Consider the following 57,671-nt stretch of genomic DNA (forward strand, 5'->3'; position numbering starts at 1 on the left):
TTATTAAAACTTGTTAATATATAGGCCTTTCTCTTGTGAAATAGTAAACAATTGTTTAATTTTGTTGGGTTATTTAAAATTTAAATTACTATACGGTAATGTTTAATTTTTTCATTATATTTGAAAAGAAAATTATTCGCTATTAAAACAAACTATTCGGAAGAGCAACTTATCGTTTTACTACAAGAAAAAAACGAAAATGGTTTTCATTACCTGTATGACCACTATTCCGGTGCACTATATGGTATCATCCTCCGAATCGTTCAGTCAAAAGATTATACCGAAGACATTATTCAGGATGTGTTTGTTAAAATCTGGAATTCTATCCATCAGTATGACTCATCAAAAGGAAGGTTCTATACCTGGATGATCAATATTGCAAGAAACACCGCTATAGATTATTTAAAATCAAAAGGTTTCCAGAACGAACTTAAAAACCAATCTCTTCCGGATTTCGTATATAACTCTGCAGAGCTTTCAACGACCAATGACGCATCAGATTTTATCGGTTTCAGTAAAGTGCTTGAAAGTCTGGATGTAGATAAAAAGGAACTTATCGACCTGGCGTACTATCAGGGATACACTCAAAATGAAATATCCGAGAAACTGAAAATTCCGCTGGGGACCGTAAAAACCAAAATGCGGACTGCGCTGATGAAATTAAAGGATTTGTTAAAAGATTATCAATAAATTGAACACTAAAGAATACATATCATCCGGAATTATAGAATCTTATATTCTAGGTCTTGCTTCTCCAGAAGAAGCAGGTATTTTGGAGTGTGTGATGAAAAATAATGCTGAAGTAAAAGCTGCTTTTGAAGACGCTCAGAAGACGATGGAAGCCCTTGCTTCCGCCCAGGCAGTAGCTCCTCCGGCGGATCTGAAATCCAAAATCTGGGAAAAGATTCAGAAGGAGCAGACTGCTGAAGAACATCCGCCTGTATTTTCAGTAGATATTCCTACCGCAAAACCGCAGGAAGAAATCAGGATACAGCGCACGGGCAACTGGAAAGCGTATGCCGTTGCTGCCACGGTTCTATTCCTGATCAGTGTGGCCGGAAATCTGTTCTGGATGAATGACCGGGCTGAAACCAAGGAGCAGCTGATTGCCATACAGAACGAAAAGCAGTCCCAGGACCTGGCCATGCAGAAAATGAACCGGAAAATGGAAATGTTTACCAACCCTGAAATGAAGGTTGTGATGCTGAAAGGCGTTGAAAAACACACAGACTCCAAAGCCATGGTGTTCTGGGATAAAAAAACAAAAGAAGTATATCTTAATGCAGAAAGCCTTCCTAAAGCTCCTGAAGGCATGCAGTACCAGCTTTGGGCTATTGCAGACGGAAAACCGGTGAATGCAGGGATGTACACCGAAGATAAAGACAGCAGGACAGCACTTGCCAGCATCCCCGATGCACAGGCGTTTGCCATTACCCTCGAAAAACAGGGCGGCAGCCCGGTTCCCACAATGGAGAACATGTATGTGATGGGAGAAATTTAATCTGAAACTTAAAACTGAAATAAAGATAGAAAGACCAGCTGCAAAGCCGGTCTTTTTTTATTGTGGCAGGCCCTGATTTTACGGCAAAGTTCGGTATTGAACAAAGTAAAATTCTTATCTTTAAGTTCACCAATCATTATTTTTATGGAAAAAAGAACAATTAAAAACACGGATCTGTCAGTGGCACCAATTAATTTTGGAGGAAATGTTTTTGGATGGACACTGGACGAGAAACAGTCGTTTGATATTCTGGATCAGTTTACACAGGAAGGCTTCAACTTTATAGATACAGCAGATACCTATTCCTGGTGGGTAAACGGAAAAGGCGGTCAATCTGAGGAAATCATCGGAAAATGGATGAAAAGCCGCGGCAACAGGAATGAACTGGTGATTGCAACCAAAGTAGGTTCCGAAACAAAGGAACACGGGTATGACATCAGCAGAAAGCATATCCTGAAATCTGTGGATGAGTCTTTACAGCGCCTGCAGACCGATCATATTGATTTGTATTATACCCATTTTGATGATCATACAACACCAGTTGAAGAGACGTTGTCTGCCTACGACGAAATTATAAAAGCCGGAAAAGTACGTTATATCGGCGCCTCAAACCTTTCACCCGAAAGGCTGAAGGAATCTTTTGAAGTTTCCCGAGAACATAACCTTCCGAAATACGTAGCCCTCCAGCCGCATTACAATCTTGTGGAACGGGAAAAATTTGAAAGTCAGTATGCTTCCTTAGTACAGGAATTTGACCTGAGTGTTTTCACATACTGGTCGCTGGCTTCGGGATTTCTAACCGGTAAATACCGCAATGAAGATGATTTATCCAAAAGCCAGAGAGGAGAAGGAGCCAGGAAATATTTAAACCCGAAAGGGCTTGGAGTTCTTGGAGCACTGGATCAGATCAGTTCTGCCCATAACTCAGATCCCGCAACCGTTGCACTGGCATGGTTACTGGCCAATCCGCTGGTTACGGCCCCGATTGTGAGTGCTACCAGTGCATCGCAGCTGAAAACATTATTTGCCTCACCCCAGCTGAAACTCAGCCATGAAGATATCGAGCTTCTGAATACAGTAAGCCAATAAATAGTTGCTGAACATAATAAAAAAACCGTTCAAATTAATTTTGAACGGTTTTTTTATGGATAAATTTGAAATTTAATCTGAATATTCCTTTAACAGCTGGCGGTAACTTGTCAGAATCGTAGATTTGGAAATAAATCCGATAAATATATTCCGGTCATTCACAACCGGTAAATTCCAGACTCCGGTATCATCAAACATCTGAAGGATTTCCAACGGCTTATTTTCCGGATGAACTACCGCCGGCGGGGCTTTCATAATCTGGATAATGGTGGCTGAAATTTTTTCGTTGCTGAACAGGTAAGGGCGGATATCATCCAGGGTCAGAATACCGCGCAGTATTTTATCATCATCCACTACCGCAAAAATATTTTTACTGCCGTTCTTCACGAGTTCAAACAAATCTGTAATGGGCGCATTTTCATGGATGATCTGGGAATACCGGTCTATAAAATCTTCTGTTTTCAGTGAAAACAACAGGTTATTGTCATGCTTGTCTGTAAAGATTTTTCCTTGGTCTGCCAGTGATTTAAGCTCAGGGGAAATCGGGGAGAACCATTTTGCAATCAGGTATGAGATGATGGCGACAATCATTAGCGGAATAAAAAGATCATACCCGAAGCTTGATTCCGCAATCAGGAAAATAGCGGTTAACGGTGCATACATGACGCCGCTCATGGCTCCGGCCATTCCCACCAGTACCAGATTGGTAACGGGTACTTCCTCAAAACCGAGCTGTTGGCAGATAACCGCAAACAGATAGCCCACCGTTCCGCCTGCAAAAAGGGAAGGCGCAAAATTCCCGCCGTTTCCACCACTGAAAATAGTGAAGGAGGTGGCAAATGCTTTCAGCAGAAGAACCAGGACGAGGAAAATAATAATGGTAAAATTCTTAATTTCAAAATACCTAAAAAAACTGTTCTCTATGATGGTATGCGTATTCCCGTTGGTAAAAGCCTTTACCGTATCATATCCCTCACCGAATAAGGGCGGAAACAGGACGCAGAGCATAGATAAAACAGCACCTCCGAACATGGCTTTTCTCAGCGGAGACATTTTTAACCCGTTGATAAAGTGTTCGACTTTTTTAGAAACAATTACAAAATACCGCGCGTATATGCCTGTTACAATCCCTAAAGCAAAATAATAGGGAAGGTTCCTGTAATTAAAAGCCTCCCGCGTATAAAACCGGAAAAGCACATCTTCCTGAAGCAGGATCCTGGATAACAGACTTCCGCAGACCGCTGCTACTACCAGCGGGATAAAATCGGTAAACACCACGCCTGTAAGCAGGATTTCAAAAGCAAACATAATCCCTGCAATCGGGGCATTGAATGCCGATGCAATCCCTGCCGTGGCACCTGCAGCCAGTAAAAGCGTACGTTCTTTATAGCTTAAACGGTAGGTCTGGGCATAATTTGAGCCAATGGCTGCACCCGTCACGGCTATCGGGCTTTCAAGTCCGGCAGATCCTCCGAGTCCTACCGTAACGGCACTCTGTACAATCTGTGAATACATTTTCACAGAAGAAACAACGCTTGAATTCTGTGCAATTTCATACAGGATAGCTCCGATTCCTTTCCGGTCCTGTCCTTTGAATATGGTCATAACGATCATCACCGTTAATACAATTCCTAAAAAAGGAAAAATAATATAAAATAAAATCTGGTATTCAAAATGAACCTTGGTGGTAATAAAATGGTGGATGTTGTGAACCAGCGTTTTCAGCAGTACACCGGCAAGACCCGCCGTACAGCCTACGAGAATCCCGGAAAGCACCAGAAACTGATTTCTGCTGAGCCTGTTGTTCAGCCAGTGGAGAATCAGTTCATAACTGCGTGCCTTTTCAAGTCCGTATTTTTGAAAATCCCTTTTAAACTTTAGAAAACTGAGAAACTTTTTTTTGTGATGAATATTCACCTTTATGAAAATTTAAACTGCAACCGAATTGCCGCAGTTCCGTAAATTTATGAAATATATCATAAATAATAAAATTACCGGTGCTCGGTTGTCTCTCTTTTCGGTCTTAAAATTAAACGGATGGACGGATTGTTGGTGATAAACAGCCTCAGCCAGTTGAATGCAAGACGCGCTTTGCTCCTGAATGTAACCAGCGGAATTATATGGATAAAAAGCCAGGTAAGCCATGCTATAAATCCTTTATAGGAAAACTTCGGAAGGTCTACCACGGCATCGAACTTTGAAATGATGGCCATGCTTCCTTTGTTGTTATAGGTAAAAGGCTTCAGTACTTTTTCATTTTCAATCCGTTTAAAATTATCTGCTAAATTGATTGCCTGCTGAATGGCTACCTGTGCCAGCTGCTGATGGCCTTTCGGGTATTTTTCCTCCGTAAGCTGTAGGGCAATATCACCCAAAGCAAAAATATTGGCGGTTCCCTGTACCTTATTATAGGCATCTACCAGCAATCTCCTGCCTCTTCCCACGCTCTCCTGCGGAATCCCCGGAACTTCACGCCCTATGACTCCGGAAGTCCAGATCAGGGTTTCCGTTTCAATGGTTTTCCCGTCCGCAAGAATCACTTTTTTATCGACATAATCTTTTACGGCAACATTCAGGAGGATTTTTACACCGAGTTTTCTAAGTCTTTCATAAGCGGCTTCCTGTGCCATCTTACTCATCGGGGAAAGAAGTGTCGGGAGCGCATCAATCAGGTAAATATTGGAAAGCCCGAGCTTGATTTCAGGGTATTCCTTCTCAGCGATATAGGTTCCCATTTCGGCAATCATCCCGGCCAGTTCCACACCGGTGGGCCCGCCGCCGGCAATAACGATATTCTGGAGCTTCTGGGCTTCTTTTATATTTTTATTCCGTGCCGCTTCTTCAAGCGTAAGCAGCATGTGATTTCTCAGGTATAATGCTTCATCAATGGTTTTCATAGACAGGGCACACCGCTGTACATTATCCATTCCGAAGAAATTGGTTTCGGTTCCCAGTGCCAGTATCAGGTAATCATATTTAAGTACGCCGGCGTCGGTTTCAATCGTATTACTGTCATGATCAACTTTCACAAGGCTTCCCATATGAAAACTTACATTTTTATACTTTGAAATCATTTTCCGGAAAGGATAACTGATGTTGGATGCCTCAATGAATGAAGTGGCCACCTGATAGATCAAAGGTGGAAAGAAATGGTAATTATTTTTGTCAACTAAAGTAATACGGAACCGGTTGTCATTAACCAGAGATTTAATAAGGTTAATTCCTGCAAATCCTCCGCCTACGATAACGATGTGCTTTTTCATGTATTATAATATTGAAAGGTGTGCTACAATGGCTTCAAGAATAACGCCAAAGCCTTTTATGTGGTAGATTTACTGTATTAAGGTAGCAATTGATTTATAAGAGAGCAGAATTATCATATTATCGCAATTATTCCATTTAAATATGATAAAAAGATCTGTATCTGGAAGGCCAACAGACGTATGCCAGTCTCATTTCAGTTTATAAAGGGCTTTACGCTGATCATTATTTTAACTGCACGATGTTTGTACTTTGTATAGAACCAAAATCTTAAACAGCAGAATATGAAAACAGACATTTTAACGGAAAAACACAGACTCGGATTGGGTGGAGTAGCCATCGGAACTGCTTTTGAAGCATTAACGGACGGGGAATCTTATGAAGTTTTGCAGAAAGCCTGGGACCTGGGAATCAGGTATTATGATACATCGCCGTGGTACGGGCTGACTAAAAGCGAACGGAGATTCGGGAATTTCCTTCACGGGCAGAACTGTGACGAATTTGTTTTTTCAACAAAAGTAGGAAGGCTGTTTGCCGCAGTGCCCCAAGATGAAGTACCGCCTACGATGTGGCAGGATCCGTTATCCTTTGATTTTGAACATAACTATACAGCTGATGCAATAAAAAGATCCATTGAAGAAAGCCTGGAAAGAACCCGGCTGGACCATATCGATATTGTTTATGTTCATGATTTATCGGAAGACCAGGTAGGCGACCGGTATCCTTATTTTTTAAAACAGGCCAGGGAAGGTGCATTCAAAGTACTTTCGGAATTGCGGGATCAGGGCGTGATCAAAGCCTGGGGACTGGGTGTGAATACCGTTGAACCCATTTTAGACTGCCTGGATTCAGCTGATCCTGACATCTGTCTTTCGGCAACCCAGTATTCAATTCTTGAACATGAAGACGCGGTTGACCGCCTGCTCCCGGCCGTGGAAAAAGCCGGGGTGAAGCTGGTTTCCGGAGCCGGATATAATTCAGGATTTATTAACGGGAGGCCGAGATACAACTATAAAGACGTTATCCCAAAAGGAATGACGGAAAAACGTGAGAAAATAAGTGTGATTGCAAAGAGATATGAAATCGGTATTGTAGATGCCGCCCTGCAGTTTGTGCTTGCTGCCGATGAATTTGCCTCTATTATTCCAGGAGCCAGCAAACCGGAGCAGGTGGAAAGCAATGTAAATGCCCTGAATAAAAATATTCCTTCGGATTTCTGGAAAGAACTGAAATCGGAAGGACTGATTTATGAAAAGGCACAGACGCCGGATTAAATCTGATTAGAATCAGTACATAAACCTTCCGGATCCGGAAGGTTTTTTATTGCCATACAGCTTATAATATTCCTTCAATAGAGACGATGAGCTTATTTCCCTGCTTCTTTTTATAATATCACTACCTATGTAGTTATATTTGTTATATTTGTGCCTTGAAAAATCTTGATATTTAATAACAGTTAATCAATACAACATGAAAAAATTAATTACCGCATGCAGTCTGGCAGCAGCCTTGTTTTTCACCTCAAACCTTGTGAATGCACAACAGAAAATCGGTCACGTGAATTCTGACGATATTTATTTCAATCTTCCGGAAGCAAAAACAGCAGAAGCTTCTTTGGATACTTTCACAAAAACGAAGCAGACTGAGATTGAAAAACTGATCACATCATATCAGACCAAGCTTAAGGCAGCACAGGATAAAGAGAAAACCATCAGTGAAGCCAATAAGGAAAGTGTCATCAAAGAATTAACCGCTGCACAAACCGAACTGCAGGCATTAGGTAAAGATATAGAAGCGTCACGTACCAAAGCGGCTCAGGATGTTTCAAAAAAACAGTCTGAACTTTTTGTACCAATTCAGAAAAAAGTAAGCGGGATGATTTCTGCGGTGGCCAAGGAAAAAGGACTGGCTTATGTATTTGATGTTGCTTCATCACAGGGAAACAGCGGACTTGCTTATATAGACGGCGGTGAAGATATTACTTCGGCTGTAAAATCAAAACTGGGAGCTACTGCCGCAAAACCGGCCGGTAAATAATCCGGTATTCAGTCAGATTGCGATCGCTTCAGAATGAATCAGATAATATTTGATATTTAATAATAATCTGGTTATCTATTACAGCAATTATTATAAATGAAAAAGCTGGAAACCAAGAATGTATGTCTTCCCGTTTCCAGCTTTATTTTTTTAAGTTTTACACTGATACTGATCTAATCAAGTGGTCTACGGCCTGATATAAGATTATAAAGAACTACAATAATTGCGATAACCAGCAATATGTGAACTAAGTTTCCTGTACCTATTCCGGGAACGATATTAAGCATTCCTAAAAGCCATACTACAATACAAATAACTGCGACTAACCATAATATACTTCTCATGTCTAAAAATTTTAATGTTGTTTGATTAGTATTATACACATATTGTGCCTTTTTTTTTAAAACTTCATAAAACAGATACCACACTATGATTACAGGCCATTTTTACAGGAAGAAAATACATGGTAATCAGAGCACTCCGAAATGAAATAAAGCCTTTTCAATACCGTGGTGATCTACATCTTCCGTAACATAATCGGCGATTTCCTTTACATGGTCATTTGCATTTCCCATCGCGACGCCTATTTTTGTACATTTTAACATGGAAATATCATTTCCGCCGTCTCCGAAGGACATGGTTTCCGAAATATCAATCCCAAAATGCCTGCAGAAGTGTTCAATCCCGTTCTGCTTGGTAATTCCGCCCGGATTGACATCTGCAAACAAGGGAGTCCATCTTGAGCTTACAGAATTCGGCATTATACTGTCCATAAAGCTCTGTTCATTTTCCGGCCCGAGAAATATATTGGCCTGAAGGACATTTTCCGTATCAATGTTTTCTTTATCGTGAACCGGCGGTACCGGAAGGTTGATATGTGAATACATCCCGACCAGTTCCGGCGTGGCATCATTAATCTCCACTTTATCTTCATACATTAGGGAATAACTCAAAGGATGTTTCCGGGAATACATGATTAAACTGTTGATATCTTCCTTACTGATCGCTTTTCTGAACATTATCTCTCCGTCGGAAGTCATACAGTAACCTCCGTTGAAGGTTATAAATCCGTCAAAAGTAATTACTTTGATATGGTCAAGCGAATTGATGGAGCGCCCGGTTGCTACAATCACTTTGATGCCTTTCTCACGGAGCTGCCTGATGGCATTCTGTGTTGATTCGGGAATCGTATTGGTTTTGAAACTGATCAGGGTGCCGTCAACATCAAAAAACACGGCTTTTATCTTAAGATTTTGAATTGAATCCATTGTTGAATTTTGTAATTTGATTTCTATTATATCAAAAGTACGGACAAAGTTTCATTAAGCTGCCGGGCATCAGTTTAAATTAATCTTAAAATAAAGCTGAAATATAGGAACAGGCATCATCTCCAATTAAAGAAAACTTTTTTAAAATGATGAAATTCATCAGTATCATTACTGCTGTTCAGAGGTAGGTATAATTCTTGTACAATTACCGGTACACCAAAATATCTATTATGAAAAATAAAGAAGAAGTATCTGTATTAAATGACCTGCTGCATATTATCAATGACAGGAATGAAGGATTCTCCAGAGTGGAAGGTAAAGTATGGGAGAACTACCCTGATGTAAAAGCAGAATATGCACGCATGAATTCCTTAGGAAGAATAATGAAGAATGAACTGATTAACCTTATTCAGGATGACGGCGGAACCCCGGAAGATACAACTACGGCCGCAGGCGCGCTGCATAGGACCTGGATTGATATTAAAAATTCATTTACCATCGGCAACACGGAAGAATCTACTATAGAGAATGTCGTTTTCGGGGAAAAAGCAGCCATTGATGCTTACCAGAGTGCAATAGACAGCGGGAAACTATCTGAGGAAAGCCTTGATATTGTTTCTGAACACTTAAAACACATCAAAGATTCTTACCACCAGTTCAAAAGAATGACTGAATACAGAGATTAATAAAGTATTCAAACTTTGAAATATAATGAAACCGTCCTTTTTAAGGGCGGTTTTTTCTTTTTACGGGAGTAAAAAAGATATGTTATAAAAACAAAAGTTGCCCCGCAAATTGCGGGACAACCTTCAATAAAATAACGTAAACAAATGAAAATATTATTTTGCTTTACTGTTAAGGTTGGTATCGGCTACTTTTGTTAACAGCTCATCGCATTTTTTTTCTTCTGATAAAGTTTCTAAAAGGAGATTAAGGCATTCTTCTTCTTCTAAAACCTTTGCAAACGCAGCAAGTGTGCCGTAAGTGGCAATTTCATAATGCTCTACTTTTTGTGCTGCGGCAATAATTCCTGCATCTCTTACCGTTCCCGGCTCGGTTTCTTCCATAACGCTTTTTCCTTCATCCAGTAACCCCTGCATGGCATCACATTTTTTCGCCTGTGCTTTTTTACCTAATGCCTCGAAACATTCTTCCAGTCTTTCGATCTGGGTTTCCGTTTCGGTGATATGGTTTTCGATAGCGCTTTTAAGCTTTTCATCGGTCGCATTTTTCATCATGAGAGGCAATGCTTTTACCAATGCTTTTTCTGCCCAGTAAATGTCTTTTAACGAATCTTCAAAAAGATCTTTAAGTTCTTTGGCGGCCCCTTTTTTAGCAGGTGTTTTAGCCGTTGGTTTTGCTGCTCCTGTTTTGGCGGCACCGGATCCGGCGGTTGTTTTTTTAGCAGGTGTTTTAGCTTCCATAATAATTATATTAAGTGATTGTTGATTAGTAGCTAAGTTGCAACTATAAGACCATCTTTGTCTGAAATCCCCAGATGTGGTATTAAAAGTTTATATTATCCGGAGGCTTTTAAAAAGAGGCTTCCCAAAAAGGTCAGCCCCCTTAAAAAAGAAAGCAAAAATGGAGTGTAAAACAATAAATATGAGGACTGTATGGTCTTTTGAACCATGCATTTATTTAAAATCTAAAAATCCTTCGGCAAGCGTTTTCCACTGTATTTTTGAAAACCCAAAGATGCCTCCGAAACCTATTAAAAGGTTCCTGATCTTATCCGTAAAGGAAGCATCGAGATTGGGTTTTTCATTACGGCCGTAAACCCCGACTTTCAGTTTATTTCCTTCTTTGGAAATCATGATGTTTGATGTGGCTGCGCTGCTGTAAAAATGTGCGATATGGTTTTTCAGCTTGTTGGGCTCTTTAGAAGGCCTGCAGACCATCAGATAAGACTCGGAACCGACGGTAGTGTGCGACAGGTTTACAATTTCCACCCAGTCGTAGCCGTTGGCTTCCTTGGTTCCCGGGCCCGGAATACCGATCCTTATAAAATCTCCTTTTTGGGGAATCCTTTCAATAGGCTGTCCGGAACGGTCAAAATGTTTGAATTCGGCAGAAGCATTCTTGTTATAACTTTTCCATTCATTGATCGAAAAAAAGCGTTTTTTCAATATCTCGAACTTTTCATCGATCTCTGAAACACTGAATTCCTTTGTACTTTCACTGTCGTGAAATCCTCCGCTTTTCTGTAAAGAAACTCCCGGGACCTGTTTCGGTTTCATACGCTTATTTATTTTATGTAGGTGTGAAAACAAAGTTAACATCTACCGGCCATAATGGTTATGAGCAGGATCACATTTGCAGTATATTCAGAATCTTGTGCCGTTTGATTATGATCATATATTTTAAAAATTTTATTTACGAAATTCGGATAAAGCATTCATTTCAGTCCCGTGTTTATTCTGAAACCTGATTAACCGGACCAGTTATTTATCATGAAGGGGATTTGATAAAATGGATTAATGATTGCACTGCAGTGAGCTGTATATGCTGACACTGTTTATGTAATGTAAAATAAAAACTATTAAAAAATGTTTAACGGACTCTATAGGTTACGCTATAGAAATAAAATGATGACAGAAAATGAACGGAGTAATTATTCAGTACTTCCACTGGTACCATGCCGGGAACCTCTGGAATGAATTTGCAGAAAACGCAGAATATTTAAGTAAACTGGGAATCACCGCTGCATGGCTGCCGCCGGCTACAAAATGCGACCTAGGGAAAGAGGGAAGAGGCTATGATGTTTACGACCTTTATGATTTAGGGGAATTTGACCAGAAAGACGGCATCCCGACGCGGTATGGTACAAAAGAAGAATACCTTAACGCTATTGAAAAAGCCCATCAGGCAGGCATTTCCGTATACGCAGATATTGTCCTGAACCACAGGATGGGAGCAGATGAAGAAGAACTTGTTACGGTGCATAAAGTAAATGATGAAGACCGCAATGAGATTATTTCCAAACCGATACAGGTTTCCGCATGCACAAAATTTACCTTTCCGGGCAGGCAGGGAAAATATTCGGATTTTATCTGGGATTACAGCTGCTTCAGCGGAATCGATATTGTAAGGAAAGAAGATGGCATAGCTAAAGGGATTTTCAAGATCCATAATGAATACGGTACGGAATGGACAGATGACGTAAGCCACCAGTTCGGCAATTATGATTATCTGATGGGAGCAGATGTAGAATACAGGAACCCACAGGTGATCCGGGAAATGAAAAACTGGATCAAATGGTATATGGAAACCACGAAGGCAGACGGAATAAGGCTGGATGCCCTGAAGCATCTTTCTTCCGATTTCCTTAAAGAATGGATTGCCTATATTAAAACCGAACTGAACCCCGACTGTTTTGTATTAGGTGAGTTCTGGAAAGACGAAGCTGAAAAACTGGCGCTTTTTTCAGATAAAATGGAAGACATGATTTCCTGTTTCGATGTCCCTTTGCATTACAATTTATCCAGGGCATCAGAAGAGGGAAGTGCCTATGACCTTTCACAGATCTTAAAAGGAAGCTTTGTGGAAAAGAAACCTTTGTTCTCCGTTTCCTTTGTAGAAAACCATGATACCCAGCCGCTTCAGGCACTGGAATCTCCGGTACAGACATGGTTTAAACCTATCGCATATGCCATTATCTTACTGTTGGAAGAAGGATATCCGTGCGTTTTTTATCCGGATCTCTTCGGCGCAGAATATACCGATACAAAAGACGGGGAATCAGTCAGGATTGTATTGCCTAAAATAGAAGTACTCCCGAAATTATTAAAAGCCAGGCAGCAGTTTGCCTTTGGGGAACAGATTACTTATTTTGATGAGCCCAACTGTATTGCATGGGTACGGAATGGAAACGATGAAAAATCCGGCTGTGTAGTGGTTGTTTCCAATGATAAGGATGCCTCTAAGGAAATCAGTCTGGGGAAAGATAAAGCTCATCTGTCATTTAAAGATTTTCTGAATAACAGGAATGAAGTCATAACCACTGATGAAAACGGTAAGGCAAAATTCCCGGTAAATGCAAAATCGGTAAGTGTCTGGGTAAGAGCAGACGCCATAGATGAATTTAACCGAGTTGAAGATAATTGATTTATATTATAACCTAAGTGAGATTCCGGGAGGCTGAGAATCTTTGATTTTCAGCCTCCCGGATTTTTATCTCAAACGATTATGGTCTCTCTTATTCATCCAAGCTTTGATATAATCTAATTCTGATTAAAAATAAATCAATAATTGACGTCATTTTAATGTCCTTAAATCTATCTGAAAACACCGGAAAGCCTGCTGATACTTCAGAGAAAACGAGTACGGCAGGGAATTTGCAGAGAATCCATCAATTACATACCACTTCACAAAATATTTTAAAATATGAAAATTAAACTTTCTCATCTGATGATTGCTTCATCCATGATGTTAGCCAGCTGTTCAGAAACCATTGACGAAAATCCTTCAGATCCGGAAAACGGGACAGGGCTTCCACCGGTGGAAACCAATCAGGCCAATACCAATTATGCACCTGCATTTGCCGGACAGACAAGAGTGAACGGCGTAAAAACAGCAACACCTTATAAAAATACGGTATTATCCTCTTCGTTATCTTCACCATGGGGAATTACAAGCCTGCCTGACGGAAGGCTGCTGATTACAGAAAAGGGTGGAAATATGCGTATTGCAACTGCTACCGGGACATTAAGCGGCCCGATTACAGGACTTCCTGCCGTTAATTCAACAGGGCAGGGCGGATTGCTTGGGGTATGCGTGGATCCGCAGTTTTCGTCCAACCGTATGATTTACTGGGTGTTTTCTGAAAATGTAGCAGGAGGGAACCAGACTTCCGTTGCCAAAGGAAAATTATCAGCGTCAGAAACCACTGTTGAAAATGTAAGTGTTATTTATAGGGCAAATCCTGCCGCCAATGTAGGAAGCTTACATTACGGAGGCCGGATTTTATTCGATAATACCGGAAACCTGATGATCAGTACGGGTGAACGTTCAGATTTATCTACAAGACCGCTGGCACAGTCGGTTACCGCAGCATTGGGGAAAGTGGTGCGTATTACCACAAACGGACAACCTGCAGCCGGAAACCCCACATTCACACAATCAGGAGCTTTGCCTGAATTATACAGTATAGGACACAGGAATCCGCAGGGACTTGCTATTCATCCGGTTACAGGGGAATTGTGGGAAAGCGAGCACGGACCGAGAGGCGGAGATGAAATTAACCGCGTTCAGGGAGGTGCAAATTACGGATGGCCAACCATAACGTATGGAATTGAATACAGCGGCGGCGTAATCGGTAACGGAATTCAGCAGCAGACAGGAATGCAACAGCCTGTATATTACTGGGATCCTGTAATTTCACCAAGCGGAATTACATTTTATAAAGGAAACAACATCCCGGAATGGCAAAATAACCTTTTTGTAGCGGCTTTAAGCGGTAAGCATATTGTAAGGCTGGTCATCAATAATAATGTAGTGACCGGGGAAGAAAGATTACTGGCAGACCAGAACCAGCGTTTCAGAGATATTACGCAAGGCACAGACAGCGCACTGTATGCTGTAACGGACGAAGGCAAACTGTTCCGTATTTCAAGACAGTAATTATGGCAACATATAAAACAGAAGGCTTATCTCAGGATAGGCCTTTTTTAGTTTTGAAAATGAGGTAATTGTATAGAGACTGGAATCAATTCTGAATTCCTGAAATATATCCAATTTAACATAATATAAATTATAAGACTTTTTATAATTTCAACTTACAGGCGAATGCGGGTGTTTAATATCATTATTAATCAATCCTTATTACTGTATATACGAAATTATATAGATATTTGTCTTTAAGCAGGTTATGTAAAATTATTAAGCATATAAGCCTGATGCTAAATAATTATTGCCTGGTTGAATAACTTCATTTAAATTTGATTCCACAGAAAGCATCATTATCACTAAATAAATTTCAGCTATGAAAATAAATAAACTGAATACGGAACAATCTGAAAACCTGTTAGGCATCCTGAAAAAACGTTTTGAAAAAAATATGAGCCGCCATGAAGGCCTTGACTGGAATAATATCCAGCTTAAGCTTGAAAAAAATCCGGAAAAATTATGGTCCCTGTACCAGATGGAAATTACGGATGGTGAACCGGACGTTACAGATTACCACAAAGATACAGACGAATATATTTTCTCCGACTGTTCTCCGGAAAGCCCTAAACGGCGAAGTCTCTGCTATGATTATCCGGCCTGGGAATCCAGAAAGGCCAATAAACCCGAAAATAATGTTATAGATAACGCTTCAGAAATGGGCATTGAACTCTTAAATGAGCAACAATACCGCAGGCTTCAGGAACTGGGAAAGTTTGATCTGAAGACTTCGAGCTGGATCAGGACACCTGAACAGATTCGTGAACTCGGAGGTGCTCTCTTCTGTGACCGCAGGTATAATACGGTTTTCACGTATCATAACGGTGCTGATTCCTATTATGCAGCAAGAGGATTCCGGGGTTTCCTGAAGGTATAATTCTCATAATTAAAATATTTCCGATTATATTATGTTAAATCTGATAGTGGAATCACTCCGTTCTTATTTAAATTTACAGTAAATTTATCTTCTTATAGGAATACAATTATTATTTTAGCATCATCGAATAATTGAATATAAATAACTAAGGATATGAAAAAAGTGATTTTATTAAGCTCATTTGCCGTTTTAATACTGAACTGCAATAAGAAAGCAGAAGCACCCGTACCCGAACCGGCTGCTGCAGATACTACAGCCATTGTAGAGAAGAGTGTTGATACGCTGGGCGCAAAATCTTCCTGCTATATGGGAGTAACAGGAAAGGACACCGTTTTTGCCAGCATTGATGATAACCTGGGAACTGTAACCGGGAAGATACGGTATAAAAACAATGAAAAGGACAGTTCAATGGGGAATATAACAGGTTTTAAATCAGGGGACACCTTAAAACTTACCTATGAATTTCAGTCTGAAGGAACCACCAGCAGAAGGGATATTTATTTTATTCAGAAAGATAATATGCTAACGGAAGGGACAGGTGAGCAGAAAGAAGACAACGGACAGATGAAATATGCAAATGAAAGCAAAATCAGCTATAAAACAGGGCAACAGCTCAAGCCGGCCGACTGTGTTCTCGTTACAAAAGCTCTGAAATAATAAAAAGATAACCCCGGAAAAATTTTTGACTCCCCTACTTCCTGATTATCAAATCTTTACATGAGGCGTTTGAGAAAAAAATCATAATAAACGTGATTATACGCCTTATCTCTGTTTAGCATTAACAATGCATTAAAATAAAAATAAGGCGGGATTTAAGCCGTATAAAAAACAGTCCTTACGGCTGTTTTTATGCTTCCGGTATTTCACTTTGTATCATTTCTATGAAACTGCTCACCTCTTCGTCGCCGGTATTCCATGAAGTAATCAGCCGGATGGCCGAAAAATCAGTATCTGTTTTTTTCCAGATATAGAAATCAAATTTCTGGGAAAGCTTTTCAATTAAATTATTGCTTAATATCGGGAAAATCTGGTTGGTATAGGTATCTGAGAGGAACTGTACTCCCCTTTCCCCCATTGCTTTTTTAATTTTCATGGCCTGCTGATTGGCATGTCTCGCCAGGTCAAAATACAGGTCATTTTTCATCAGTTCCAGAAACTGAATGCCCAGTACCCTGCCCTTTGCCAGTAATGCGCCTTTCTGTTTGATATTAAAAGCAAAATCCTCTTGCAGGCTGCGGTTGTTAATCACCACTGCTTCTCCCAGCAATGCCCCGTTTTTAGTGCCTCCCAGATAAAAAATATCCGTAAGTTCAGCCACTTTCTCCAGTGTAAGATCACTGATTTCGGCAGTCAGACCGTGCCCTAACCTTGCCCCGTCCATAAACAGGTACAGGTTGTTTTCCCTGCAGAACGCAGAAAGTTTTTCCAGTTCATGTAAGGTATAAACGGTTCCCAGCTCGGTTGAATTCGAGATATAAACCAGCTTTGGCATTACCTGGTGCGGCACATTCCTGTGGCCTTCAAGAACAGGCATAACATCTTCCGGTGTCAGTTTCCCGTCCTCTTTTTCAATACTCAGGATTTTGTGTCCCGTTGCTTCAATCGCTCCCGTTTCATTATTCAGGATATGCCCTGTGGATGCAGAAACCACACATTGGTAAGGTTTTAAAACAGAAGAAATAACAATTAAATTAGCCTGGGTACCGCCGGAAACGAAATAGATGTCAGAATCCTGGTTATTAATCCTTTTTCTGATTAATTCTTTAGCCTGTAAAGAATATTCATCTTCTCCGTAACCTGCCTGCTGATTGAGATTATGATCTGAAAGCGCCTGTAAAATCTGAGGATGGCAGCCTTCGGAATAATCGTTTTTGAATGAAAATTTCATAACGTAAAATTAAAAAAAGTAAAATAAACAAGCATCTATAATTCATAATATTTTGTTAGATTTGTCATGAAAAACATCTAACATTTGAAAGCAACACTTACGGAAGAAAACTATCTGAAGGCTTTGTTTCACGTGGTTGACCAGGAAGGTAAGGTCACGATTAATGAACTCAGCAAATTTTTATCAGTAAAAATGCCGAGCGTCAACAATATGATGAAAAAGTTCGCGGAAAAGAACTGGGTAATCTATGAGACCTATAAACCACTGATTGTTACCGAGAAAGGAAGACGTGAGGCAGCCCTGGTGGTAAGGAAGCACAGGCTTACCGAAATGTTCCTGGTTAAAAAAATGAATTTCGGCTGGGAAAATGTGCATGAGATTGCGGAACAGCTTGAGCACGTCCACTCCACTGTTTTCTTTGACAAGATGGATGAAATCCTTGATTATCCCAAATTTGACCCGCACGGAGAACCGATCCCGGATAAGGACGGAAACATTATCGCGCAGGATTTACAGAAATTAAGCGCCTGTAAGCTTGGTGAAACGGTTGTCTTTACTTCCGTTACGCTTTCTGATGACTCTTTCCTTAATTATCTGACAGAACGCAACTTATTTTTGAATAAAAAAATCAAAATTGTTAAGCTGGAAAGTTTTGATAAATCCATGACGGTTGAAGTAGACGGAAAGCAGGAAATTCTGAGCCGGAAAGCCACTGATAAAATACTGGTTAAGAAATAAAGCTGATCTTACCTGAATTATAATAAACTGTTTTTAAGAACGTTAGAAACCTGTTCAATTTCTTCCGGCGTATTGAAATAATGCGGTGACAGCCTCACAATCCCATTGATATTCTTATTGGTAAAATCAATCAAAGCGGAATTTTTATGCGTCACTGAAAAGAAGATGTTGTTTTCTTTCAATACCTTCTGAATATGCTCAAGATCGCCGTCAGGACCGGAAAATGTAATGATGCTGCTCAGGCGGGTTCCCCAATCCCAGACTTTAAAACCGGCATTATAAAGATTTTGTCTTAGTTTCCCGGATAGTATTTTATTGTAATTTTCAATACTGTGTAGACCAATGCTGTTGGCATACTGTACTGCTTTGGTAAAACCCAACAGTGAAGCATAGGAAACCTCCCAGTGCTCGAATCTTTTGGCCGTCGGGAATAATTGGTAATCATTATATGCTGTCCAGTCGGCACCTCTCATATCCAGAAGCAGCGGTGCATAATCCTGTTCTAAAACCCTGTCTGAAACATACAGGAATCCGCTTCCACGCGGTCCGCGCATAAACTTCCGTCCCGTTGCCGTCAGGAAATCGCAGCCTGTTTTTTCAACGTCCACCACCATTTGGCCAATCGACTGACATGCATCCACCAGGTACAATACATTATACTGCCGGCAGATCTTCCCGATACCTTCTATATTCTGGATCAATCCTGAATTTGTGGGAATATGGGTGACGGCAACCAGTTTAGGGTGATGCTTTTTAACCAAATATTCAAAATCTTCCAGGTCCAGTTCATGATCCGGCAGATTCTTCATTCTGATGACGGTAACCTTTAATTTCTTCTGCAGTGAAATAAAAGTAATCTGGTTAGAAATATAATCATCAATTGTAGTAATAATAACATCTCCTTCTTTAAATATGATACTTGACAGTGCTTTTGTAAAGGCTTCCGTTGCACTCGTTGCAAAGGCAATATTGGAAGGCCTGCAGTTGATCAGTGCAGCGGTTTCCGTATAAAACTGCTCCAGTAACGCTGAATTTCTGTTGGCCGTTTCATATCCTCCATACTGCTCTTCCTGATGAAGATAATCTGTCATAGCCTCTGTCACTGTACTTGGCATTAAAGAGGAACCCGCGTTATTCAGGAATATTTTACCGTCTGCCAATCCTCTGGTATCCTGTCTTATCTGGTTGATGTCCATTTTGATTGATATTTAATTCTGATAAAAAAGAGTGTATTATTTATGCTTTAATATTAACTGATGACCGAATGATGAAAACTTTTATCCCTAATCATTTTACACAAAAAATCCCGAAATTACGGTTACGGGATTTATATTGTAAAGCTTGTTTCAAATTAATCCAAAACGCTCCATCCTCTTTTCGGATTGTTGTTTGAAGAAACTTCCTGCTCATTAACAATGATGTTTTCTTTTCTTTGGCCGATGTAATCCAGTTCGCTCAGTTTAGCGAAAATAACTTCCAGACTTCTCAGCATCTGCTGGATGTAAAGCAGCGGCTCCCCGCAGTTATGATGGTCATAATTTGTTTCAGCCACCACAGAAAGCTGATTCAGCAATGTATGCGGCGCAATTTCACTCCATTCTAAGCTGTAGTTCAGCATTTCTTCAAGCTCTGCCGGAACCAGTACCTGGGTGGCATTGTATAAACGGAGTGCCAGTTTCGCAAAAGATTCAATTAAAAATACCGGCGGCTGGTAAGGCGTAATGTTCCTGAACTGGAAATACATATCTCCGAATGTCGTCACCATGGTATTGCACAGGAACTTCACATTCTGGGCCAATGCGGTATTCTGGTTTTTATGTGATGCCTTCTGAATAATCTTAAAAGCATACTGCTGCAGGTTTCCTACGGATTTTGCAAAACTGTTGTAATAATCCAGCAATGCGGGATGGCTCTGTACCGAGGTGCATGGCGGGATAAAGTTGGTATCTACCTGGGCAATATTTCCTTTGAAATCCACCTTTCCGATAATCAGGTAATTCCCTCCGGAATAGCTGCTGTTCAGGGAAGTTACTGGAAGCAGCTCAATATGGTGGTGAGGCTGTGTATTCGGGTGGCGCGGCGGAAGCTCCTCCGGATCAATATCACCGAACGGAACCTTGTTAAACGGGTTAACAGAGATTAAAATATAATACTCCCCGTCTGCCTGTTCTTCTTCCATAGATTTGGCCAGTGATTTTACGCTGACTCGGCGGTCATTCAGTTCTATCCTGTATCCGGCCATGGTAACGGCACTGCAGTGTTTGATCACAAGCTGGACGTCATTGGTAGCGGTATTATGGACATCAAAAATAGTTCTGTCCGTAAATTCCTTTGAAATAGGTAAAAGTCCGTAATTATACATGTTGATTCCCAATGAACTGGAATCTCTGATGGTATCAATTAAAAAATTATCCTGGTCATTAAGATGTCTCTGGGAAACTTTCATCCCGTCAACCCAATTGATGGCAAAATGCTTGATAGGCTGTATCATATTCAATATTTTTAAACGGTGGTTGATTGCTGTCTTCTGATTCCTTCCTCTTCATGCTGGATTACCCTCTTGCAGATGACCACATCATTTTCTGAAATGCTGTTCTGGGTAATATCCTGATCGAAATCTATATACTTCCTGAAGCTGAAAAATGATTTCTTGGTATAAAAAATCCAGTAATAGGGCTCTCTTACTTGGTCTGAAAGATGGATAATGGAATTCGGGTTTTTATGGTTGTAATCATCCACAACGCGGTAGAACCAGTCCCCGAAAGTTATCCCCGTCGGTAACGTTTTGGCTTTAATCCTGAAACGGTTTGCATCTTCCAGGTTTTTGCTTAATTCTACGTTCAGTACCATCAGACGGTCAAAATCAGCGCCTTCGAAATCAGGGAGCCTCTGTTCCGGAGAATATCTCCAGGTTTTATAAATGTCCACCGGGATGCTGATTAACTGGATATAGCAGTAATGGAAAACCAGAGGAACCGCAAAGATAAAAATGCTGGTTGCTGCCATAATGGGATATCCTGTCCCTTTGCTCATCAGGTTGAAAATCAGGTAAAAAAGGTAGCCTCCGAAACCGATGCAAGTAATTGTAAGGATCGATTCAAATAAAATACTTTTGGTAAGCGATGTAAAATGCTTCTTAAAATACATATCTGACAGGTTGACATGGATGATCCCGAGAATAAGATAGACAATCTGTGCGATCAGGTACCAGTACGGGTTGAAAAGATTGCCTGCAAAGCCGGAAATCCCCGGAATGGCCAGGCACAGGCTGCAGAGCAGAACATAAATGATAATGGTCCTGATCTTGATAGCGGGCTGACTCCTCCTGATGGCACTTAAAATAACCATCATGATTACCGCAAATAAAGGCATTAGAATATACCTTAAAAAGATTCCTTTTACTGAAGAAATTTCCATGTTTCTTTCGGGTTAATATTTTTTATTGGTGAATGTAAATATAGTTAAAATTTTTACAGGAATGTAGAGTAACCGAGCCGGCTTGCATTTCTTTCATCATTATCCAGGGCAAAAGAATATTCCTGCTTTTCGGTGATGAAATTTTCCTCCACTTCTACGTTCACGGGCAGAAAATAATCATACATCGCCTGCAGTACTTTCCGGAACACGTTTCCTTTAATGTATTTTTTCATTTCCATGTAAGGAATCGGGCCGATGTTCACCACCCAGTTTCTCTGTCCGTCCATATGGCTTCCGCTCGGGATGTAGGTTACACCCAGCCTGGAATTCCCCAGCAGCATAGAGTCATCATGCTCTTCCACACGCTCTATGACATTCGGCGAAAACGTAACATTTACCGGAACTTGCAGGAATGCGCTCATGCACCGTTCAAACCATTTCTTGTCTCCCCGGATCTGATGGAAAAAAGGGAGGATATAAATGAAGATATACGCATTCTTTTTATCCATCATCTTGATTAAAGGCCAGAGTTCACTCACGGTATTCAGCAGCGCATCCGTATCGCTTGAGATATCAAAATCAGATTCTTTAAGCAGGGCACTGATCTCCGTAAAGAATATTTCCAGTTCAAAAGGCTTGAAAAATTTCCGGGCATCCTCTTCTACTCTTTTCTGCTTCCTGATTTCGCGGACTACCGTTTCTACATTCTTTCTTGAAGCGCCCAGTGACGGCGGATGGAAAATCCCTTCCGGCAGATAATCATAGATTCCTTCCCGGTACGTTTCTATCGTAAAAACTTCCTCGTCAAAGCCCAGGTAATTGCTGGAGATACTTTTTATATCCTTTAAATACGCCCGGTCATTGATCCCGATCCGGTCAATAAAAATATTGCTGACGGCTCTGTGGTATTTTAAAAGGTTAACCGCAACAGCTTCAGCCTTGAAGTCTGTCTGCAGCTTATTGTAATGCATGTCTACAATATTATTCTCATACATGGTGTTTGCAGTGATTTTGGCTTGTAAAAATAACAGATTCCGGTGACCTGAAAAATGTTTTACTATTAATTTTCATTTTAAAAATACAAATTAATTACCAGTAAAAATAATATTATTCCGCAGAAATACTCAAAACCTGTTTTTCTGTAGTTAACGATAAGATTAACAGCTGTAAATAGCGTTCGGGCATCACTTTAATAATGCGTTAAATTTGCAAATCAGACCCCTGTCCTTATTTATCAACCTGAAATTAACCGTATCTTTGCGGCCTGAAAATGTTATTTACAATGAAAAGTATGTATTCTAAAATTCTGGTGCTGGCATTTATGGCTTCTTCCCTGTATTCTTATGCATGGGGGCTTACCGGGCATAGAGTTATTGCGGAAATCGCTGAAAACCATCTTTCCGGAAAGGCAAGAAGGGAAATCAAAAAAATCATGGGACATGAGCGCCTTGCGTACTGGGCCAACTGGCCGGATTTTATTAAATCTGATACTACAGGAGCATGGAAACAGGCTTCAGCATGGCATTATGTGAACATCGATCCTCAGACTGATTTTAAAATTTTTGAAGAAAAACTGAAAGCACAGGCCGGCCCGAGCTTATATACACAGGTAAATACCCTGTCCAGCCAGATCAAAGATGTAAAAACTTCTGAAAAAGACAGAAAAATTGCTTTGATTTTCCTGATCCACATTATGGGAGACCTTTCCCAGCCGATGCACGTGGGAAGAGCGGAAGATTTAGGCGGAAATAAAATCAATGTTACCTATTTCGGGGAAAAGACAAATTTACACTCGGTTTGGGACGGTAAACTGGTAGACTCGCAAAAATACAGCTATACCGAATATGCTAAACTGCTGGATATAAAATCTGATGATGAAGTAAAGCAGATCCAGAAAGGTACGCTGGAAGACTGGCTGTTTGATTCCCATAAAATTGCAAACAGGATCTATGCACAGACTCCGAATGATTCAAAACTGGCGTATGATTACCAATACAGATTCAATGAAACCATGGAAAGACAGCTTCTGTACGGAGGTTTGAGACTGGCGAAACTGCTGAATGACCTGTATTAATAATTTATTTAATCATTAATATGCTATACGATAAGCGGAACTTCGGTTTCGCTTTTTTATTTGTCAGTACAGAATAAAACAAGACGGAGAAATATATTGAAAATTTTTACGCTAAAATATGTTAAACAGGATTCCACGGTACGATTTTTTCAAATCTTTCAGAAACAGCGGAAGGTAATTCCGGGGTACATTGATGGGAGCGATAATTTACAACTAATTTTCTGATTTCAATTTAATTAAATGTAAATTATTCTGACACGTGTAACCTTTTTGTTTCTTCAGACGTATAATATAGTAGAAACTCTTTTTGAGGATAAAATAGATGAGACAATTAAAAATCACTAAGCAGGTAACCAACAGGGAAACTGCTTCATTAGACAAGTATTTGCAGGAAATTGGTAAAGTGGAACTGATTACTGCGGACGAAGAGGTAGATTTGGCACAGAGAATCCGTGCCGGGGACAGAGCAGCACTTGAAAAGCTGATCAAAGCCAACCTCCGTTTCGTTGTATCCGTATCCAAGCAGTATCAAAATCAGGGTCTTTCTTTACCGGATTTAATTAATGAAGGTAATTTAGGACTGATGAAGGCGGCAAAAAGGTATGATGAAACTAGAGGTTTCAAATTTATCTCTTATGCGGTTTGGTGGATTCGTCAGTCGATTTTACAGGCTTTGGCAGAACAGTCGAGAATTGTAAGGTTGCCGTTGAACAAGATCGGTTCTATCAATAAGATCAATAAAGCGTATGCCCACCTTGAGCAGGAAAATGAAAGACCGCCTTCCCCGGAAGAGCTGGCTGAAGTTCTTGACATGAGTGAGGAAGACATCAAAGAATCTATGAAAAACTCCGGAAGACATTTGTCTATGGATGCGCCTTTGGTAGAAGGTGAAGATTCTAACCTTTATGATGTATTGCGTTCCGGAGAATCTCCGAGCCCGGATAAGGACCTGATGCTTGAATCTCTTCAGATTGAAATTGAAAGAGCATTAAATACTTTAACGCCGAGAGAAGCTGACCTGGTAAGATTGTATTTCGGACTGAACGGAAAACATCCGATGACACTGGAAGAAATCGGTGAAACTTTTGATCTTACAAGAGAGAGAGTCCGCCAGATTAAAGAAAAAGCAATTAAGAGATTGAAACACAATACCAGAAGTAAGATTTTAAAATCTTATTTAGGTAAGTAATTTTAACGAAATAATGTATAGGCGGAGCTTGATTTTTCAGGCTCCGTTTTTTTATATTTGTTATTAAATGAATGAACTGTATTTTTTTACCGGAAGCTTACTCTTACTTTTTATTTCTGTACATCTTACTCTATACTTTTACTTAAAATATAAATGTAAATCTTTTTTCAATTCTATTAGAAACAGGCAATACACGTTGACTAAAAAGGTTGAAACAGAAGTAGAAGGATTCCCAGTTAGGATCAAAAATCAGGTATTCAAATTCTGATATTGTCTTTTTAGATAATGAAATTTTTATTCTCACATTCAACAAAGCGGTTTTACAATTAACAAAAAGTAAAGAATTTTTTCCAGGTATCTTTTATAAATATTCATATGATTCAAAAATTAAGGTTAATGACCGGCTTGAAATAAGAAATTCGGATGGAAGTATGAAAGTAAGTTTAAATTTTAAAAATAAAAATTTTGATTTGCAACATTATTTAAACGAATCAAGATAAATTTTTAAACTATATTCCCATTTTAATAATTTGACGCAATACAATGAATATTCTACCCAGTGAAAATAAGATTTCTAAAGATAAAAATGTCCTTATCGTTTTAAAAGACCAGCAGGAAATCAACTCAGAACTGCAGTATTTAATTGATAATTTCTGTGGATCTGTTTTTTATGATGCTGATAGTAACTTAAATAATAAAAATATTTATGTTTGCGGAAATATCAGCATACTTAGAGAATCTGCTCTTCTCATAAACATTATAAAAGAATTCTCGGTTAATTATGAAAATTACAGGTCCGGAAATCCAAAAATTGTAAGCCTGGGAGAAGTACCGATTATCGTCAGCAATGCCGGCGTTTATTACAGAAAACTGTTCGCTGATGAAGATAATTTCAACACCATCAAATCCGAGCATGATTTTCAGGAACTTACGGAGTCAAATAAAGCATCAAAGGCTTTAAGAAAAGGAATTTATCTGAGTGAGATCACAAAAGAAACAGCTGAAAACGGAAATGAAAGCTTTCATTTTAATCTTTTGCGATGTTCGAGCAACCTTACAGGACCCACAGATAATTTCCGTACAGCAGATCTGAAAATTATCAACCAGCTGAATGAATGTGCTGAAAGAACTTTTGAATATGAAACCAGGCTCAATCATGCGTTGGTACAGATTTACGAAAATAAGAAGAAGGGCACTGACTCGGAAAAAGAAGTAAAAGCTAAAATAAAAGCCCATTCGGACAAGACAAAGGATATGCCTAAAGAAGGGCTTATTGCATTCTGCACGTTCTATGATGATTCCAATAAAGAGCTGTTAAAACCCTCAGAAACTGACAGGTTCGACCTATGCTACAAACAGACCGGTGCATTGGCAAGACTTTATTTTAAACTGAAAAAAACAGTGGACGATGATTCTCTGGAAAAAGACTTCAGTGTTACTTTATATCCGAATTCCGCATTTATTATCCCGCTTTCTACCAACAGATTGTATACACATGAAATACGCCCTTCTGTTTTAGGTGTTGATCAAATTCCGGTCAGAATGGGATATGTAGTCCGTTGCTCAAACCTTGAAGCGATGTATACCGACAACCAGACTTATATCAAAGACAACGGCAGTTATGTTAAACTTGAGGAAATGACCATTGAAATGCAGGAAGAACTGCGGAGTTCTTATTATGAAGAAAATATGACTGAAAAAATGATTGAATATAAAAAAACACATTTCAGTATGAATTCGGGAGATTACAAAAAACCTATTTTTTAAATGAGCCATTCTGCATTTTATCAAATAAAGCTTCCTTTAGAAAAGAACATCTTCAATGATCTGTTAAACTCTGCAACGTTTGAACCTGCTGGAAAAGGGAGAATGGGGAATCATCTTGTAAAGATTGTTAATGAGGAAATTCCCGTGGTCAGGACAACGACAAAATATTCTGTTCCGGCCAATGCATTTTCAGACATTCATAACCAGCTTGTTGCGATGATTAATACAAAGGTCTCAGCGGATCTTCCTGATATCCCTATACAAAATTTTAATAATGCTCTAATTGAAGTTTATCATTCTGCGTATTCTAAAATGAATTTTCATTCTGACCAGGCGCTGGATTTGGATAATGATTCTTTTATCGCACTTTTTTCATGCTATGAAAACCCTGATGAAATCAAAGAATCGCATCTTAGAAAACTGGTTATCAAAGATAAAATTACAAATGAAGAATCTGAAATGATACTTGATCATAATTCCGTTATTCTGTTTTCAATTGAAACCAACAGGAAATTCCAGCATAAAATTATTCTCAGTTCGGGTTGTGGTTCAAAAACAACCGAAGAAAACAGATGGTTGGGAATCACGTTCCGAACGTCAAAAACATTGATCAGGTTTAAAGATCATCTGCCTTATTTTTCTACCGGAGAATTATTTAAATTAGCTGATCAGGAACAGGAATCAGCATTTTTTCAACTCAGGGGTCAGGAAAACAGGACATTGGATTTTATTTATCCTGATTTGCGTTATACCATAAGTCCGGGAGACCTGTTAACACCTTTAAACAATTATAATATTCAGTAACCATGAAAAAAATATTCATCACCTCTACGCTGTTCTTATTCATTATTTCATGTCAGGAAAATAAAACGGCTGATCATGATATGGTTGAACAGGCTGTTGAAAATACAGAATCAGGCTTTTCTATAAAACGGATGAGCAAATCCAAAGCCATAATTGATGCGATCTACATGGAAAAAATTAAAGATGATGAACGTCTTAAAGGTCTCCACAAAAGGTTTCTATCTTTGCGGAATGACAGTGAAGTAATGGAGGATCTGTATGATGATGTTATAAGATCATCTGAAAACTATTACGCTGATGCAGAGATAAGGACGAAAAACATCATGGATTCTGCTTTACAGAAAGAAGTTTTAAATCTTTTAAAAAACAGTTCAGAAAAATACGATGTTAAAATCAATAAACTGAATGCATTAAAAATTCAGGTAAATTTCAATGCCATACAACTTAATTCTTTTTATGACATCTATAAAATTAAAAAAACGCTTCCTGAAATCGAAAAGTATCAGGAGACCCATCCTCTGGAAACAGATAGTTTAGAAAATTTCATTAATAAGCAAAACCAGTTATTAAACGAATTGAAAAATTTAAAATAATGGATTCAATCTCAATTATCGGGGCGGGAATCGGCGGGCTTACGCTTGGGAATGTCCTCAAACAGCTGGATATTAATTTTACGGTCTATGAATCGGCACCGGAAATCAGGCCTGTAGGAGCCGGCATTATGATGGCTGTAAACGCAATGCAGGTATTCGATAAACTGGGATTGAAAGAAAAAATTGAAAATGCAGGGAATAAAATTCACGCCATTTCGATAACAGATGAAAATTTAAAGCTTATTTCCAAAACTGATGTCCTTGCCCTTGAAAAGAAATACAACTCCTGTAACGTGGCCATCCACAGGGCAGAACTGCAGAAAATCCTGGCAGAAGAAATTGGTTTTGAAAGGATAAAGCTGGGGCATGCTCTGCAGTCAATCGAACGGCAGGAACACTATACGCTGAATTTTAATAACGGAAACCGTGTGGTAAGTCCCGTTGTTTTTGGTGCCGACGGAATACATTCAAAAATCCGGCACCAGATCCTGAAAACCGGACAGATCAGGGATGCAAAGCAAAAATGCTGGCGCGGATGGGCAGATTTCACCCTGCCTGAACAATATGAACATGAAGCTTTTGAAATGTGGGAAAAAGGGAAACGCTTCGGTTTTGTGCAGATGTCGGGCCATAAAGTATACTGGTATGCGGTAGTCAATAACAGCATATATAAACATTCCCATACCGTAGCAGAACATTTTAACGGCTTCCATCCTTTGGTTTTACAGCTGATTGAAGCTACTCTGCCGGAACACACCATTCTAACTGACCTTACTGATCTCGCTCCTATTCCGAAATGGTACGCGGATCACCTTTGTCTGATTGGCGATGCTGCCCATGCCACCACTCCGAATATGGGACAGGGAGCCTGTCAGGCCATTGAAGATGCCTATATCATCGGTAAACTTCTGGAAAACAACAAGGATTTCAATTCTGTTTTCAGGGAATTCCAAGAAATAAGGAGAAAAAAAGTGGATCAGGTCATCAGTACCAGCTGGCATATCGGCAAGTTTTCACAATGGGAAAAAGCCACCTTTTTACGGAACTTCCTGATGAGATCTGTCCCTGAAAGCATCAATAAAAGACTGGTGGAGCAAGTGATAAAACTGGAACGGTAAACAGTCACAGCAAACCCATCTAAAAAAACAGAAAAAATAAAAGGAACCCTAAGCTGAGTTCCTTTTGATTTAATACATTAAAGTAATTCCGGCTCCCCATCCCATTTCATTGTCATAATTTCCGGAAACGGATAAATATTTCTGCACGATATACCGCAATCCGGTATTGAATTCTCCGTCAGAATTCACACTGAAATTCCCTCGCAGTCTCCTGGAAAGCGGAATATCTTCTCTGCTGAATTCCAATATCAACTTACCATTATGATCTACACTGGCATCGGCCGTAATCAGCATCGGTAAAAGATACTGCACCCCAACGGTAAAAGCCGCCTTTGTCGCAGAAGCCTTTTGCTGTCCGAACCATGTTTTCCTACCATGGAAATCCATGCCCTCCTTTTCCGCCATCTGCCTTTCCATCATTTCATGATTTTTTTGAATCCTGAATCCCGCATAAGGCAAAGCCCACTGAAATTTTCCTAAAAACCTTCCGACCTTGAAATTTCCGTCGAAATGATTGAAGTCCCAATTCGAGTGAAACTCATTTAAGCCGGCCCATCTCGGCCCGAACATCGTCATGGTTTCTGCATGGAGCTTATTGCTGTTGATATCCAGCATTGCCATGGAGCTGACCATCCGGTTGTCTTTCAGGAAGCTTTTCCAGGCTAATTTCTTATCCGGAAGCTGTGGATTCGGTTTGGAATTTTCATAACTGAAAACCCTTCCCATACCCGCCATCATGTGGTATAAAATATGGCAGTGGAAAAACCAGTCGCCGTCCTGGTTAGCCGCAAACTCAATGGTATCCGTTTCCATCGGCATGATGTCAACTACATTTTTCAGTGGCGAATATTCCCCTTTTGAATTGATTAGCCTGAAATCATGGCCGTGGAGATGCATCGGATGGCGCATCATCGAATTATTATACATCGTAATCCTGAGGATTTCGCCTTTTTTAACCAGGATTTTATCGGTTTCCGTAACCGTTTTATTGTCTAAAGTCCACAGGTAATGGTTCATGTTTCCTTCCAGCGTAAACTTTATTTCCCGGACATTTTCCGTAGGGAGAACTGTTTTTTCAGAAGACTTCAGCATATTGTAAGATAGTCTTTTCAGTGGCTTTTCTTCCTTCATATCCGTCCCCGAATGATCTGGGTGGTCTTCTTCTCCGGTTTCTTTCTTTTTGATGCCCATCATTTCATTCATGTGATCCATTGTCATCTTCCGCTGGCTTGCAGGAAGTTCAGGATACATTACTTCATTCATATCCATCATCTGGTTGCCCATTGTCATGTTCATCGGCTTCATATTTCCGCTCATTTCCATCATTCCGTTCATCATTTTCATGCCTTCAAACAGCTTTAAGCTGGGCAGATCCGGAACTGTTATTTTTTCGCCTGAGCCTAGCCAGAGCGAAGCATGACCGATCCGGTCTTCAGAAGTAGCACGGAATTCAAAGCTTTTATCCTCAGGAATGGTAACTTCAATATCATAGGTTTCAGAAACGCCTACAATTAAACGGTCAACTTCCACAGGAACCACATCATTTCCGTCATTGGCTACCACTTTGATTTTCCCGCCGCCGAAATTCAGCCAGAAATAGGTGGAAGAGCCGCCGTTTGCCACCCTTAACCGGACTTTATCTCCTGCCTTTAAATCAGCATAGACGGAACTCGGCTGTCCGTTGATGAGAAACTTGTCATAATACACATCGCTTACATCCATGGCTTCCATCCTTTTCCACTCATTCAGCGTTTTTGTCCCGAAATTCCCTGATTTTATAGCTTCCCAGTAACTCTGAACTGCATTTTTCTTAATCGCATACCAGTCCGTATTGGCCATGTGGAGCCTTCTTGCAATCTGCATCGGATCATCATCACTCCAGTCTCCCAGCAATACAGGGATTTCCCGGGCATAATTTTCTTTTGGTTCTGCTTCTCTTTTATTGAACACCAGAATCCCGTTCATCCCGATCTGCTCCTGCAGGCTTTCATGGGAGTGGTACCAATAGGTTCCGTTTTGTGAAATTTTAAATGTATACAAATGTGTTTCCCCCGGCTTTACAGGTTTTGTTGTAAGATAGGGAACGCCATCCTGTTCATTCGGCAGCACCACGCCATGCCAGTGGAATCCCGTGTTTTCTTTCAGCATGTTGTGAAGATAGATTTCCGCGGTATCGCCTTCCGTAAAATATAAAGTCGGGGCCTGTAATCTGCCGTTAACAGCAATTGCCCTGCGGTTTTTGCCCGTAAAATTCACAATCGTGTCTTTTACGTATAAATCATAGCGTACCTTTTTCCCGCCAAAAGTAATTTTCCCGTTTGCAGAACTTCTCTTTAGCACAGGACTTTGAGATTCAGCTTTAGGTTCTGGTTTATTTTTAATTTCCGGTTTTATTTCTGTTTTCTGTCCCGGGTTTATCTGCGCAGCAGCTTCCGGTTTGGTCACAACTGTTTTTTCCACCAGATCCATTCCGCATTTTGGGCAGTCTCCTGCTTTTGCGGAAACGATTTCAGAATGCATCGGACAGGTAAATATTGTTTTTGTATTCTGGGAAAAGATGAAAACAGAGCATAAAAACATCAGAAATACTATTATTTTTTTCATAATATTCCGATTTTTTAAAACGGTACCGTCCGAATTGAAGTTAATTCAGACGATACAGCTTGTTATTTGAAGAAAATTAATTAACCGTAGACTTTACATTGCCGCAGGTAAGCATAGATTTTCCGTAGTAAGGGTTTGCAATCTGTTTTTCACTGCTCAGCCAGCTTCCGTCTGCCATCGGGCAGTACTGGATATAAACAGGCTTTTCGGACAGCTTAAATTCTTTTGTCAGCGCAATCATATGATCGGAAAGATTAAAGAATGTTTCCCTCTGCGCTGCGATGTTCCGGGCATCAGAAATCAGGGTGGCCTCTTTTTTAAGGGTTGTAAGATTACCTTCAGAAATTATTTTATAATCAACGGCAGAAGCTGTTTTGATAAACTCTGTGGCTGCTTTGGATGTTTTGTCTGCATCATCAGAAGCCAGTGCAGATTTTATGGCGATATAATTCTGATACAGTTTGGAAACCTGTGCGTCTTTTTTAGATTGTGCCACAACTGAAATAACAGAGAATAAAGAAAATGCTGCTGTAATGATATATTTTTTCATTGTTTTAAATTTTAGAATAAATAGAATTTTAATAAAGAGATTAAAAATTATCGCATAATGCGACAGGCTGTGTCGTCCGTAATGAGCATAAAATCAAACGGCTGATGAATTCTAAATTCTGAAATTACAATGATGGATGAAGATCGGGACCGGCCGGCGTTCCGGAGGCGCGTTGATCTGAATCCGGGTAAATTTTGTAGCTGAAAAAGACCGGTCAGTAAATAAGAATCCGTGATCCTCCTCGACTTTCTGAATCTGTTTTAAAAAGTCGATTTTAAGAAAGTCTGATTTCTGTGAATCATCTGTTTTTATGACCTTGATTACGGTTTTGCAGCAGTCTTCTTTGGTTTTAACTCCACATTTACTGCAGAGATCATCCGTTTTCTGACTGACAGAGGCAATTTTGTCCATGCAATAATGAACGCTGAATACCGCTCCGGACGAAAATCCGAAGTAGAATACAGAAAACAATATGGCAAGAATCTTTTTCACTCAGGCAAAGTTAAAAATATATGTGGTATATATCTTATAAAATTATGGATTCCTTTTATAGAATTCAGAAAAAATAAAAACCTCGTGAACTTTTCACGAGGTTTTTATCTTAATCTTATGTCCCACAGATTTCACAGATGGATATTGAGAATGTTCAGCTTTTCTAAATCTATTGTGTGAAGTGGCTTTTATTTAATTTTAAATTCAAGCTTTACATTAAAAAACCTGCCAGTCAGACGTACCGGAACCGGATACATTAAATTTGTGTTTGCATCGGAAATCCATTGATTGGCCACTGTATTCCTGATATTGAAAGCATTGAAAACCTGAACTCCCAAAGTCAGCTCTTCAAAATTACCCCAGAAACCGTATGTTTTTGCATTTTCCTTTCGGTCAATAAATACTTTTGAAAGCCCGATATCAACTCTTTTATAAGAAGGCAGCGTTCTCTGGTACTGATACGGATCAGTAAGCACCGGAGCACCTGTAGGAAGCCCCATGGCATATACCAACGTCAGGTTTACCCTCATGGACGGGAACTTCGGCATATAATCCTGATAGAACATGGCAAATCTCAGCCTCTGGTCTGTCGGTCTCGGGATATCGCCTTTATTGTCAATATTTTCGAATACCCTTGCATAACTGGCCGATAACCAGGAGTCAACACCCGGTACAAATTCCCCGAACAGACGGGTATCAATTCCGTATGCATATCCTGAAGCATTGTTTTTCCCGGTGTAACGGATCCTTACATTATCCATGTAATACGGAATCAGGTCATTCATTTTCTTGTAGTAGAGTTCTGTTGTCAGCTTGAACGGCCTGTCATCGAAATAAAATTCATAGTCATTCGCCAGAATAGCCTGGATGGAACGCTGTGATTTGATATCAGCATTAAAATTACCTTCTAAATCCTTGATTTCCTTATAAAAAGGAGCCTGGTAATAAACACCTCCCGAAAGCCTGAACAGCATATCGGTATCCCAGTCGGGTTTGATGGCAAACTGGGCTCTTGGCGAGAAAATGGTTTCATTATTAAAGCTCCAGTGGGCAACCCTGGTGCCTGCGTTTAAAAATACTTTGTTGCTGCCCCAGAAAAACTTCTGGGAATACTGGGCATATGCAGAAAAACGCGTTGGCTGAATATGGTTTCTCCCTGCAATGTTATACATCAGCTTCAGGTCTCCGGCATTCCGCGGATCAATAAATTCTTCGTGCGGAAGGCTGTATCCGGCAGAATCTACCAGCTTCCATTCATTGGTAAGGTCTTTAAGGTTTTCTTTTTCATATTTAAACCCTACTTCGATATCGGTATTGACGTTTGGCGAAAAACGGGTCCTGAACTGGGCACCGTATGTTTTTACGAACAGGTCGTTTCTTGCATGCTCAATCTGCCCGCCTGCATCGTATGAAGTTACAGGCTCGCCCGTAACAGGATCAAAAGTCTGTAAAACATAGGCTGATGCAATAGAATAATACTCTCTTTCACGGTTCTGGTAGGAAAAAGCATCAAGGGTAAATCTCCATTTATCGGACGGTTTATAGTTCATGGAAACCGTTCCCATCATATTTTTATACTTGTCGTCTTCCCTTCCTGCGTAGGCTACATTAAGCTTAAGCGGCTGCTGGAGGCTTCCGAAATCGACTTCCCTTTCTTTAGGGATCATTTCGTAATCATTCTTGGAATAATATCCGATGAATGAAATATTGAATTTCGGGCTGAAGTGGTAATTGAGATACGTCTGGAAATCCATGTATTTCGGATTAAAATCGGTATCTTCTTTTAAAGTATTGAGAACAAGGTTTGTATTCCTGTATCTTCCTGAAAATAAAGCAGTAAATTTTTTATTGTCTTCACTGTCTTTTCCGGATGCGAATCCGGCAGTAAGCCTTCCGCCTATCAGACTTCCTTCCCCGGAAAGTTCAAATTTTTCAGGCTCACGGTAGTAAATATTTAAGGCTGAAGACATTTTATCGCCGTATCTCGGTTCAAAACCTCCGGCTGAGAAATTTACGGTTGATACCATATCAGGATTAATGATGCTTAATCCTTCCTGCTGGGAATTCCTGATCAGGAAAGGCCTGTAAATTTCAATATCATTGATGTAGATCAGGTTTTCATCGTAGTTTCCGCCACGCACCATGTATTGCGAAGAAAGCTCGGTATTGGAGTTTACGGAAGGCAGTGTTTTAATAATTCCTTCAATACCTCCGGAAATACTCGCTACGTTCTGGGCATCTTTCGCCGAAATTTTTACGGTAGTAAGATCGGTGGTCCTTCCGGTTACCTTTTTCTGGAAAACAACTTCTTCAATAGCAGAAGTTCTCATGGTATCCTTTTTTCTGTTCTGGGAAAATAATAAGGCAGGAACCAAAAGGCTCAGTGGTAAAACTAGTTTTTTCAAAAGAAATGTTTTAAAATTTCAAACGTGAATATATACAATTTATTTTAACTTATTTAAACTTTCTTTAACATTTAAAACCTGAATATCAAAATACATGAAATCCTTTGTGGAAAGGACTTCATATTTATTCAACTTAAATAAGTCTGAATTTAATAAAGAGTTACAAAATGGCTTCCCTTACTCTTGTTAATTTCTGCAAGAGGTCTTCCAGGCGATCCAGTCTCAGCATATTGGCTCCGTCTGACAAAGCGGTTTCAGGGGTAGGATGCGTTTCAATGAAAATTCCGTCTGCCCCTACGGCAATACCAGCCTTGGCAACGGTTTCTATAAGCTCCGGCCTTCCTCCGGTTACCCCGGAACTCTGGTTAGGCTGCTGTAAAGAATGGGTTACGTCCAGAATGACAGGCGCATAGTCTCTCATGGTAGGAATTCCGCGGTAATCAACAATCAGATCGGTATAGCCAAAAGAGTTTCCCCTTTCAATAATCGCCACTTTCTGATTATCGGAATCCGTAATCTTCTGAACGGCAAATTTCATGGATTCCGGAGAAAGGAACTGTCCTTTTTTCAGAGAGACACATTTTCCTGTCTGTGCTGCGGCTACCAGAAGATCAGTCTGACGAACAAGGAATGCAGGGATCTGCAATACGTCTACATACTGCGCTGCCAGTGCTGCATGTTCATTTTCATGAATATCCGTAGTGGTCGGGATGTTAAAAGTCTCGCCCACTTTTTTAAGGATCTCCAGGGATTTTTCTTCACCAATGGTTGTAAAGGAATCTACCCTGCTTCTGTTTGCCTTTTTAAAGCTTCCTTTGAAGATATACGGGATGTTGTATTTGTTGGTGAGTTCCACAACTTTTTCGGCAATTTTCAAGGCCATATCTTCGCCTTCTATGATGCATGGACCGGCAATGAGAAAAAAGTTTTTTGAGTCTTTGTGATGGATATTATCTAAATACTGAATCATTTTTATTTTTATTAAAAAAGTTCAGTAAAAGTAATGAGAAAACTTCAGAATCCGAAATTATTTATTGCTAACTGTAATTAAAGACATCCTGCATCAGCGCAGTATAAAAAATGGTAATGATTATAAAAAATATAAAAAACAGAACCAGATAAAGGTAATAGTTTTCTACTTTAAATACTTTTATTAAAAGTAAATGAGCGAAAAAATTGAACAGAAAATACCCTCCAACCGTTATGATCCCTTCCAAAATAGAATTGCCTCCTTCTGTTAAGCAATAAAATATTGTGAGAAGAATTATGGAAACCACACTGACAGAAAGTCTTTTCACTAAGTTTGAATGTTCAGGGAAAACAAGATAAAAGAAATTACCCAGAGCAAACATGAACAGAATGAAAATTAAGCCCGTCAGCATTAAAATTTCTTTACAATCTTCTCAAACGTATTGATATTCCGGCTGGTGAACTGGTCTTTCAGGTTTTTCCTGCCTAAAATTTTCCCGAATGTCGAATCTAAAGTATTCCCTTTCGGGACCTGCCAGTAGAACGTGCCGTTTATAATTTTTGCCTCTTCATGCTCGGTTTTCAAGGCTTTCTGAAATTCTGACATCAGAATATCATCCACGCCTGCATTTCCGATGAACGCATACGAATGCAGATTTTCATTTTTTTCGAAGGGGTTGGCATTCCATATCGCTTCCGTCTCCGGTTGTGATTGTATGAATAAAAATGCTTCATAGGAAAAATGTTCAGAAACGGCTTTTTCAAGGATAATTTTCAGATCTGCTGCCTGTTGATCAGATGAAAAAACAATATTTCCTGAAGCAAGTACAGAAACTGCGTCCTCCATTCCTGCATTTTTAAAAACCTCGCAGGCTTCCGCCATTTTCATATTGGTCCCTTTTACATTGATGCCACGAAGAAAAGCACAGTATTTCATAGTTAGGATTAGGGATTAGGGATTAGGGATTAGGGAAAATACATTTATTAATCTTTTAATCAACTCTTTCGTATAAATTATAATCTGTTCCGGAAGGTTTTAAAATATAGATTTTCTCAAGGATTTTATTATTGCTTTTCAAGTGATCTTTCACACGGAACTCTTTTAATAATTTATAATGAAGCCTGAAATATTCAGCGTCTTTTCCTGTATACAAATCATCATAGGAAAGAAGGTATTTCGGCTGTCTCTTTTTAATCGTATTGATCCGGAAATTCGGTTTGTCTTTAATTATTTCCTGCTGAACTTCTTTATCAACCAACCCTACTTCATCAATTGCTTTTAATCCGGAAAAATAAGGCACGTAACCGGCAGGCTCAAGAAAAATCCACTGGTTTTTATCCTTTTCATAGGTATTCAGGAACAATCCGATGGTTCTTCTGTAGTTCCATTCCCCGTTTCCGGTAGCTATGGAATGGACTGTCTGGAAGGCCAGCATAGGAATGATGTAAATTATAATCAGTGCCGCAAGCCAGAGGTTTCTTTTTACCTTCTGTTCCATTACGAAAATCAGAACCGGAACAAACAGAAGAATCTGCGGAACCCAGTAATACCAGTCGAAAAGGCTTTTCTGTGAAAGGAAAACAAGCTGTTTTACCCATCCGAAAATAAAGATCATCCAAAGGAAGTAATTCCTCTTTTCTTTCTGGCGGATTAAATAGATGAAGCACAATACCTCGAAAATCAGCAGTACAATGGTCAGCGGATTAAAATCTCCCGGAAGCTTCAGCATTCCCCAGAAGTTCCCGAAATTTGATGTAAAATAGCCTACATTCTGTTCCCATGTAAAGGCTTTATCGTAAGCAAGCTTCTTCGCAATAATGGTATTGTTGACCACTTCACCGAAATAAAACCAGTTGAAGGCCAGGGTAACGGAAATTCCAAGGATTCCTCCTAAAATATAATTCCATCTGATCTTTCTCGTCCATAAAAGATCCGTTAAGAACACAATTCCCAGGAAAATAACGGTATCGATGCGGGTAAATAAAATCAGTACCGGCAGAACAATAAATGCCCATTTTTTGCCTTTGTGAAAGCCGTAATACAGGAGTGCCATTTCCAGGAAGAAAAGGATTCCGTATTCCATTCCCAGGATAGAAATTTTAATGGCAGGCGGTAAAATCCCGATTAAAAATATGAACAGCGCTTTATGCCAGGCATTTTTGAGCAGCAGATGGGAAAGAAACAGGCTCCCGATTGTGAAAAGGATAGAATTAAAAATAAGAAGCGGCGCAATGAAGTATTCTTTCCCGAAAGCCACAGTAAAAAACCACGAAACAAAAACATAGAAATGCGTTGTGGATGCGGAAATTTTTACCGGCCCGTTAAAACCGATAACTCCGTAATCCAAAAGGTTCTGGGCTACTCTCCAGGTGATGAATGCATCTTCCTGGATATAGTGGGTGAGTAAAAATAAAAGCTTGAAAACAACTGTAAACAATACAGCATACCACGGGATTCTTTTACTTTTTATGTCTGTCATTGTGCTTCTTTGATTCAGCAAATATAACCTTAAAATTTCTGAGGCACAATAAATAAAAAAACGGAACCGAAGTTCCGTTTTAAGTTTTGTTATTATTGGGTTGCTTTGATAATGGAGGTGGTGATCTGATTTTCCTTTTCTTTCGAATAAGTAGAATCAAAAGGTTCCATAATATCAAACAGATACTGGTAGAACGGTGTGATCTTCTGAACCTGTTCAGATTCGTTCATCGCTTTTTCTTTGCCCATTTCTTTAAGGTTTTCAACGAATGTGTTGAATTTCTTATCGATCGGTTCTATGGATTTTACCAGATAATCGTATGCTTTATCTTTCTTCCCGATTTTTGTGTATGCATCGGTAACGGCAGAAACCACCAGGGAATATTCCATCGGCTTGGTCCTGATCTGTCTTCTCAGATAACTTTGGTCTGCTTTGCTTAAGCTCATGTAATAATCATATTCCTCAAAAATTCCTTTTTTAAGAACTTCTGCAAGCTTCAGCCCTTTGGCTTCCTGTCCTGAAACAATATATCCATACGCCATTGAACTTAAGGAACGCGGATCATTGTATTTCTGTGCCGGGATTTCTTTTGAAGCGAGGTCCAGCATCTCAAGGGCTTTCCCTTTCTGGCCGATTGCCGATAAAGCTGCTGCAGCCCTGCTGGCCGATGCCCTGTAGCTCATAATGTTGGACGTTGCAGTCTCATCAAAATGAGTATCCAGATCCTTGAAGTTACCCCATCTGTAGTTTTTCACCACGTTGTATAAAGAATTGGCATCTACCCTTCCCATTTCTCCGTCCGGCGTCTGCGGCGTGTGGATCGGGATCAGCCTGTAGCTGAATCCGTCAAACTGAAGATATTCGTCAAGGTAGAAAATATTTTCACTGTCATAGATTCCTCCCGAAGAGAAGTTGATCGGCTTTTTCCAGTCGAAATTGGCCAGGATATCCAGCATGATCAGGTTATTCTTGTATAAGGTATTGGATTTATACGTAATCATGATCTGGTTCACCGTATTGGCAAGATCTGCCTGATTGATGATGCCTGCCTGTAATGCATTTGCCTTGTTTACCGGTAAAATGAATTTATTCACAGGTAAAATATTGTATTTCTCATATTTCTCTTCCCCGAAATACATTTTAAGAAGTTCGTTTTTCGCAGGAGAAGTATATTTAAGAAAGCTGATTGCTTCCTTCATAGTCATTGAATCCTGAGTAAGGTATTTCCTGAACTCGGCAAATTCCGTTTCCGGAGCTCCCTGTTCTTTCAGCATGGAGAACAGCCCTTCCCAGTCATCCTTTTTCATCATATAGATCTGGTCGTTCACACCGTCCCTGTAATCTTCATGGGTCAGAACACCCGGAACCGGAGCTGCGTTGTAGGTCCTTCTCTTGATCTGATCAATATTCCAAGGTGTTGAAGCCAGTGTAAAGTTAACTACTTTTACATCATCTCTGAACTGTTCGGTTTCCTGGATTGCCCATACCGGATAGGTATCATTATCACCGTATACAAACAAAATGTCGTTTTTAGGCAGCGATTTCAATACGGAATACCCGTAATCGTAAGAAGTATACCGGTCATGCCTGTCGTGAACATTGTAATTCTGGAATCCCATTAAGAAAGGAACCCCCAGTAAAACCACACCGGCCACGATATTGGCAGCATTGGATTTTACTTTTGACTTTAACAGCCAGAGAATAGCACCCGCTCCCAATCCGATCCAGATGGCAAAAACGTAGAACGATCCTACCATGGCATAATCTCTTTCTCTCGGTTCAAAAGGTTTTACACCCGTGTAGAAAACAATTCCCACACTCATCAGTATAAAGATAGAAAGCATGGCGTAGAATCTTCCGAAATCCCTGTTCAGCTGGAAAAAGAACCCGATTAATCCCAATAGCAATGGCAAGAAGAAGAATTTTACCGTACTTTCATTCTTGAATTTCGCAGGCATCTTGTCCTGATTTCCTACAATGCTATTATCAATAAAAGGAATTCCGGAAATCCAGTTCCCTCTTGTGCTTTCCATATTCCCTTCAAGGTCATTCTGGCGGCCTACGTAGTTCCACATCAGGTATCTTAAGAAGTAATACCCGTTCTGGAAAGTAATGAAATAGTCCAGGTTCTGTGCCAGGGAAGGCTTCTGGATGGTAATTAAATTATACGGTTTCACCTTTAAATAATCGGAAGCCGTAATGGTTTTGTTTTCATATTTCTGCCTTAGCTCGTCGAAAATCTGCTTGGCTTCAGGGCTGTTGGCAACATCTTCATTGGCATAGTTAAATGAAAAATCCGGTGCGCCGTACATTGAAATATAATTAGACATCACGTCTTTATCTTCATTGAACATCCTCGGCATAAAACCTACATGGTCTTTATTGAAAACATATTTAAAACGGTCGCCGGTTTTTCTATAGGTTCCCGTCTTTTCGTCTTTTTCGTATGTTTCCCCTGTTTTTATGGTATTGAAACTTCCGTCTTCTTTTTTCTCAATTCCGCCTGATGTAAGGAAAGCCGTATAGTTCTGCCCGTAAATGGTAGGCCAGTCGCCGTACTGCTCACGGTTATAATAATCCAGCATCCCGATGGCGTTATCCGGGTCATTAAGGTTCATCGGTGGATTGGCATTGGCCCTGATAGGGATTACCATCCAGCAGGAAAACCCGATCATCATGAACACGACAGATAAAGCAATCGTCTGATACAGGTTCTTCTTAAGCTTTTGTGAATAGTTGATCAGGAAATAACACAGCGCCACCATTAAAATAAACCCTACAATGGTTCCGGAATGGAAAGGCAGGCCTAATCCGTTCACAAAGAAAATCTCAAGCTTCCCGAACAACGTCATGATCAGAGGGAAAATCCCTTTGAAGACGATGGCCAGAATAGCCAGCGTGATGACATTGGCAAGAATAAAATTCTTCCACGTGAATTCATATTTTCTGGCGTAATATATAAAGCATACGGCAGGGATTGCCAGCATACACATCATGTGCACCCCTACAGAAAGTCCTAAAATAAAGAAAATCAAAATAATCCATCGCTCGCTGTCCGCAGCCTGGTGTTCATTTTCCCATTTGGTAATCAGCCATACCAGCAATGCAATGAACATTGATGCCATTGAATACACTTCCCCTTCCACGGCGGAAAACCAGAAGGTGTCTGAAAAAGTGAAACATAGCGCTCCTACAACCCCTGCAAACAGGATAGAAATTTCCTGATGCTTTGTAACATCTTCAAAATCCTTATGAAGAAGCCTTCTTACAAGATGTGTAATCGTCCAGAACAGGAACAGGATGGTGAAAGCACTGAACAGCGCAGACATCCCGTTGATCACAATAGAATAATTTTCGCCTTTTCCTAAAGCAAAAATGGCTGCCACAGCACCCACAATCTGGAATAATGCAGCACCGGGGGCGTGCGTTACTTCAAGTTTTACTGCTGAGGAAATATACTCGCCACAATCCCAAAAACTGAAATTGGGTTCTATGGTGGACAAGTATGTGATAAATGCAATGGCGAAAATCACCCATCCGAGAACGGTGTTCCACTGCCTGAAAGTCCAATTTTTCATAGTTTTAAATCAATTACGCGAAAATAAGGCTTTTATATGATTTTACACGGGTTTTAACAAAATTTAAAGGTTTTGGCTCGTTTTTTGAGAAGTTTGATTTTTGGAGAGAAAGCTTGAAAAATAAATTTATTCTTTTAAACATCAGAAATCAAACAAAAGTTTAGAAATAAATTTATTTTTTTGTATTTTTGCCGACAGATTTTTATTGGAAAAATAACAAATAATGAGTAATGTTTACGATAATATACTTGGCCTAATAGGAAACACGCCTATGGTAAAGCTTAACACTGTGACGAAAGATATTCCTGCAACCGTTTATGCCAAGTTAGAATCATATAATCCTGGACATTCCACTAAAGACAGAATCGCATTTCATATCATAGAAAACGCTGAGAGAAAAGGTTTATTAAAAGAAGATTCCGTAGTGGTAGAAACTACTTCAGGAAACACAGGATTTTCAATTGCAATGGTCTGCATTATCAAAGGATATAAATGCATCCTTGCCGTAAGCGACAAAACGAAGCCTGAAAAAATTGCCTATCTTAAGGCTCTGGGAGCTACCGTCTATATCTGCCCCGCAAATGTTCCGGCCAATGATCCCAGATCATATTATGAGGTAGCCAAAAGAATAGCTCTGGAAACCCCGAACTCTATTTATATCAATCAGTATTTCAATGAACTGAATATTGATGCACATTACCAGACCACGGGTCCGGAGATCTGGGAACAGACACAAGGTAAGATTACTCATCTTTTCGCATGTACCGGAACCGGAGGAACATTATCCGGATCTGCCAAGTTCTTAAAGGAGAAAAATCCCGGTATTAAAATCATCGGTGTTGATGCAGACGGTTCTATCTTAAAAAGCTATCACGAGACCGGAGAAATTCATAAGGAAGATGTACACCCTTACCAGATTGAAGGCATGGGAAAAAACCTGATCCCTTCTGCCCTTCTCTTCGATAAAGTAGATGAATTTGTGAGGGTAAATGATGAAATGTCAGCGTACAGAACCCGTGAAATTGCTTTGAAGGAGGCTATTATGGGCGGATATACAACAGGCGCTGTCACTCAGGGGCTGATCCAGTATGCACAGTCTCACGAGCTTACCGCAAATGACCTCGTGGTATTAATTTATCCAGACCACGGATCCAGGTATATTACAAAGGTATACAGTGATAAATGGATGGCCGAGCAGGGATTCGTTAACAACTGCGTTCACAATTATGATGAAGTTTTTAAAACGGAATTCATCAAATAAATAAGGAATAAAGAATTTATACAAATAAAGCCTTTTTTGTAATTACAAAAGGCTTTTTTACTTAAAAAACAGTAATACAATGTTGGATATTTTTGACAGAATAAAACAAAACCCGGGACCTCTTGGGCAATTTGCAGATTATGCTGAAGGATATTTTGTTTTTCCTAAACTGGAAGGGCCGATCGGTCCGAGAATGAAGTTTCAGGGGAAAGATGTAATTTTCTGGAGTGCAAACGATTATTTAGGACTTTGCAACCATCCGGAAGTACTGGAAGCTGATGCCAAAGCTGCCGCAGAATTCGGGATGTTTTACCCGATGGGTGCAAGAGCGATGTCAGGTGAAACCCAGCAGCACCAGCAACTGGAAAAAGAACTGGCAGAGTTTACCCAGAAAGAAGCGGCTTATCTGCTGAACTTCGGATATCAGGGAATGGTTTCTGCAATTGATGCTCTGGTAACAAGACATGATGTCATTGTTTATGATGCAGATTCCCATGCCTGTATTGTAGACGGCGTACGTCTTCACATGGGTAAAAGTTTTACATTCAAACATAACGATATTGCAAGCTTGGAGAAAAACCTCGCACGTGCCACCAAAGTAGCTGAAGAAAACGGAGGCGGAATCCTGGTTATTACGGAAGGTGTTTTCGGGATGCGCGGTATGCAGGGAAAACTGAAGGAGATCTGTGAGCTGAAGTCAAAATTTAACTTCAGGCTTTTAGTTGATGATGCACACGGTTTCGGAACTCTTGGAAAAACGGGAGCCGGAGCAGGTGAAGAACAGGGCTGCCAGGATCAGATTGATGTTTATTTTTCTACTTTCGCCAAATCAATGGCCGGTTTCGGAGCATTCCTTGCGGGAGATCAGACGATCATCAGGTTCTTAAAATACAACCTGCGTTCTCAGATTTTTGCCAAATCTTTAACCATGCCAATGGTAATCGGAGGTTTAAAGAGGCTTGAACTTTTAAGAACACGTCCGGAAATCAAAGATAAATTGTGGGAAAATGTAAACAAGCTTCAGAACGGACTGAAGGAAAGAGGCTTTAACCTTGGGAATACAAACACCTGTGTAACGCCTGTTTTCATTGAAGGAACTACCATTGAAGCTACCCTTTTAGCAAAAGATTTAAGAGAGAATTACGGAGTCTTTACATCCGTTGTGGTCTATCCGGTAATTCCTAAGGGAATGATCCTGTTAAGATTAATTCCTACCGCTTCACATACCGATTCAGAAATTAACGAAACGCTGGAAGCCTTTGAAGGCATCCGTGAAAAGCTTATTTCCGGACAGTATAAGGAAATGGAAAAAGAAATGAACATCGAGTACAAGCAAATGTAACCGATTATTAAAATAATAGTAAAAACAGCTGTAGGACCTTCTTACAGCTGTTTTTTTGTAACAAATATTTAAAATATAATTAATATGGCAATTCCAAATTTTTAACATATTTTAACTCATATATACTGTAATACCTTCATATAGCGTTATATTGTGTTAAAAATTAGGCTCTTAAGTCAGGTAAGGGTAAATTTGCCCTCATGATTTCAGAACATACAATTATGAAACACAATGTTAAGTACTTAAGAATTGTAATTTTGAGTTTAGTGTTTAGTTTAATTTCTATTGTCGGTAACGCACAAACCCATACCTACTTAGAAAGAAATAAAGCAATCGCATCTGAGCTTTCCTTGAAATACGGTATTCCGGTTTCAATTATTCTTTCCATAGCATTCGTTGAGTCCGGCGGAGGTACCAGTAAAAACTCCGTAACCTATAATAACCATTTCGGTATTGTAGGCAAAAACAATCCTCAGTCACGATACAGAAGTTTTTCTTCGGTGAGAGAATGCTACGAGGCATTTTGTAAGTTAGTCGTAAAAAAAGACTATTATTCAGCTTTAAAAGGAAGCGGTGATTTCTCCAGATGGGTAAAGGCCATTGCATCCGCAGGCTACTCTACCCGCCCGAAGGAATGGATGAGAAGAATTAATCTTATCATCACCAAATACAGCCTTTCAAGCCTGTAAAATCAACAGAATTTATAATTTCCAAGCTCCGTAAAACGGAGCTTATTTTTTTTCACATTTATATTGTAAAGACTGATTTATCTGATTAAATTAGCCGGACAAATTTCCTTACGTTTTATGAATCCAAACAGAAATTGGAGAGTAATGGTTTTACTCTCCCTGTGCTTTGTCATTTACCTGTTTTCATCGGTCCTCATGTATGTTTTTAATGTTGAATGGAAACCTTTACAGAATGTAAATCTGCTATCAGAAATCATACACCCTGAAAAATTAAATGACGGTGCACTGGCTAATGACAGTTTGGAAAACTCTTCCAAAAGGGGTAACCGTGCAAAAGATTTCGAATTATATAAAAAGCCTGACCTCATTACCGACTTTACGAAAGGAGACAGCATTACCACACTGATGCACTTTTCAGAAAAACTGGCTGAACTGAAAAAAACAAAAAAAGGAAAGATAAGGATCGCTTATTTTGGAGACAGCATGATTGAAGGCGACCTTCTTACCCGTAAACTGCGGAAGCTGCTGCAGGGTGAATTCGGAGGAGCCGGTGTAGGCTACCTGCCTGTTCAGAGCAAAGTGGCGCCGGTACGGGAATCTGCAGAAATAAAAGCTGCCGGATGGAAAACCGTTAATTTCATGGAGAAAGGCGCTAAGAATATGTATGTTTCCGGCTTCAGCTTCAGCGGAACGGGAAACAGCCATTTTACAGATAAAACCCTGATCAGCGGTACCAAGACCAATAAATTTTTAATTTTCGGACAGTCACCGGGAAATGCTTCTGTAAATTATAACGGAGCCAACATTCTGCTTAATGCGACCCAGACTGTGAACAGGCAGCTGCTTGCGAATGACACGGTAAGGTCATATTCCCTGAAAAGCAATACGCCTTCAGTGCCTTACTACGGAGTGAGCTTTGAATCTGACAACGGGATTATTGTAGATAATTTTTCTTTCCGCGGGATCACGGGGGTAGAATTTAAAAAAATAGATGAGCATTTTCTGAAAGCCGTCCAGGCACAGAACCATTATGACCTTATTGTGATGCAGTATGGTGTGAACCTGCTGTTCCGGCCGGATGATACGGACTATTCTTATTATGTAAAAGTCATGACGCCTACCCTGGTGAAATTTAAAAATGCATTTCCTGAAACCGATATCCTTATGGTGAGCACGGCAGACCGGGCATTCCGGTACAACGGTGAATTTCAGAGTGCAAAAGGCGTTCGCAATCTCGTGGAAACCCAGGCAAAAATGGCTTACGACAATAACCTGTCATTCTTTAACCTGTTTGAAACCATGGGCGGCGAAAATTCTATTGTGGCATGGGCCCAGAAAGAGCCTCCCCTCGCCAATAAAGATTACGTACATCCCAACGGGAGAGGAACCGATATCCTTGCAGAAAAGCTGTACCACGCCATGATGAAAGATTATAAAATTTATACTGCTAAAAAAAGATCTGCACAATGAACCACGTAGAGGCATTATTTTCGACATTTGACTGGAAAGCATTTCTGCATCAGTTTGTCTATGACAGTAAAAATCCCCTGCTGTTCAATAACGGATTTTTTGTATACTTTTTTACGCTGTTTATTATTCTTTTCTATCTGCTAAGAAATAACTTCACGGCAAGAAGGTACGTTTTTACGTTTTTCTCGCTGTATTTTTTCTATAAAGCAAGCGGATGGTTTGTAGGGCTCGTCATTGTCTCTGCCATTGTTAATTATATAATTTCCAACGGCATATATAAAAGTCCGCAGAAAGCAAGGAAAACAGCACTCCTGGTCCTGAGCATTATTTTTAATCTCGGCCTTTTATTCTATTATAAGTATACCAACTTTTTTATTACGCTTTATAATGAGTTTTCCAGTGCGGAAATCCATCCGCTGAATATCCTTCTGCCTATCGGTATATCGTTCTTTACCTTTGAAAATTTAAGTTATACCATTGATGTATACCGGGGAGATTTCAAGCCGGCAAAGAAATTTACGGATTACCTGCTGTTCCTTTCTTTTTTTCCGAAGCTGATGATGGGTCCGATTGTACGGGCGCATGATTTCGTGCCGCAGATCAATCAGCCTTATTTCCTCTCGGAAAAAGATTTTGCCATGGGATTTTATCTGATTATTTCGGGACTGATTAAAAAGCTGATTATCTCCGATTATATTACGCTGAACCTTGTCAATTATATCTTTGATAACCCTTCCCTTCATGTGGGTCTGGAGAACCTGTTTGCCGTGTATGGTTATGCCATGGTGATCTATTGTGATTTCAGTGGGTACAGTGACATTGCCATTGGTATTGCGCTTTGGCTCGGGGTAAAAATCCCTGCGAATTTTATGTCGCCTTATCAGAGTAAAAACATCACGGAGTTCTGGAGGAGATGGCACATTTCCCTGTCTTCATGGCTTAAAGATTACCTGTATATTCCGTTGGGAGGAAACCGGAAATTTTCGCTGGCATCCGTTATTTTTGTGTTAGCATTCCTGTGCGGAACATACTTTACTTCCGTCGGATTATTCAAACTTGCTCCTTTGTATGCGGGACTGATTACCCTGCTGATGCTGGTTATCTTTATACTTCCGGCCGTGATTACCAAAAACTCAAAAGGGATTGCCGCTAACTTCAATCTCCTTACCACCATGCTTTTAGGCGGATTCTGGCATGGAGCCAGCTGGAATTTTATTATCTGGGGAGCCATCCACGGAATCGGTCTGGGAATTCACAAGATCTGGATGCTTACCACAGGAAAAGCATTTTCAGGCTTTAACAATAATATAGTCTATAAGATTGTTATGGGCGTGGTTACCTTTCATTTTGTATGCTTCGGATGGATTTTCTTCAGAGCAGAAAACTTTGATGTTGCGATTTCCATGCTGAAACAGATATTTTATAATTTTGACGCCAGCGCTTTTGCTCCGTTTTATGATAACTATAAAGAAGTACTGGGCATGATCGTTTTAGCCATGGCCATCCACCTTATTCCTGAAAATGCAGCCGAAAAGTTTATTTCAAAGAGAGGGAGCATCCCTTTAATTGTATATATCGTTATCTTTTTTGCATTCCTGCTGGTGTATGGTTATTTCAAGTCTGCAGAACAGGTGCTCCCTATTTACCTTCAGTTTTAATGGGTTTTTAAGTTATTGAGTAATTTCAGAAAATGCCTTCCAGATAAGTTCGGCTTGGTTTTCATAACCGGGCTTTACAAAATGTACGCCGTCTGAAGCAGCTTCTTTTTTCATCTGTGCCTTTTTAAAGGAGCCTTTTCCGCCGCTGGCCTGATAAAGATCAAAGAATGCAGCATTGTTCTGTACGGCACTTTCCCTGAGCCAGCTTACGATTTCCGGGACACGCGACTGTTTCGGTATATTGTCCGGCGGGGAAACCAGCAATACCGGAAGCGCAGCATTTTCTTTACGGAATTTCGTGATGAGTTCTGTAACGGCATATTGAAATTCTTCTTTGCTTACCGGAGCAAAAGCTTCATTGGTTCCCAGGGCAATAATCAGGATATCAGGCTGCAGGGTAACCAGCTGCTGTACCTGAAGCGGATACTTCAGAAAATCTGCATACGTGGCGCCGTTCACCCCTACTGTATTGAACACAACCCCTTTTTCAACATTTCTTAAAAACTGAAATCCGTAGAATATATTTCCGGCAGGATTATCGGAACGCATTAAAAATACCTGCTGCGGCTCTTTTACTTTAATCTCTGTTTTGAATCCTGTCAGTTTCTTACTGGCAACCGGTTCAATCTGGTTTTCAAAATCAGCATTATAGACCAGGTAATTCCTTTCTGTTTTATAGCTTGCTCCTTCAACGGGATGTAAGATCCGGGCTCCGTTTAGCTGTCTCAGCCTGGTGGTGGTACTGTTGTATTTTGAAACAATCTCATGGAATGTTTCCCCGTAAGTAGCGGTATGATTCAGTGTTTCTTTCTTTTTATCAATGAAATTTTTAAGAGGCTGTGTTTCCTTATATAACGTTATTTCGCTGCCGTTCATCTGTGCATCATGGTAAATGACCACCTTATCAAAAGCATCCTGAGGATTTTTAAAACTTATTTCCAGTAAAGAATTCTCTTTGTTCCCGATCACAAAACCACCGGCTCCGATCTGCGAAAACAGCTTCTGCTCATGAACCAGCCTGAAGGTTTCCCACGTGCGGTTACTGGCTGAAGTGAAATCATCTGACCCATTTGTATTGGCCACCGTATAAGGAAAAACCATTCCGCGGCCTGCATTTCCATACTGGTCCTGGAACTTTTTTCTCAGGTAAGAAGTAAGCCAGTCTGCCTGGATATGAGAATCTCCCATCAACAAAATCTGGGAAACTTTATTCTGCTTCAGCTTTTCCGTAAAAGGTTTTAAGGTTTCTGCATGTTCAATCTGCTGTGCCTGCATGCCTGCTGACAACAGCAACAACAGGATGCCTAAATTTCTGCCCGTAATTTTCATACCGTGAATTTATAAATTTTTCTGATAGAGCCATCTCATAATCTAAAATAAGTCAGTCTGAATTTTAAATATTAACTTTGCAAAAATTTTCCTTTTGAAAGACCTGCTTCTTATCACGCCTCCTTTTACCCAGCTTAACACGCCCTATCCTGCTACAGCTTATATCAAAGGGTTCCTTAATACCAAAAATATCTCAAGCTTCCAGATGGATCTGGGGATAGAAGTTATTCTTAAATTATTTTCAAAAGAAGGCCTGGAGAAGATTTTCAGTAAAGAAATTGATGTTCACAGCAGTTCAGAAAATTCCCAAAGGATTTTTACGTTAAGAGACGAATATGTAAAAACAATCGACCAGGTAATTGCTTTCCTTCAGGGCAAAACGCCTACACTGGCAAGACAGATCTGTTCCATGAACTTTCTGCCTGAAGCTTCGCGGTTCAATCAGCTGGATGATATGGAATTTGCGTTCGGGAACATGGGGTTGCAGGATAAGGCCAAACATCTGGCTACCTTATATTTAGAAGACCTATCTGATTATATTATTGAGCATACAGATGCTGATTTCGGGTTCAGCAGATATGCGGAACGGTTAGGGAAAAGTGCCAATTCTTTTGATGAATTATATGCTAAAATTTCCGGAGATACGACCTTTATTGATGGTGTTACGTTAAAAATCCTGCATGAAAAACTGGAAGCTGTTCGGCCGAAACTGGTTTGTTTTTCAGTGCCGTTTCCCGGGAATTTATATTCAGCTTTCAGGTGTGCAAAATTAATCAAAGCGCATTTCCCCCACATCAAAACAGCAATGGGCGGTGGCTTTCCCAATACAGAATTGAGGGAAGTAAAGGATCAGAGGGTATTTGAATTTTTTGATTTTATTACGCTGGATGATGGCGAACTTCCGCTGGAACTCCTATATGAATATGTTTTTCGTGCCAATGAAAGCGGAGAATCTGAGTTTAAAAGGACCTTTCTGGTTGAAAATCAAGAAGTCATTTATAAAAATAATTCCAAAAGACCGGATTATAAACAGGCGGATATCGGAACGCCGGATTATACAGATTTACAGCTGGACCAATATATTTCCGTTATTGAAATTGCCAACCCGATGCACAGTTTATGGAGCGACGGCCGATGGAATAAGCTGACCATGGCGCATGGATGCTATTGGGGGAAATGCACATTCTGTGATATTTCTCTGGATTATATTAAAGTTTATGAACCGATTTCTGCTAAAATCCTGGTAGACAGGATGGAAGAACTGATCAAAACAACCGGAGAAAACGGATTCCATTTTGTGGATGAAGCAGCTCCGCCCGCTTTGATGAGAGAAGTGGCACTGGAAATTCTGAGGAGAAACCTTATCGTTACCTGGTGGACAAATATCCGTTTTGAAAAAAGTTTTACTAAAGATTTGTGCTTTCTGCTGAAACTTTCAGGTTGTGTAGCGGTTTCGGGAGGGCTTGAAGTGGCCAGTGACCGTCTATTGAATCTCATTGATAAAGGAATTTCTGTGGAACAAGTGGCGAAAGTAACCCGGAATTTTACAGAAGCCGGAATTATGATCCATGCTTATCTGATGTACGGTTACCCGACCCAGACGGTTCAGGAAACGGTTGATTCCTTGGAAATGGTGCGCCAGATGTTTGAAATGGGAATTTTGCAGAGCGGCTTCTGGCATCAGTTTGCTATGACTGCCCACTCTCCTGTTGGACTCAATCCGGAAGAATTTGGAGTGACTCCTTTGAAACAGGAAATTTTATTCGCAAATAACGATATTGATTTTACCGATAAAACCGGGATTGACCACGGCAAATTCAGTTTCGGATTAAAAAAATCACTGTTTAATTATATGCACGGAATTAATTTTGAAATCCCGCTTCAGGAATGGTTTGACTTTAAAATTCCGCGGACCAGCATCGATCCTGATTATATTCATGACTGTCTGCTGGAAGATGAGGATTTTAAGTTCAAAGGTAACGCAAAAGTCATTTTTATTACCAAAAACGTAATCGCTGAGAATCGCTTAAAAACAAAAAAGAAATATAATTACCCGTACACGAAAATTACAGTCCATTTAAAAACCAATACGGTGAGCATAGAATTGGATCAGGAACAGGCAAAGTGGCTGGTAAAAATGTTTCAGGACCATTCTTCTGAAAATCAGAAAAAAGTTACCCTTCAGCAACTTAAGTTAAATTTTGAAGAAAATTTTGAAAATTTTGAATTATTCTGGTTTTCAAAACCGATACAGCAGCTGAAAGATAACGGGGTAATTTTAAGTCTTTAATTTTTAGATATTTTCAGTTAAAATTTAAAAACTGATCTGCAGAATGACAATTAAACGGAAATTTAATTAGAATACATTTATTTTTCAACGCCGTCTTTGGTAACTTCACCAACAATTACTTTTTCCTGAATTTTAATAAAATTCGGATCCATCATAGCCATACGTTCTGCAAGGGCTTTATACGTTGGAAATTTTAAAAGTGCTGCGCGACCGGATATTTCCCTGTAAACGGTAAATGTTTTTCCGCCGGCGGATTTCAGCTGTTTGGTAGTCGTGATATATCTCCCGATGTATTTGCTTTTGGCATCGTAAATTTCAATATCAACAAAAGTTTTATCGGTAACGGTATCATCAGACCCGAAACTTACGGGTAGATTGGTGAAATATCCCACCGGCTTTCCGTTGCTCAGGATTTCGCCTACATTATTAACGGTGATATTCAGTTTGTCTATTTTACTTCTTGTGGTGTAAGCATCTTTGGTCTTGCTGTCCAGCTTCCGTTTCGGGTTATTTTTAAAGAGCTCATCCAGGTTTTTAATGTTGATCCCTCTTTCATCAATGATCTTAAATCCTTTTATTGACGTATATACTGCCGATTTCTCTTCACCCGAAAATGCAGACGGAGAAATATAATCCAACTCAAGTGTTTTTTCCTGATTATAGATCCTGTTTAATTTAATGTAGCTGTCCCGTACGGAATCGACAATACTTTTGTCTATAAATTCCATCGTATACACCGGGTTTTCCTTAAGGTCCATAAAAGTATAGAGGCTGCCTTTATTGGTGATCTTGGCCACATGTATTCCGTCAATCGTTACAATGCCTCTTTTGGTCCTGATATTCTGGGCGTTTAGGATCATACCCAAAACTGTAAATAAAATAATTAGACTCCTTTTCATAAACCGGTTGCTTCTTACATACATAAAAAAAAGTGTAACAAAGTTACACTTTCTTGAAAATATATTTAGCTCTTCATTTAATTATTCACAAAGGATAATTCCTTTATTATGATTAAATTCTACAACACCGCTTGTGATAGGATAAGAAAAAACAGAGTCTTTCTCATTTTCTTTGGTAAAATATTTTACATACGTTTCGCTGATGGATTTCGTATATAATTTTACGTTACCTCCGACTAATGAAGAAACAATTCCTGCGTGGTTGGTCATGATGTGGAATTCACCATCCTTTCCCGGCAGTAATACAGAATCTACTTCTCCTTCAAAAACTACGTATTCTGGTGTTAAAATTTTTATATTCATTTCTTTAGATTTGAAGATTTCAGATTTCAGATTTCAGACAACATTAAAGTCTCATGTCTTGAATCTGATCCCTTTTGTCTAATTTATTAAGCGTTATCAGCTAACATTTTTTGTCCAGCTTCAATTGCTTCTTCAATGGTTCCTTTTAAGTTGAAAGCAGCTTCCGGTAAGTGGTCCAGTTCACCATCCATGATCATGTTGAATCCTTTGATGGTATCTTTGATGTCTACCAATGATCCCGGGATCCCTGTAAACTGTTCTGCTACGTGGAAAGGCTGAGACAGGAATCTCTGAACTTTTCTCGCACGGTAAACTACAGATTTATCTTCTTCAGAAAGTTCTTCCATCCCTAAGATCGCGATGATATCCTGAAGTGCTTTGTATCTCTGAAGGATTTCTTTTACTCTCTGTGCACAGTCATAATGCTCTTCCCCGATAATTTCCGGAGCAAGGATTCTTGATGTAGAAGCCAATGGATCTACTGCCGGGTAAATACCTAATGAAGCAATTTTTCTGTCCAGTACCGTAGTTGCATCCAGGTGGGCAAACGTTGTTGCCGGAGCCGGGTCAGTTAAGTCATCCGCAGGTACATAAACAGCCTGTACTGAAGTAATGGATCCGTTTTTAGTTGAAGTAATTCTTTCCTGCATCGCACCCATTTCAGATGCCAGTGTCGGTTGGTAACCTACCGCAGAAGGCATACGTCCAAGAAGTGCAGACACCTCAGAACCGGCCTGTGTAAAACGGAAGATATTGTCTACGAAGAACAATACGTCTCTACCCTGTCCGCTTTCTCCACCGTCTCTGTAGTACTCAGCTAAAGTAAGACCGGAAAGTGCTACTCTTGCTCTTGCTCCTGGCGGCTCGTTCATCTGCCCGAAAACGAATGCTGCTTTAGAATCTTTCATAGCTTCCAAGTCTACTTTAGAAAGATCCCAGCCACCGTTTTCCATAGAGTGCATGAAATCATCACCATACTTGATAATTCCTGATTCAAGCATCTCTCTCAAAAGGTCATTTCCTTCTCTCGTTCTTTCACCTACTCCGGCGAAAACAGAAAGACCTCCGTGTCCTTTTGCAATATTGTTAATCAACTCCTGGATCAATACTGTTTTACCTACACCGGCACCACCGAACAACCCGATCTTACCTCCTTTTGCGTAAGGCTCAACCAAGTCGATTACTTTAATACCTGTAAATAAAACTTCTGCAGAAGTTGAAAGCTGATCAAATTTCGGAGCTGGTCTGTGAATAGGAAGACCACCTTCCTTAGATATATTTTGAAGTCCGTCGATAGCATCCCCAACCACGTTGAAAAGTCTTCCGTTTACAGCTTCACCAATTGGCATTGTGATTGGATTTCCGTATCCGATTACATCCTGCCCTCTCTGAAGACCGTCTGTAGCATCCATTGCGATACATCTTACCGTATCTTCACCAATATGTTGTTCTACTTCCAAGACTACTTTTTCACCGTTCCCTTTTGTAATCTCCAACGCGTCATAAATGCTCGGAATTGCTTCCACATTTGAAAAGACTACGTCGATTACAGGACCAATAATTTGAGAAATTTTTCCTTTAATTTGGTTTGCCATTGCTAAATTTTTTCTTGGTGCAAATATAATGATTCTTCATAAACCTACAATTGGTAAAAAAAAGATTTTTATCATACTTTTCACTAATTTTCATATGTTTTAATCTGAATGCAGAACAATGCCATATTGCCGGGAAATATTGATAAACGGTTATATCGATACATTGTTACATTATTTCTATATTTGCAGTCAAATTTTTTCCGTTTTGAAAGTTTTCAGAAATTTCTCAGATTATTCTTCCCACAGGCCTTTAGCACTATCTTTAGGGATGTTTGACGGGGTCCATCTCGGGCACAAAAGCATTATTGATACGCTGATAAACGTAGGTAAAGAAAATAATCTGGAAACGGCAGTGCTTACTTTCTGGCCGCATCCGAGATTTGTTTTCAATCCGAATGAAGACCTGAAGCTGCTGAATACCGTGGAAGAAAAAAAATTCCTGATGGAAAAATACGGCATCGGCAATTTATTTCTGAAAGAGTTTGATGAAGAATTCCGGAATCTGACCGGTGAAGAGTTTGTCCGCCGGATTTTAATTGAAAAACTGCATGTGAAATATCTGATCATCGGATATGACCATTCTTTCGGAAAGAACAAAAGCGGGAATTTCGAACTGCTGCAAAAACTGTCACAGGAACTGGATTTTGAAGTGGAACAGATGGAAGCCGTCAACATCCACGAAAATAATATCAGTTCTACCAAGATCAGGAATGCCCTTTCCGCCGGCGATATCAGAAAAGCCAATGAAATGCTGGGTTACTCCTACTCTGTTTCCGGAACTGTGGTTCACGGAAAGAAAATCGGAAGGACAATTGGCTACCCTACAGCCAACATCGATACAAATTCTATTAAACTTCTGCCTAAAAAAGGGGCTTACATTGTTGAAGTCTTTGTCAACGGCCTGCAGTATAAAGGAATGCTGAGTGTGGGGACAAATCCAACGGTAAACGGTGAAAAACTAACGGTTGAAGTCTATATCATTAATTTTGACCAAGATATTTATGGTGAAAATATTACCGTAAAGTTCAGGGATTTCCTTCATGATGAAATTAAATTTGAAGGACTGGAGAAGCTGATTGAAAGACTGGATGAAGATAAAAAATTGGCAGAGGAATTTGAATTTTAAAGTATTGCTTGAAAGAACAATAAATTGGATTGAAAATTCAACTCAAATCCACATTTGCAAATACTTGTTGTACAATTTTAATCTTCTAATTCAATAGGATTTTGTGCTTTTTTTTGCGCTTCATTTATTTTTTGCCGCTCACGCAAATTATCTTTCGGATCCTGTGAAAATATCGTACCCATGCTTTCTAATTGGTATTTAGCATTTTCCCTGAAATTTACCCTTGCCTGAACTAATTCTTTTTTTGTTACTACTTTTGCGCTTTGAAAATGCTCCATATTTATTGGTACCGTTTTTCCCTTCAAATTAGAACTTGATACAGACTTTACCAATTCAAAATCATAGTCTCCCGTTTTATCCGTTATTTTCACAATTAAGCCCGGAAGACCACTAAATTTATAGGGGCCATAAGGAAGAGGAATTTCGGTTGAATACCAGGCAATCCAATCTCTGCCTTTGTATCTTACCTCTGCTTTTTTACAGGCAATAGAATTAATTATCTTGGTTTCATTAATCAGCTTCCAATTATCAATTACTGAACTGTTATAAGATAGCAACGTTATTCCTATTGACTCGTAAAATTGAGAATTATTATTTGTTTGGATAATTAGAAAACTTGATCCTGCAGATATATTACTCAAATTAATATTGTCAGGACGCTTATTAAATTCGGCAATAAAAACGGAGTCAAACTTTAATTTATTTTCACTGATAAAAAAGGCCCGTTTATCACTTATTTGTAAGGAAAAAAGTTCCTTAGTAATATGTTCCCTATTTAAATTGTTAGGAATATATTGAAGTAAATAAGTGAATTTTCCTTTTAAGGAGTCACTCATAGTTGTTTGAGAAAACGATATAGAGTAAAAGAATAAAAATGTAACTGTTAAAAAAAATTTTATAAAATTCATAATCTTTTCTTTATAAAGAACCGCTCAAAGTTTTATAAAGGTTTTGTAAAGCAACTTAAATTGTTGTTTGAGCGGTTCTATGATTATTATTTCATGATAATTCCATTAATCAGGGTTGACCCTATGTTGGAAGTAAGCAGTAATTAAGGCGTAAAAGGACTATTAATCATGCAATAATTATTTTGAATTTGCTGTCCCCACTCAGCCCATTGTTGAGCAGTCCAATCCTGACAGGTATATGCAGAGGTACAGGTTACTGTTACAGTTGCACACTGTCGTTTTTTCACAACTTTAGTTTCTAAGGTTGTTTTGTTTTTGTTTTTTGAAGTAACTTCTTTCTTACTGTTTGATTTTTTATCATTCTCATACTTTGGAGTA

49 protein-coding genes (1 of these 49 running past the window's edge) are annotated in these 57,671 nt (G+C 39.7%); 24 read left to right on the top strand and 25 right to left on the bottom strand.

What is annotated here, in order from left to right:
* Window positions 1-120 precede the first annotated feature (120 nt).
* From ASE55_RS05685 to ASE55_RS05695, 3 genes are all read left to right on the top strand, one after another.
* Window positions 121-690: an RNA polymerase sigma factor gene (locus tag ASE55_RS05685; RefSeq protein WP_238585000.1), complete on the top strand. Its 570-nt coding sequence runs from the start codon at window positions 121-123 to the stop codon at window positions 688-690.
* A gap of 1 nt (window position 691) precedes the next feature.
* The gene (locus ASE55_RS05690) at window positions 692-1,501 is read left to right on the top strand and encodes an anti-sigma factor domain-containing protein (RefSeq protein WP_056216504.1); all 810 of its coding nucleotides are present in this window, start codon (window positions 692-694) and stop codon (window positions 1,499-1,501) included.
* A gap of 144 nt (window positions 1,502-1,645) precedes the next feature.
* Window positions 1,646-2,590, top strand: a complete 945-nt coding sequence (locus ASE55_RS05695) for an aldo/keto reductase (RefSeq protein WP_056216505.1) — start codon at window positions 1,646-1,648, stop codon at window positions 2,588-2,590.
* Window positions 2,591-2,662: 72 nt separating this feature from the next.
* Here the strand turns inward: ASE55_RS05695 and ASE55_RS05700 are convergent, their stop codons facing one another.
* Window positions 2,663-4,507, bottom strand: a complete 1,845-nt coding sequence (locus tag ASE55_RS05700) for a chloride channel protein (protein WP_056216507.1) — start codon at window positions 4,505-4,507, stop codon at window positions 2,663-2,665.
* Window positions 4,508-4,581: 74 nt separating this feature from the next.
* Complete coding sequence (locus ASE55_RS05705; RefSeq protein ID WP_056216509.1) at window positions 4,582-5,853, bottom strand: NAD(P)/FAD-dependent oxidoreductase; 1,272 nt, start codon at window positions 5,851-5,853, stop codon at window positions 4,582-4,584.
* 282 nt (window positions 5,854-6,135) lie between these two features.
* On the opposite strand from ASE55_RS05705, the gene ASE55_RS05710 reads away from it, so the two are divergent.
* On the top strand, window positions 6,136-7,125 hold the full coding sequence (locus ASE55_RS05710; RefSeq protein ID WP_056216511.1) for an aldo/keto reductase: 990 nt from the start codon (window positions 6,136-6,138) through the stop codon (window positions 7,123-7,125).
* Between the two features lie 196 nt (window positions 7,126-7,321).
* Complete coding sequence (locus ASE55_RS05715; protein WP_056216512.1) at window positions 7,322-7,888, top strand: OmpH family outer membrane protein; 567 nt, start codon at window positions 7,322-7,324, stop codon at window positions 7,886-7,888.
* Between the two features lie 173 nt (window positions 7,889-8,061).
* Here the strand turns inward: ASE55_RS05715 and ASE55_RS05720 are convergent, their stop codons facing one another.
* Together ASE55_RS05720 and ASE55_RS05725 are read right to left on the bottom strand one after the other, a co-directional pair.
* Window positions 8,062-8,232: a lmo0937 family membrane protein gene (locus ASE55_RS05720; RefSeq protein ID WP_056216866.1), complete on the bottom strand. Its 171-nt coding sequence runs from the start codon at window positions 8,230-8,232 to the stop codon at window positions 8,062-8,064.
* Between the two features lie 126 nt (window positions 8,233-8,358).
* Window positions 8,359-9,156, bottom strand: a complete 798-nt coding sequence (locus ASE55_RS05725; protein WP_056216514.1) for a Cof-type HAD-IIB family hydrolase — start codon at window positions 9,154-9,156, stop codon at window positions 8,359-8,361.
* Between the two features lie 230 nt (window positions 9,157-9,386).
* Here ASE55_RS05725 and ASE55_RS05730 point away from each other — a divergent pair, with 230 nt between their 5' ends.
* On the top strand, window positions 9,387-9,842 hold the full coding sequence (locus ASE55_RS05730; RefSeq protein WP_056216515.1) for a PA2169 family four-helix-bundle protein: 456 nt from the start codon (window positions 9,387-9,389) through the stop codon (window positions 9,840-9,842).
* Window positions 9,843-9,995: 153 nt separating this feature from the next.
* On the opposite strand, the gene ASE55_RS05735 is transcribed toward ASE55_RS05730, so the two are convergent.
* Window positions 9,996-10,580 carry a ferritin-like domain-containing protein gene (locus ASE55_RS05735; protein WP_056216517.1) on the bottom strand — a complete coding sequence of 195 codons (585 nt, stop codon included), beginning with the start codon at window positions 10,578-10,580 and terminating at the stop codon, window positions 9,996-9,998.
* 213 nt (window positions 10,581-10,793) lie between these two features.
* A complete protein-coding gene (locus ASE55_RS05740) occupies window positions 10,794-11,396 on the bottom strand; it encodes a hypothetical protein (RefSeq protein WP_056216519.1) in 603 nt (200 codons plus the stop codon).
* A 361-nt stretch (window positions 11,397-11,757) separates the two neighbouring features.
* Here ASE55_RS05740 and amyA point away from each other — a divergent pair, with 361 nt between their 5' ends.
* The 4 genes from amyA (at window position 11,758) to ASE55_RS05760 (ending at window position 16,354) form a co-directional block, all read left to right on the top strand.
* A complete protein-coding gene (gene amyA, locus ASE55_RS05745) occupies window positions 11,758-13,263 on the top strand; it encodes an alpha-amylase (protein ID WP_056216520.1) in 1,506 nt (501 codons plus the stop codon).
* Window positions 13,264-13,542: 279 nt separating this feature from the next.
* Window positions 13,543-14,778, top strand: coding sequence for a PQQ-dependent sugar dehydrogenase (locus ASE55_RS05750; protein WP_056216522.1), 1,236 nt, complete (start codon window positions 13,543-13,545; stop codon window positions 14,776-14,778).
* Window positions 14,779-15,139: 361 nt separating this feature from the next.
* A complete protein-coding gene (locus ASE55_RS05755; RefSeq protein ID WP_056216523.1) occupies window positions 15,140-15,697 on the top strand; it encodes a DUF4256 domain-containing protein in 558 nt (185 codons plus the stop codon).
* Window positions 15,698-15,850: 153 nt separating this feature from the next.
* The gene (locus tag ASE55_RS05760) at window positions 15,851-16,354 is read left to right on the top strand and encodes a hypothetical protein (protein WP_056216525.1); all 504 of its coding nucleotides are present in this window, start codon (window positions 15,851-15,853) and stop codon (window positions 16,352-16,354) included.
* Window positions 16,355-16,544: 190 nt separating this feature from the next.
* On the opposite strand, the gene ASE55_RS05765 is transcribed toward ASE55_RS05760, so the two are convergent.
* Window positions 16,545-17,585, bottom strand: a complete 1,041-nt coding sequence (locus tag ASE55_RS05765; protein ID WP_056216527.1) for a threonine aldolase family protein — start codon at window positions 17,583-17,585, stop codon at window positions 16,545-16,547.
* 84 nt (window positions 17,586-17,669) lie between these two features.
* Between ASE55_RS05765 and ASE55_RS05770 the strand changes: the two genes are divergently transcribed.
* Window positions 17,670-18,323 (top strand): metal-dependent transcriptional regulator, encoded by a 654-nt coding sequence (locus ASE55_RS05770; protein WP_056216528.1) that lies wholly within the window; start codon window positions 17,670-17,672, stop codon window positions 18,321-18,323.
* A 17-nt stretch (window positions 18,324-18,340) separates the two neighbouring features.
* On the opposite strand, the gene ASE55_RS05775 is transcribed toward ASE55_RS05770, so the two are convergent.
* The 4 genes from ASE55_RS05775 to ASE55_RS05790 form a co-directional block, all read right to left on the bottom strand.
* Window positions 18,341-19,519, bottom strand: a complete 1,179-nt coding sequence (locus ASE55_RS05775) for an aminotransferase class V-fold PLP-dependent enzyme (protein ID WP_056216530.1) — start codon at window positions 19,517-19,519, stop codon at window positions 18,341-18,343.
* Window positions 19,520-19,674: 155 nt separating this feature from the next.
* The gene (locus ASE55_RS05780) at window positions 19,675-20,814 is read right to left on the bottom strand and encodes a hypothetical protein (RefSeq protein WP_056216532.1); all 1,140 of its coding nucleotides are present in this window, start codon (window positions 20,812-20,814) and stop codon (window positions 19,675-19,677) included.
* An 11-nt stretch (window positions 20,815-20,825) separates the two neighbouring features.
* Entirely contained in the window at window positions 20,826-21,740 is a 915-nt protein-coding gene (locus tag ASE55_RS05785; RefSeq protein ID WP_056216534.1) for a TssN family type VI secretion system protein, read from the bottom strand.
* Window positions 21,741-21,793: 53 nt separating this feature from the next.
* Window positions 21,794-22,735, bottom strand: coding sequence for a type VI secretion system baseplate subunit TssG (locus ASE55_RS05790; protein ID WP_056216536.1), 942 nt, complete (start codon window positions 22,733-22,735; stop codon window positions 21,794-21,796).
* A 287-nt stretch (window positions 22,736-23,022) separates the two neighbouring features.
* Here ASE55_RS05790 and ASE55_RS05795 point away from each other — a divergent pair, with 287 nt between their 5' ends.
* The 6 genes from ASE55_RS05795 (at window position 23,023) to ASE55_RS05820 (ending at window position 29,285) form a co-directional block, all read left to right on the top strand.
* Entirely contained in the window at window positions 23,023-23,814 is a 792-nt protein-coding gene (locus ASE55_RS05795; protein ID WP_056216538.1) for a S1/P1 nuclease, read from the top strand.
* A gap of 322 nt (window positions 23,815-24,136) precedes the next feature.
* Window positions 24,137-25,003, top strand: coding sequence for an RNA polymerase sigma factor RpoD/SigA (locus tag ASE55_RS05800; RefSeq protein ID WP_027385416.1), 867 nt, complete (start codon window positions 24,137-24,139; stop codon window positions 25,001-25,003).
* 543 nt (window positions 25,004-25,546) lie between these two features.
* Window positions 25,547-26,770: a hypothetical protein gene (locus ASE55_RS05805; RefSeq protein WP_056216540.1), complete on the top strand. Its 1,224-nt coding sequence runs from the start codon at window positions 25,547-25,549 to the stop codon at window positions 26,768-26,770.
* Complete coding sequence (locus tag ASE55_RS05810) at window positions 26,771-27,574, top strand: hypothetical protein (protein ID WP_056216541.1); 804 nt, start codon at window positions 26,771-26,773, stop codon at window positions 27,572-27,574.
* Between the two features lie 2 nt (window positions 27,575-27,576).
* Window positions 27,577-28,167, top strand: coding sequence for a hypothetical protein (locus tag ASE55_RS05815; RefSeq protein WP_056216543.1), 591 nt, complete (start codon window positions 27,577-27,579; stop codon window positions 28,165-28,167).
* Window positions 28,167-29,285, top strand: a complete 1,119-nt coding sequence (locus ASE55_RS05820) for an FAD-dependent monooxygenase (RefSeq protein ID WP_056216545.1) — start codon at window positions 28,167-28,169, stop codon at window positions 29,283-29,285. Before ASE55_RS05815 ends, ASE55_RS05820 begins: the two co-directional genes overlap by 1 nt.
* Before the next feature lie 69 nt (window positions 29,286-29,354).
* On the opposite strand, the gene ASE55_RS05825 is transcribed toward ASE55_RS05820, so the two are convergent.
* From ASE55_RS05825 to ASE55_RS05865, 8 genes are all read right to left on the bottom strand, one after another.
* Complete coding sequence (locus tag ASE55_RS05825; RefSeq protein ID WP_056216547.1) at window positions 29,355-31,889, bottom strand: multicopper oxidase domain-containing protein; 2,535 nt, start codon at window positions 31,887-31,889, stop codon at window positions 29,355-29,357.
* 76 nt (window positions 31,890-31,965) lie between these two features.
* A complete protein-coding gene (locus ASE55_RS05830; protein ID WP_056216549.1) occupies window positions 31,966-32,439 on the bottom strand; it encodes a DUF3347 domain-containing protein in 474 nt (157 codons plus the stop codon).
* Between the two features lie 111 nt (window positions 32,440-32,550).
* Window positions 32,551-32,931 (bottom strand): HYC_CC_PP family protein, encoded by a 381-nt coding sequence (locus ASE55_RS05835; RefSeq protein WP_056216551.1) that lies wholly within the window; start codon window positions 32,929-32,931, stop codon window positions 32,551-32,553.
* Window positions 32,932-33,119: 188 nt separating this feature from the next.
* On the bottom strand, window positions 33,120-35,261 hold the full coding sequence (locus ASE55_RS05840) for a TonB-dependent receptor plug domain-containing protein (protein ID WP_410493004.1): 2,142 nt from the start codon (window positions 35,259-35,261) through the stop codon (window positions 33,120-33,122).
* Window positions 35,262-35,496: 235 nt separating this feature from the next.
* Window positions 35,497-36,306 (bottom strand): 3-deoxy-8-phosphooctulonate synthase, encoded by an 810-nt coding sequence (gene kdsA / locus ASE55_RS05845; RefSeq protein ID WP_056216555.1) that lies wholly within the window; start codon window positions 36,304-36,306, stop codon window positions 35,497-35,499.
* 411 nt (window positions 36,307-36,717) lie between these two features.
* Window positions 36,718-37,242, bottom strand: coding sequence for a DUF1697 domain-containing protein (locus ASE55_RS05855; RefSeq protein ID WP_056216558.1), 525 nt, complete (start codon window positions 37,240-37,242; stop codon window positions 36,718-36,720).
* A gap of 55 nt (window positions 37,243-37,297) precedes the next feature.
* The gene (locus ASE55_RS05860; RefSeq protein WP_056216560.1) at window positions 37,298-38,785 is read right to left on the bottom strand and encodes a hypothetical protein; all 1,488 of its coding nucleotides are present in this window, start codon (window positions 38,783-38,785) and stop codon (window positions 37,298-37,300) included.
* A 92-nt stretch (window positions 38,786-38,877) separates the two neighbouring features.
* On the bottom strand, window positions 38,878-42,363 hold the full coding sequence (locus ASE55_RS05865; RefSeq protein WP_056216562.1) for a DUF2723 domain-containing protein: 3,486 nt from the start codon (window positions 42,361-42,363) through the stop codon (window positions 38,878-38,880).
* Between the two features lie 223 nt (window positions 42,364-42,586).
* Here ASE55_RS05865 and ASE55_RS05870 point away from each other — a divergent pair, with 223 nt between their 5' ends.
* The 5 genes from ASE55_RS05870 (at window position 42,587) to ASE55_RS05890 (ending at window position 48,783) form a co-directional block, all read left to right on the top strand.
* Window positions 42,587-43,624 carry a PLP-dependent cysteine synthase family protein gene (locus tag ASE55_RS05870; RefSeq protein ID WP_056216564.1) on the top strand — a complete coding sequence of 346 codons (1,038 nt, stop codon included), beginning with the start codon at window positions 42,587-42,589 and terminating at the stop codon, window positions 43,622-43,624.
* A 79-nt stretch (window positions 43,625-43,703) separates the two neighbouring features.
* A complete protein-coding gene (locus ASE55_RS05875; protein ID WP_056216566.1) occupies window positions 43,704-44,966 on the top strand; it encodes an aminotransferase class I/II-fold pyridoxal phosphate-dependent enzyme in 1,263 nt (420 codons plus the stop codon).
* A 266-nt stretch (window positions 44,967-45,232) separates the two neighbouring features.
* A complete protein-coding gene (locus ASE55_RS05880) occupies window positions 45,233-45,655 on the top strand; it encodes a glucosaminidase domain-containing protein (protein WP_238585002.1) in 423 nt (140 codons plus the stop codon).
* A 117-nt stretch (window positions 45,656-45,772) separates the two neighbouring features.
* The gene (locus ASE55_RS05885; RefSeq protein WP_056216568.1) at window positions 45,773-47,125 is read left to right on the top strand and encodes a hypothetical protein; all 1,353 of its coding nucleotides are present in this window, start codon (window positions 45,773-45,775) and stop codon (window positions 47,123-47,125) included.
* A complete protein-coding gene (locus ASE55_RS05890) occupies window positions 47,122-48,783 on the top strand; it encodes an MBOAT family O-acyltransferase (protein WP_056216570.1) in 1,662 nt (553 codons plus the stop codon). The genes ASE55_RS05885 and ASE55_RS05890 overlap by 4 nt, the downstream gene beginning before the upstream one ends.
* Window positions 48,784-48,795: 12 nt before the next feature.
* Here ASE55_RS05890 and ASE55_RS05895 read toward each other — a convergent pair whose 3' ends face one another.
* A complete protein-coding gene (locus ASE55_RS05895; RefSeq protein WP_056216572.1) occupies window positions 48,796-50,112 on the bottom strand; it encodes a GDSL-type esterase/lipase family protein in 1,317 nt (438 codons plus the stop codon).
* 94 nt (window positions 50,113-50,206) lie between these two features.
* On the opposite strand from ASE55_RS05895, the gene ASE55_RS05900 reads away from it, so the two are divergent.
* Window positions 50,207-52,402 (top strand): B12-binding domain-containing radical SAM protein, encoded by a 2,196-nt coding sequence (locus ASE55_RS05900; protein ID WP_056216573.1) that lies wholly within the window; start codon window positions 50,207-50,209, stop codon window positions 52,400-52,402.
* 77 nt (window positions 52,403-52,479) lie between these two features.
* Here the strand turns inward: ASE55_RS05900 and ASE55_RS05905 are convergent, their stop codons facing one another.
* From ASE55_RS05905 to atpD, 3 genes are all read right to left on the bottom strand, one after another.
* Window positions 52,480-53,262, bottom strand: a complete 783-nt coding sequence (locus tag ASE55_RS05905; protein ID WP_238585003.1) for a hypothetical protein — start codon at window positions 53,260-53,262, stop codon at window positions 52,480-52,482.
* 120 nt (window positions 53,263-53,382) lie between these two features.
* Entirely contained in the window at window positions 53,383-53,664 is a 282-nt protein-coding gene (locus ASE55_RS05910) for a FoF1 ATP synthase subunit delta/epsilon (RefSeq protein WP_056216575.1), read from the bottom strand.
* 86 nt (window positions 53,665-53,750) lie between these two features.
* A complete protein-coding gene (atpD, locus tag ASE55_RS05915; protein WP_056216577.1) occupies window positions 53,751-55,259 on the bottom strand; it encodes a F0F1 ATP synthase subunit beta in 1,509 nt (502 codons plus the stop codon).
* A gap of 205 nt (window positions 55,260-55,464) precedes the next feature.
* On the opposite strand from atpD, the gene ASE55_RS05920 reads away from it, so the two are divergent.
* Window positions 55,465-56,385, top strand: a complete 921-nt coding sequence (locus tag ASE55_RS05920; protein ID WP_056216579.1) for a bifunctional riboflavin kinase/FAD synthetase — start codon at window positions 55,465-55,467, stop codon at window positions 56,383-56,385.
* Window positions 56,386-56,462: 77 nt separating this feature from the next.
* Here the strand turns inward: ASE55_RS05920 and ASE55_RS05925 are convergent, their stop codons facing one another.
* Together ASE55_RS05925 and ASE55_RS05930 are read right to left on the bottom strand one after the other, a co-directional pair.
* Entirely contained in the window at window positions 56,463-57,293 is an 831-nt protein-coding gene (locus ASE55_RS05925; protein WP_056216581.1) for a GLPGLI family protein, read from the bottom strand.
* A 143-nt stretch (window positions 57,294-57,436) separates the two neighbouring features.
* Window positions 57,437-57,671, bottom strand: partial view of a hypothetical protein gene (locus ASE55_RS05930; RefSeq protein WP_056216582.1) — the 3' portion only. The gene runs 62 nt beyond the window's last position; only the last 235 of its 297 coding nucleotides appear in the window; its start codon lies beyond the right edge, outside the window; the stop codon is at window positions 57,437-57,439.

The sequence above is a fragment of the Chryseobacterium sp. Leaf201 genome (assembly GCF_001421435.1).
In the GTDB taxonomy this organism is placed as follows: domain Bacteria; phylum Bacteroidota; class Bacteroidia; order Flavobacteriales; family Weeksellaceae; genus Chryseobacterium.

Excerpts from the sequence above, each read along its gene's own strand:
- ASE55_RS05825 (WP_056216547.1), bottom strand. The coding sequence starts at position 31,889 with ATGAAAAAAATAATAGTATTTCTGATGTTTTTATGCTCTGTTTTCATC.
- ASE55_RS05855 (WP_056216558.1), bottom strand. The coding sequence starts at position 37,242 with ATGAAATACTGTGCTTTTCTTCGTGGCATCAATGTAAAAGGGACCAAT.
- ASE55_RS05890 (WP_056216570.1), top strand. The coding sequence starts at position 47,122 with ATGAACCACGTAGAGGCATTATTTTCGACATTTGACTGGAAAGCATTT.
- atpD (WP_056216577.1), bottom strand. The coding sequence starts at position 55,259 with ATGGCAAACCAAATTAAAGGAAAAATTTCTCAAATTATTGGTCCTGTA.
- ASE55_RS05710 (WP_056216511.1), top strand. The coding sequence starts at position 6,136 with ATGAAAACAGACATTTTAACGGAAAAACACAGACTCGGATTGGGTGGA.
- ASE55_RS05740 (WP_056216519.1), bottom strand. The coding sequence starts at position 11,396 with ATGAAACCGAAACAGGTCCCGGGAGTTTCTTTACAGAAAAGCGGAGGA.
- ASE55_RS05730 (WP_056216515.1), top strand. The coding sequence starts at position 9,387 with ATGAAAAATAAAGAAGAAGTATCTGTATTAAATGACCTGCTGCATATT.
- ASE55_RS05735 (WP_056216517.1), bottom strand. The coding sequence starts at position 10,580 with ATGGAAGCTAAAACACCTGCTAAAAAAACAACCGCCGGATCCGGTGCC.
- ASE55_RS05765 (WP_056216527.1), bottom strand. The coding sequence starts at position 17,585 with ATGAAATTTTCATTCAAAAACGATTATTCCGAAGGCTGCCATCCTCAG.
- ASE55_RS05885 (WP_056216568.1), top strand. The coding sequence starts at position 45,773 with ATGAATCCAAACAGAAATTGGAGAGTAATGGTTTTACTCTCCCTGTGC.
- ASE55_RS05795 (WP_056216538.1), top strand. The coding sequence starts at position 23,023 with ATGAAAAGTATGTATTCTAAAATTCTGGTGCTGGCATTTATGGCTTCT.
- ASE55_RS05910 (WP_056216575.1), bottom strand. The coding sequence starts at position 53,664 with ATGAATATAAAAATTTTAACACCAGAATACGTAGTTTTTGAAGGAGAA.
- ASE55_RS05780 (WP_056216532.1), bottom strand. The coding sequence starts at position 20,814 with ATGATACAGCCTATCAAGCATTTTGCCATCAATTGGGTTGACGGGATG.
- ASE55_RS05785 (WP_056216534.1), bottom strand. The coding sequence starts at position 21,740 with ATGGAAATTTCTTCAGTAAAAGGAATCTTTTTAAGGTATATTCTAATG.
- ASE55_RS05725 (WP_056216514.1), bottom strand. The coding sequence starts at position 9,156 with ATGGATTCAATTCAAAATCTTAAGATAAAAGCCGTGTTTTTTGATGTT.
- ASE55_RS05805 (WP_056216540.1), top strand. The coding sequence starts at position 25,547 with ATGAATATTCTACCCAGTGAAAATAAGATTTCTAAAGATAAAAATGTC.
- ASE55_RS05705 (WP_056216509.1), bottom strand. The coding sequence starts at position 5,853 with ATGAAAAAGCACATCGTTATCGTAGGCGGAGGATTTGCAGGAATTAAC.
- ASE55_RS05775 (WP_056216530.1), bottom strand. The coding sequence starts at position 19,519 with ATGGACATCAACCAGATAAGACAGGATACCAGAGGATTGGCAGACGGT.
- kdsA (WP_056216555.1), bottom strand. The coding sequence starts at position 36,306 with ATGATTCAGTATTTAGATAATATCCATCACAAAGACTCAAAAAACTTT.
- ASE55_RS05840 (WP_410493004.1), bottom strand. The coding sequence starts at position 35,261 with ATGAGAACTTCTGCTATTGAAGAAGTTGTTTTCCAGAAAAAGGTAACC.
- ASE55_RS05870 (WP_056216564.1), top strand. The coding sequence starts at position 42,587 with ATGAGTAATGTTTACGATAATATACTTGGCCTAATAGGAAACACGCCT.
- ASE55_RS05810 (WP_056216541.1), top strand. The coding sequence starts at position 26,771 with ATGAGCCATTCTGCATTTTATCAAATAAAGCTTCCTTTAGAAAAGAAC.
- ASE55_RS05865 (WP_056216562.1), bottom strand. The coding sequence starts at position 42,363 with ATGAAAAATTGGACTTTCAGGCAGTGGAACACCGTTCTCGGATGGGTG.
- ASE55_RS05925 (WP_056216581.1), bottom strand. The coding sequence starts at position 57,293 with ATGAATTTTATAAAATTTTTTTTAACAGTTACATTTTTATTCTTTTAC.
- ASE55_RS05750 (WP_056216522.1), top strand. The coding sequence starts at position 13,543 with ATGAAAATTAAACTTTCTCATCTGATGATTGCTTCATCCATGATGTTA.
- ASE55_RS05820 (WP_056216545.1), top strand. The coding sequence starts at position 28,167 with ATGGATTCAATCTCAATTATCGGGGCGGGAATCGGCGGGCTTACGCTT.
- ASE55_RS05715 (WP_056216512.1), top strand. The coding sequence starts at position 7,322 with ATGAAAAAATTAATTACCGCATGCAGTCTGGCAGCAGCCTTGTTTTTC.
- ASE55_RS05815 (WP_056216543.1), top strand. The coding sequence starts at position 27,577 with ATGAAAAAAATATTCATCACCTCTACGCTGTTCTTATTCATTATTTCA.
- ASE55_RS05760 (WP_056216525.1), top strand. The coding sequence starts at position 15,851 with ATGAAAAAAGTGATTTTATTAAGCTCATTTGCCGTTTTAATACTGAAC.
- ASE55_RS05755 (WP_056216523.1), top strand. The coding sequence starts at position 15,140 with ATGAAAATAAATAAACTGAATACGGAACAATCTGAAAACCTGTTAGGC.
- ASE55_RS05875 (WP_056216566.1), top strand. The coding sequence starts at position 43,704 with ATGTTGGATATTTTTGACAGAATAAAACAAAACCCGGGACCTCTTGGG.
- amyA (WP_056216520.1), top strand. The coding sequence starts at position 11,758 with ATGAACGGAGTAATTATTCAGTACTTCCACTGGTACCATGCCGGGAAC.
- ASE55_RS05695 (WP_056216505.1), top strand. The coding sequence starts at position 1,646 with ATGGAAAAAAGAACAATTAAAAACACGGATCTGTCAGTGGCACCAATT.
- ASE55_RS05790 (WP_056216536.1), bottom strand. The coding sequence starts at position 22,735 with ATGTATGAGAATAATATTGTAGACATGCATTACAATAAGCTGCAGACA.
- ASE55_RS05830 (WP_056216549.1), bottom strand. The coding sequence starts at position 32,439 with ATGAAAAAATATATCATTACAGCAGCATTTTCTTTATTCTCTGTTATT.
- ASE55_RS05895 (WP_056216572.1), bottom strand. The coding sequence starts at position 50,112 with ATGAAAATTACGGGCAGAAATTTAGGCATCCTGTTGTTGCTGTTGTCA.
- ASE55_RS05860 (WP_056216560.1), bottom strand. The coding sequence starts at position 38,785 with ATGACAGACATAAAAAGTAAAAGAATCCCGTGGTATGCTGTATTGTTT.
- ASE55_RS05800 (WP_027385416.1), top strand. The coding sequence starts at position 24,137 with ATGAGACAATTAAAAATCACTAAGCAGGTAACCAACAGGGAAACTGCT.
- ASE55_RS05720 (WP_056216866.1), bottom strand. The coding sequence starts at position 8,232 with ATGAGAAGTATATTATGGTTAGTCGCAGTTATTTGTATTGTAGTATGG.
- ASE55_RS05905 (WP_238585003.1), bottom strand. The coding sequence starts at position 53,262 with ATGATCCTAAACGCCCAGAATATCAGGACCAAAAGAGGCATTGTAACG.